Source organism: Planctobacterium sp. R6, assembly GCF_055755215.1.
The window spans coordinates 1-47,654 of sequence record NZ_JBVTQY010000037.1 but is presented as its reverse complement, the minus strand read 5'-3'; the positions used below and the strand labels follow the sequence as shown (position 1 = coordinate 47,654).

42 protein-coding genes are annotated in these 47,654 nt (G+C 48.3%); 22 read left to right on the top strand and 20 right to left on the bottom strand.

Annotated elements, in window-relative coordinates:
• Window positions 1–38: 38 nt before the first annotated feature.
• Together AC0J20_RS18655 and AC0J20_RS18650 are read right to left on the bottom strand one after the other, a co-directional pair.
• Entirely contained in the window at window positions 39–326 is a 288-nt protein-coding gene (locus tag AC0J20_RS18655; protein WP_473022893.1) for a type II toxin-antitoxin system RelE/ParE family toxin, read from the bottom strand.
• Window positions 326–598 (bottom strand): type II toxin-antitoxin system RelB/DinJ family antitoxin, encoded by a 273-nt coding sequence (locus AC0J20_RS18650; RefSeq protein WP_229530226.1) that lies wholly within the window; start codon window positions 596–598, stop codon window positions 326–328. Before AC0J20_RS18650 ends, AC0J20_RS18655 begins: the two co-directional genes overlap by 1 nt.
• A 339-nt stretch (window positions 599–937) precedes the next feature.
• On the opposite strand from AC0J20_RS18650, the gene AC0J20_RS18645 reads away from it, so the two are divergent.
• The 3 genes from AC0J20_RS18645 (at window position 938) to AC0J20_RS18635 (ending at window position 4,649) form a co-directional block, all read left to right on the top strand.
• Entirely contained in the window at window positions 938–2,242 is a 1,305-nt protein-coding gene (locus AC0J20_RS18645; protein ID WP_473022892.1) for an alpha/beta hydrolase-fold protein, read from the top strand.
• A gap of 175 nt (window positions 2,243–2,417) precedes the next feature.
• Window positions 2,418–2,585, top strand: a complete 168-nt coding sequence (locus AC0J20_RS18640; RefSeq protein WP_473022891.1) for a hypothetical protein — start codon at window positions 2,418–2,420, stop codon at window positions 2,583–2,585.
• A gap of 267 nt (window positions 2,586–2,852) precedes the next feature.
• Window positions 2,853–4,649, top strand: coding sequence for a cation:proton antiporter (locus AC0J20_RS18635; RefSeq protein ID WP_473022890.1), 1,797 nt, complete (start codon window positions 2,853–2,855; stop codon window positions 4,647–4,649).
• 41 nt (window positions 4,650–4,690) lie between these two features.
• Here AC0J20_RS18635 and AC0J20_RS18630 read toward each other — a convergent pair whose 3' ends face one another.
• The 8 genes from AC0J20_RS18630 to AC0J20_RS18595 all read right to left on the bottom strand — a co-directional run bounded on the left by AC0J20_RS18630 (window position 4,691) and on the right by AC0J20_RS18595 (window position 9,732).
• Complete coding sequence (locus tag AC0J20_RS18630; protein ID WP_473022889.1) at window positions 4,691–5,344, bottom strand: TVP38/TMEM64 family protein; 654 nt, start codon at window positions 5,342–5,344, stop codon at window positions 4,691–4,693.
• Window positions 5,341–6,090, bottom strand: a complete 750-nt coding sequence (locus AC0J20_RS18625) for a gamma-glutamyl-gamma-aminobutyrate hydrolase family protein (RefSeq protein WP_473022888.1) — start codon at window positions 6,088–6,090, stop codon at window positions 5,341–5,343. Before AC0J20_RS18625 ends, AC0J20_RS18630 begins: the two co-directional genes overlap by 4 nt.
• Before the next feature lie 306 nt (window positions 6,091–6,396).
• Window positions 6,397–6,540, bottom strand: coding sequence for an entericidin A/B family lipoprotein (locus AC0J20_RS18620; RefSeq protein WP_229530221.1), 144 nt, complete (start codon window positions 6,538–6,540; stop codon window positions 6,397–6,399).
• 59 nt (window positions 6,541–6,599) lie between these two features.
• Complete coding sequence (locus tag AC0J20_RS18615; RefSeq protein ID WP_229530220.1) at window positions 6,600–7,157, bottom strand: BON domain-containing protein; 558 nt, start codon at window positions 7,155–7,157, stop codon at window positions 6,600–6,602.
• Window positions 7,158–7,227: 70 nt separating this feature from the next.
• Window positions 7,228–7,422, bottom strand: coding sequence for a hypothetical protein (locus AC0J20_RS18610; protein ID WP_473022887.1), 195 nt, complete (start codon window positions 7,420–7,422; stop codon window positions 7,228–7,230).
• A gap of 35 nt (window positions 7,423–7,457) precedes the next feature.
• Window positions 7,458–7,634: a DUF1328 domain-containing protein gene (locus AC0J20_RS18605; RefSeq protein WP_229530218.1), complete on the bottom strand. Its 177-nt coding sequence runs from the start codon at window positions 7,632–7,634 to the stop codon at window positions 7,458–7,460.
• 161 nt (window positions 7,635–7,795) lie between these two features.
• Window positions 7,796–8,809: an AraC family transcriptional regulator ligand-binding domain-containing protein gene (locus AC0J20_RS18600; RefSeq protein ID WP_473022886.1), complete on the bottom strand. Its 1,014-nt coding sequence runs from the start codon at window positions 8,807–8,809 to the stop codon at window positions 7,796–7,798.
• Entirely contained in the window at window positions 8,806–9,732 is a 927-nt protein-coding gene (locus AC0J20_RS18595) for a GGDEF domain-containing protein (RefSeq protein ID WP_473022885.1), read from the bottom strand. The genes AC0J20_RS18600 and AC0J20_RS18595 overlap by 4 nt, the downstream gene beginning before the upstream one ends.
• Window positions 9,733–10,084: 352 nt before the next feature.
• Between AC0J20_RS18595 and AC0J20_RS18590 the strand changes: the two genes are divergently transcribed.
• The 3 genes from AC0J20_RS18590 (at window position 10,085) to AC0J20_RS18580 (ending at window position 16,687) form a co-directional block, all read left to right on the top strand.
• A complete protein-coding gene (locus tag AC0J20_RS18590; protein WP_473022883.1) occupies window positions 10,085–12,859 on the top strand; it encodes a TonB-dependent receptor in 2,775 nt (924 codons plus the stop codon).
• Between the two features lie 65 nt (window positions 12,860–12,924).
• Complete coding sequence (locus tag AC0J20_RS18585; RefSeq protein WP_473022882.1) at window positions 12,925–14,757, top strand: phytase; 1,833 nt, start codon at window positions 12,925–12,927, stop codon at window positions 14,755–14,757.
• Between the two features lie 16 nt (window positions 14,758–14,773).
• A complete protein-coding gene (locus AC0J20_RS18580; RefSeq protein ID WP_473022881.1) occupies window positions 14,774–16,687 on the top strand; it encodes a PhoX family protein in 1,914 nt (637 codons plus the stop codon).
• Window positions 16,688–16,754: 67 nt separating this feature from the next.
• Here AC0J20_RS18580 and AC0J20_RS18575 read toward each other — a convergent pair whose 3' ends face one another.
• Entirely contained in the window at window positions 16,755–17,675 is a 921-nt protein-coding gene (locus tag AC0J20_RS18575) for a LysR substrate-binding domain-containing protein (protein WP_473022880.1), read from the bottom strand.
• A gap of 120 nt (window positions 17,676–17,795) precedes the next feature.
• On the opposite strand from AC0J20_RS18575, the gene AC0J20_RS18570 reads away from it, so the two are divergent.
• Window positions 17,796–18,698, top strand: coding sequence for a pirin family protein (locus AC0J20_RS18570; protein ID WP_473022879.1), 903 nt, complete (start codon window positions 17,796–17,798; stop codon window positions 18,696–18,698).
• A gap of 33 nt (window positions 18,699–18,731) precedes the next feature.
• Window positions 18,732–19,262 carry an NADPH-dependent FMN reductase gene (locus AC0J20_RS18565; RefSeq protein ID WP_473022878.1) on the top strand — a complete coding sequence of 177 codons (531 nt, stop codon included), beginning with the start codon at window positions 18,732–18,734 and terminating at the stop codon, window positions 19,260–19,262.
• Here the strand turns inward: AC0J20_RS18565 and AC0J20_RS18560 are convergent.
• Window positions 19,228–19,935 carry an FMN-dependent NADH-azoreductase gene (locus AC0J20_RS18560; RefSeq protein WP_473022877.1) on the bottom strand — a complete coding sequence of 236 codons (708 nt, stop codon included), beginning with the start codon at window positions 19,933–19,935 and terminating at the stop codon, window positions 19,228–19,230. The two genes, AC0J20_RS18565 and AC0J20_RS18560, sit on opposite strands and share 35 nt — an antisense overlap.
• A 139-nt stretch (window positions 19,936–20,074) precedes the next feature.
• On the opposite strand from AC0J20_RS18560, the gene AC0J20_RS18555 reads away from it, so the two are divergent.
• Window positions 20,075–20,926, top strand: a complete 852-nt coding sequence (locus AC0J20_RS18555; RefSeq protein WP_473022876.1) for a LysR family transcriptional regulator — start codon at window positions 20,075–20,077, stop codon at window positions 20,924–20,926.
• Window positions 20,927–20,950: 24 nt separating this feature from the next.
• On the opposite strand, the gene AC0J20_RS18550 is transcribed toward AC0J20_RS18555, so the two are convergent.
• The gene (locus tag AC0J20_RS18550) at window positions 20,951–21,262 is read right to left on the bottom strand and encodes a DUF2218 domain-containing protein (protein WP_473022875.1); all 312 of its coding nucleotides are present in this window, start codon (window positions 21,260–21,262) and stop codon (window positions 20,951–20,953) included.
• A gap of 329 nt (window positions 21,263–21,591) precedes the next feature.
• Between AC0J20_RS18550 and AC0J20_RS18545 the strand changes: the two genes are divergently transcribed.
• The 7 genes from AC0J20_RS18545 to AC0J20_RS18515 all read left to right on the top strand — a co-directional run bounded on the left by AC0J20_RS18545 (window position 21,592) and on the right by AC0J20_RS18515 (window position 31,368).
• On the top strand, window positions 21,592–22,962 hold the full coding sequence (locus AC0J20_RS18545) for an MATE family efflux transporter (RefSeq protein ID WP_473022874.1): 1,371 nt from the start codon (window positions 21,592–21,594) through the stop codon (window positions 22,960–22,962).
• Window positions 22,963–23,055: 93 nt separating this feature from the next.
• Window positions 23,056–24,924: an IucA/IucC family protein gene (locus AC0J20_RS18540; RefSeq protein ID WP_473022873.1), complete on the top strand. Its 1,869-nt coding sequence runs from the start codon at window positions 23,056–23,058 to the stop codon at window positions 24,922–24,924.
• Window positions 24,911–26,707 (top strand): IucA/IucC family protein, encoded by a 1,797-nt coding sequence (locus AC0J20_RS18535; protein WP_473022872.1) that lies wholly within the window; start codon window positions 24,911–24,913, stop codon window positions 26,705–26,707. The genes AC0J20_RS18540 and AC0J20_RS18535 overlap by 14 nt, the downstream gene beginning before the upstream one ends.
• 1 nt (window position 26,708) lies before the next feature.
• Window positions 26,709–28,037, top strand: a complete 1,329-nt coding sequence (locus tag AC0J20_RS18530) for an AMP-binding protein (protein ID WP_473022871.1) — start codon at window positions 26,709–26,711, stop codon at window positions 28,035–28,037.
• A gap of 15 nt (window positions 28,038–28,052) precedes the next feature.
• Entirely contained in the window at window positions 28,053–29,372 is a 1,320-nt protein-coding gene (locus AC0J20_RS18525; RefSeq protein ID WP_473022870.1) for a DUF6005 family protein, read from the top strand.
• A complete protein-coding gene (locus AC0J20_RS18520) occupies window positions 29,369–30,226 on the top strand; it encodes a sugar phosphate isomerase/epimerase family protein (protein WP_473022869.1) in 858 nt (285 codons plus the stop codon). Before AC0J20_RS18525 ends, AC0J20_RS18520 begins: the two co-directional genes overlap by 4 nt.
• Before the next feature lie 32 nt (window positions 30,227–30,258).
• Window positions 30,259–31,368 (top strand): heparan-alpha-glucosaminide N-acetyltransferase domain-containing protein, encoded by a 1,110-nt coding sequence (locus AC0J20_RS18515; RefSeq protein WP_473022868.1) that lies wholly within the window; start codon window positions 30,259–30,261, stop codon window positions 31,366–31,368.
• On the opposite strand, the gene AC0J20_RS18510 is transcribed toward AC0J20_RS18515, so the two are convergent.
• Window positions 31,343–32,752 (bottom strand): sensor histidine kinase, encoded by a 1,410-nt coding sequence (locus AC0J20_RS18510; RefSeq protein WP_473022867.1) that lies wholly within the window; start codon window positions 32,750–32,752, stop codon window positions 31,343–31,345. The two genes, AC0J20_RS18515 and AC0J20_RS18510, sit on opposite strands and share 26 nt — an antisense overlap.
• Window positions 32,749–33,438 carry a response regulator transcription factor gene (locus AC0J20_RS18505; RefSeq protein ID WP_473022866.1) on the bottom strand — a complete coding sequence of 230 codons (690 nt, stop codon included), beginning with the start codon at window positions 33,436–33,438 and terminating at the stop codon, window positions 32,749–32,751. The genes AC0J20_RS18510 and AC0J20_RS18505 overlap by 4 nt, the downstream gene beginning before the upstream one ends.
• Before the next feature lie 245 nt (window positions 33,439–33,683).
• Here AC0J20_RS18505 and AC0J20_RS18500 point away from each other — a divergent pair, with 245 nt between their 5' ends.
• From AC0J20_RS18500 to AC0J20_RS18490, 3 genes are all read left to right on the top strand, one after another.
• A complete protein-coding gene (locus tag AC0J20_RS18500) occupies window positions 33,684–33,935 on the top strand; it encodes a helix-turn-helix domain-containing protein (protein WP_473022865.1) in 252 nt (83 codons plus the stop codon).
• Between the two features lie 4 nt (window positions 33,936–33,939).
• A complete protein-coding gene (locus AC0J20_RS18495) occupies window positions 33,940–34,323 on the top strand; it encodes a HipA N-terminal domain-containing protein (RefSeq protein ID WP_473022864.1) in 384 nt (127 codons plus the stop codon).
• Window positions 34,324–34,597: 274 nt separating this feature from the next.
• A complete protein-coding gene (locus AC0J20_RS18490; RefSeq protein ID WP_473022863.1) occupies window positions 34,598–35,530 on the top strand; it encodes a HipA domain-containing protein in 933 nt (310 codons plus the stop codon).
• Window positions 35,531–35,874: 344 nt separating this feature from the next.
• Here AC0J20_RS18490 and AC0J20_RS18485 read toward each other — a convergent pair whose 3' ends face one another.
• The 3 genes from AC0J20_RS18485 to AC0J20_RS18475 all read right to left on the bottom strand — a co-directional run bounded on the left by AC0J20_RS18485 (window position 35,875) and on the right by AC0J20_RS18475 (window position 39,728).
• Complete coding sequence (locus AC0J20_RS18485; RefSeq protein ID WP_473022862.1) at window positions 35,875–36,741, bottom strand: HNH endonuclease; 867 nt, start codon at window positions 36,739–36,741, stop codon at window positions 35,875–35,877.
• Window positions 36,731–38,416, bottom strand: coding sequence for an AAA family ATPase (locus tag AC0J20_RS18480; protein WP_473022861.1), 1,686 nt, complete (start codon window positions 38,414–38,416; stop codon window positions 36,731–36,733). The genes AC0J20_RS18485 and AC0J20_RS18480 overlap by 11 nt, the downstream gene beginning before the upstream one ends.
• Before the next feature lie 130 nt (window positions 38,417–38,546).
• The gene (locus AC0J20_RS18475) at window positions 38,547–39,728 is read right to left on the bottom strand and encodes a BaiN/RdsA family NAD(P)/FAD-dependent oxidoreductase (RefSeq protein ID WP_473022860.1); all 1,182 of its coding nucleotides are present in this window, start codon (window positions 39,726–39,728) and stop codon (window positions 38,547–38,549) included.
• A 113-nt stretch (window positions 39,729–39,841) separates the two neighbouring features.
• Here AC0J20_RS18475 and AC0J20_RS18470 point away from each other — a divergent pair, with 113 nt between their 5' ends.
• Window positions 39,842–40,939: an RNA polymerase sigma factor gene (locus AC0J20_RS18470; RefSeq protein WP_473022859.1), complete on the top strand. Its 1,098-nt coding sequence runs from the start codon at window positions 39,842–39,844 to the stop codon at window positions 40,937–40,939.
• A gap of 42 nt (window positions 40,940–40,981) precedes the next feature.
• Here AC0J20_RS18470 and AC0J20_RS18465 read toward each other — a convergent pair whose 3' ends face one another.
• The gene (locus AC0J20_RS18465; protein ID WP_473022857.1) at window positions 40,982–41,455 is read right to left on the bottom strand and encodes a redoxin family protein; all 474 of its coding nucleotides are present in this window, start codon (window positions 41,453–41,455) and stop codon (window positions 40,982–40,984) included.
• A 226-nt stretch (window positions 41,456–41,681) separates the two neighbouring features.
• On the opposite strand from AC0J20_RS18465, the gene AC0J20_RS18460 reads away from it, so the two are divergent.
• Entirely contained in the window at window positions 41,682–42,908 is a 1,227-nt protein-coding gene (locus AC0J20_RS18460) for a hypothetical protein (protein WP_229531009.1), read from the top strand.
• A 94-nt stretch (window positions 42,909–43,002) separates the two neighbouring features.
• Entirely contained in the window at window positions 43,003–46,692 is a 3,690-nt protein-coding gene (locus AC0J20_RS18455) for a hypothetical protein (protein ID WP_473022856.1), read from the top strand.
• 6 nt (window positions 46,693–46,698) lie between these two features.
• Here the strand turns inward: AC0J20_RS18455 and AC0J20_RS18450 are convergent, their stop codons facing one another.
• On the bottom strand, window positions 46,699–47,472 hold the full coding sequence (locus AC0J20_RS18450) for a substrate-binding periplasmic protein (protein WP_473022855.1): 774 nt from the start codon (window positions 47,470–47,472) through the stop codon (window positions 46,699–46,701).
• Window positions 47,473–47,654 lie beyond the last annotated feature (182 nt).

Sequence of the window (47,654 nt, the reverse complement as noted above, 5' to 3'; positions counted from 1 at the left end):
GTTGTGGAACTTAATCCGGAGAGCAAAAAAGAAGCAGCTTAACGGCTTAGGCGACAACTACCTTGAAAAACGCCGGTTCCGATCCTTGCCAGTTGCAGCAAATCGTCTTGAACACGATAAATTAAAACCAAATCTGGTTTTATGTGGCAATCTCTAAATCCGTTCCAATTGCCAGCTAAAGGGTGATCTACATACTTGGCATCTGGCAAATCACCCTGCTGAATTGTTGAGATGACTTTCCCCACTTCCACAATATCTGGAATAGGTAGTTTGGTAATTTTTTTGAAGTCCTTCTTAAACTGGGAGGAGTATTCGAGTGTGAGCATTAGGAATGCTTGCCCTCGGATAATTCACTAATGAGATCAGTGACATTGTTTGCCTTTGTACCCAATCCATTTTGCAATTCTTGCATTGCGGCCTCAGTCGCTTTATTTGGCTGCTTAACTCTTAACTCAAATGGAATACCACCGTGGTTGATTACAGCGCGAGCGAAGAGTTTAATTGCCTGGGAAGGACTTAGCCCTACTTCATCACAAATTTGAGTGAAGGCTAACTTGGTATCATGATCGATACGCGTTGAAAGCATTTCAGTTTTCATAATCACACCTTTTGCTGCATTTGTAATACATAGTATAACAATTGCTTGTCATTGCATATAATGAAAAAGGTTATGAAAGGCACTCACTTTAAATTTTTTCAGTTTCCTTTTCCTAAATTTGGGCATGTTCACTTTTCCTGAGTCTGCAGGTTGCGTATTGATTTTTGGATTAAGATTTTAATGACACGTCAGCTGTACGCATATAAATACAGGTTTGAAATAAGTAAAAATGCCAAATTTTTAATCCATTGGAGTGTTTGCCTGATTGGTGTTATTTTTAACCGGAAATGACCTTTAAACAATTGATGGAACAACTTAATAACAATCAGGAGATCAGCATTGAATAATAACATCGTTAAAGATTCTAAGAAGTTGACCGTAGCGCGTTTGCTTACACTGTGCCTGCTATTGTTTATGCCTCTGGCATCGGTTACAGCCAATGAATCTCATGATATTTTCATGCCTGTCAGCGAAAATGCCTTTAGCAATGTGTTTCGTCATTCCATTGATTCGAAAAACCTGAATGCGAAAAGAACCGTTGATGTATCGCTACCTGTCAACTATGCAGAAACCGCAGAAAATATTACCTACCCCCTGATAGTCGTACTTGATGGTGAATTGTTATTCAATAGCGTCGCCAGTTTTGCACAACTTCAGGCGATGAACAGCCAAATGCCTGAAGCCATTGTCGTCGGTATTCCAAACGCTCCTGATGCCAGAAGGGATATGACGCCAAAAACTCTGGGTAAAAATGGCGAGCCTCTTTGGTTTGGCGGGCAAGAAGACCGCTATTTGTCATTTATTCAGCATGAAGTTTTACCCCTGATTGAGAAAAACTATCGAGTAGCAAACTTTAAAATACTCATCGGATTGTCACCATCAGCTAACTTTAGTTTGCATAGCTTCTGGAAGCAGCCCAATCTTTTCTCGGGCTATATCGCGGTCAACGGTGCTGACTTCAATGCTGCAGGGTACGAAGGTGAGAGTGTTTTCGAGAAAGTTGTAAAATCCGTTAAGCAACAAGAGCAAAACAAACGCTATTTGTATATTTCTATGCCGAAAGGCGGAGTTACCCGAAACCCACATATTTTAGAAAAATATAATGAGCTTTCTGATGAATTAACTCCCCACCTGAATAAACAGATAGAGTTCAAATGGGAAGTGATAGACAAAAAATCCTACGCCGCAGTGCTGCCCGCCATTATGTCGGGATTGGAACTGATATTTCCTGCTGAGGAATGGGACCCGTCTTACAGTCATTTTATCGCCAAAGAACCCGGTCAGACACTTGCTAACATCAAAACCTATTATGCCACGCTCAGTGATAAGTATGGCTTTACTGCGTTTCCTAAAGGTGAACGATTTTACAATCGAAACCGTTTAAAACGCATTGTTTATGTGCTCATTAACGAACAACGCTACACAGAAGCCGAAGCGGTACTCAACTACTGGTTATCTCTCTACCCACAATCCGCGAATGCGTACGACACTTATGCGGATCTTTACCGGGCACAAGATAACGCAGGTGCTGAATTGGAGTACCGTGCAAAGGCCGTGAAAGTTGCGCAGAAAAATCAGGACTTAAGGGTAGCGTTATTTGAAAGTTCTTTACGCGAATTACAAGAAAGAATACCTGCGCCTTAAAGTTCAGGTATTTAGCTGACGGTTTTTCAGACTTAATTCTGCACAACATTGATAAAATAGCAGCGCGAAGATGGCGAACAAATATGGTTTAACCTAAGCGCATAAAAAGGCACTACTACAGAAACTTACGCGCTGGCGCACTTAAATTTTTGCAGAGTGCGGCGTCAGGTGAATTATGGACAATCAAATAAAGGCATTTGCTGCAATAAAACAAGCTTCCGGTACTGAAGTTGGTGAATACAGTATCGATGAATTCGTCTCTCACCACTTAGAAGAATTACCTTCTGCGTATTGGCAAAAAACATCTGGGAACATCTACCCCTTAGGCTGCTGGTGTAATTGATTTGCTCATTTTGAGCAGTAAAGGGGACGATTCAAAAGTGTATGATTTTACGTTGCCAGATGAAGTCACAGATAATGTCGTTAGTGTATCTTTCGATGATGATGGTGAAATAGAAGATATTACAATGGAGAGTTAAATTTACCTAAAGACATGATCAAGATAACCTATGTCTGAAGGTTGGCTCGATATTCGTTCCCCACAAACTTTCATATCTCCCAGTGGATTTTCACACGGCTGCTATACTCAGCTACAAACATCAAATGGAAGATGACTTTGGAACCTGTGATCATCCTGGTATTGATTGGCTTTTTTTCAATAATCAGCCAGTTAGTTGCCCATCAATTAAAATTACCCGCCATCTTATTTCTGCTGCTTACAGGTATCGCGCTGGGGCCGGTTACCGGGGTGCTACAACCCGATATTCTGTTTGGGGAGCTGTTATTTCCGATTGTTTCCCTGTCTGTGGCCATCATCCTGTTTGAAGGCGCACTGTCGCTGAATTTTACCGAGCTGGGCGAGCACAAGCGCACTGTGTCGAGGCTTTGTACGATAGGTGCCATTGTGGGCTGGCTGGTGGTGGCACCCGCTGCCCACTACATTATGGGGCTGTCCTGGGAAATGGCCTTTTTGTTTAGCGCTATTGTCACTGTCACAGGTCCAACCGTGGTGATCCCTATGATACGTGCTGTGCGTCCCACCAAAAATGTCGCACAAATTCTGAAGTGGGAAGGCATCATTATTGACCCTATCGGTGCGCTCCTGGCGGTGTTGGTGTTCGAGTACATAGTGGCCAGTCAGGACGCGATGGCCAATACCTTTTTGGTGTTTATCAAAACCGTATCGATTGGTGCGATAATTGGTTTGATAGCGGGCTATTTGCTGGGGCTGGCTATTAAAAAAGGTGTGATCCCGGAATATCTGATCAACACCACGGTACTCATTTCAGTGTTATTCAGCTTTGAGGTGGCCAACCTGATGTCTCATGAAGGTGGTTTGCTGACTGTCACTGTGATGGGGATTTACCTGGGGAATAAGCGTGACATTAAAGTGGATAACATCCTGGAGTTTAAGGAAACCCTTTCGGTGCTGCTTATTTCCGGGCTGTTTATTATTCTGGCGGCGCGAATTGAATTAGAAAAACTCGCCGCTATTGCGGTACCTGCAACCCTGATCCTGTGTGTGATGATTTTGGTGGCTCGGCCATTCAATATTTATCTATCGACTTTTAAATCCAGGTTGTCCTGGCAGGAAAAAGGCCTGATTTCCTGGATGGCGCCAAGGGGTATCGTGGCCGCTGCGGTTTCTGCTTTATTCGAGTTAAAACTCAATATGATTGGCTTTGAAGATTCAGGTGTATTGGTGACCCTGGTGTTTTTTGTGATTGTGTTCACCGTCACGCTGCAGAGTTTGACTACCACGCCACTGGCAACCTTATTGAAACAAAGAGAAAAGGAGCCGAAGGGCTTTTTGATTTTTGGGGGGATTGGCTTTGCCCGTATGATAGCCAAAGAGCTGATCTCTTTGGGGTACACAGTAAGATACGCCGATACCAATTGGGAGTCTATTTCTGCGGCGCGAATGGATGGTATTCCCACCTACTTTGGCAACCCGAGTTCAGAGCATGCGACGCGCACTATGGATCTGACCGGAATTGGTAATGTGCTGGTGATGTCGGCCAATAAGCAGCTAAACCCCATTGTTACTCAGCACTTTCAATATCTGTTTGGTGATAAACACGTGATGGGCATCAGCCTTAGTGCGCAAAAAGGCTACGAAGGACACCTGCCCAGTGAGCATTATATGCAATCGTTGGGGTTATTTGGTGACACCACTTACGCAAAACTGGCCAGTCAAACGGCAAAAGGAGCCGTGATAAAACGCACAACGTTAACCGCCTGGTTTACATTTGAAGATTACAAAAATAAATACAAGGAACAGTTCACGCCGCTGTTTTTTATTGATCCCAAAGGTAATCTGGTTGCGTTTCGCAGCGGTGAAGAGAAGCAGCCCGGCGAGGGTTGCCAGATTATCAGTCTGGTAACGCCTCAGGCGAGCGATGGGTAAGGCTGCGTTGTTGCCGGTTTGAAACCAGCAGTTGGCTACGGCTATTTGGCGTGGCGCTTTATCACAAAGAACACGCTGGTTAATACCACTGCCGCTATCAGCGTGGTGGCGGCCATACCGGAGGGTTCCTTCACCATTTCCAGTGCGCCGCGACCGAAAAATACCGCGCTTAATCCCAGCGGCATAATACCTAGTACCGAACCCACAATATATTTAGGGTAATCCACCTTTAACATGCCGCTGAGCATACTGGTGATGGTAAAAGGTGGCGTTGGCGCAATACGCAGCGCCATCACGGCGTATATCACCTGGTTCTCAAGCTTATTTTTTATTTTGTCGATGTGTTTGGTGACTGATTCTCCCCACAATGAATCATCCACAAACTGTCCCAGCAAATAGCCGCCGGTTGCGGCGAGTGCAAACCCAGGCAGTACTATCAAAACACTGAGCCAGGTGGGAAAAATCAGACTGACCGCCAGAGACATGAGTGGAATGGGAATTAGCAAGGCACCGCCGAAGAAAAACAGGAGTAAAAACGCCAGTGCGGTCACCCAACTGACGGGCACTTCTTCGGTTAAATGCACCACCTTATCTATGGTTAAAAACGATTTAAGTGGTGTCAGAAAATACACAGCAAGCAGAGTTGCTGCGATAGTAACGGCTATGGTCAGGTTAATCCATTTGCGGTTTTTCATGATCTTGCTTCCTCAATTAGCCAGGCAAAAATATTACGTTGGGTTTGCAGGTAAAACAGGTATTCCGGATGCCATTGCACACCCAGTACTTTGTCGTTATCGCAAAGTTCGATAGCCTGTACGATTTGGGCCTTTTCACGGGCGGAGACCTGCAACTGCTTACCGGGTTTGGCCACGGCCTGAGAGTGAATGGCATTCACCTTAATGGGCTCATCACCCACTATCTCTTCCAGCAGTGAATCTTCTTTGGCGTAAACCACTGTTTTTCTGGGAAACGGGCTGCGAATTCTGGGTTTATCACCCAATAGCGGTAAGGTAGAGGTATACATGGTGCCGCCTAAAACGGCGTTAAGCAGTTGATGACCGCGACAGATCCCCAAAATGGGGATTTGCTTATTTAAGGCATGTTGAATGCAGTCTTTTTCCATTTCATCACGGGCCTTGTCATAGCTGCCCTTGGTAAAGCGCACCATAGCCTCCATCGGAAACAGCAGAGCTTCTTTGATGCGGGTGGCCAGACTGCGTTTTACTCTGGGAAGCGGCGCGCGGGTGCGATTGTCAGGATGAATATCTGAACCACCGCCAATAATGAAGCCGTCACAATGGGGCTTACTCTTGTATCGGGCCGGTGTCATGCGCACTGCTTTGCCGCCTGCCAGCCATACCCCAAGTGCGGTGAACCACCACGCCACCAGGCCACCACTATCCGGGCCGGTGACAATAATTATTGGTTTGCTATTCGCCATTTTTCCCTCCGATTATCAGGCGCCTGGCTGAAAATAAGGATGTTCAGCTGTTCCGGGAGCCCTTTTGAGTTTGTAACTAGCAATGACTAATAGGAAATTCGTGCCAGAGTTTTAAGAACATGTAACCCATTGATCAATAAGAATAAATTGGTTTTCCATAATGGTCTTTGGGGGGATTTCTGTGGGCGGTGTCGGGTAACGTGAAAATATTACAGGAAAGTCGTTGTAGGAATTATAAGGCCCGCAATTGTGCTGAGACATTGCGGGCACTACATGACAATTGTTGTGATGGCGATTGTTGCGGCGTTAATCGTTGGCTGCATCTTGTACCGCTTCGCCGGCTTTTTCCACATCCTTGCCGATACCTTCAATGGTGGCACAGGCCGACAGCGCGCTGATTGCGCAAACCATTAGCAGCCACTTTGTCATAGATTTCATTGTATTTTTCATGGTGATACTCCTGAAAGAACAAAGGGGCCAGACGGCCCCTGAAGTACAGTTCTGCGCTGCTATGAAGCTTCTGATGTGACGGTCAGATTACTCACAACTTTTTTCACATCATCGGTTTTTTGCGCAATGAGTACTGCGAGTTGTTCCTCGGCTTCTGAGGCGACTTCACCGTTCAGCGTCACCACGCCCTTTTCGGTGTCCACATCAATGCTGGTGCCGGAAACGTCTGATTCAACCAACAAGCGGGTTTTTACTACCGTGGTGATTTTCTTGTCGGTGAATTCTGAGTAGCTCTTTTCAGAGGGCTGTTTTTCCTGCTTTTGAACCACCACTAACTGGTTGTCCACCGACTTAACTCCCTCGATACTCAATGTCAGTTCTTCTGCCAGAGAGCTTTCTACTTCCCGGTCCACACTACCGGTGAGTATCACTTTGCCTTCTTTAACATCAGTGTTGATATCAAAGGAATTCAGTTCAGTGTTGAGCAGCAGGGTTGTTTCCACTTTGCCGTCAATCCAGGCGTCTTTTGCATCATCCTGCCAGTCCGCCGCGCTCACCTGAGCGACTAATAACGTTGAAAATGCAGTTGCAGTCAGGGTCTTTCTGAAAATAGTCATAATAGATCTCCTCTGTATGACGTTGGTTTATTCAGTAACAGTGTGTTTTAAAAGGTATGAGTCCGGATTATCAGCAATCCGTGTCTTCAGCTTTCACGCCTTCCTTAACTTCTTCACAGGCATCTTCGATAGCGTTACCTGCATCAGTGATGGCTTCATCGATTTCTTCACCGGCTTCTTCGGCGTTGTTGTCAGCGCAGCCTGCTGTGATCAGGGCCACAAAGAACAGGGATGCCAGTAGTTTGAATAACGTTGTTAACTTCATTGTTGATCTCCTTGTTAAAATCCAGTTCGGCGCATTTACGCCTTAGGGGACTTACCACGTAGTGCGTTGGAAAGCAGCGAAATGGCAAGTAATACCACGAACACGAAAAAGATAATTTTAGCGATACCGGCTGCAGCACCGGCAATGCCGGTAAAACCAAACAGGGCGGCAATAATGGCTACGATAAAAAAGGTTAATGCCCAACTTAACATGTGAACTCCTTACGGTGTTTGAACACAGTTGAGCTATAGCCAGATCGGTGCCAACTTTTAAGTTGTTGTTAAATATAGAAAAAATATTTTCAGGAGGACTGGGGCAGACAAGAATGGGTAAATTTTATCCGGCAGTGGGTAAATTTTACAATGTACTCCGTCTAGCCGGACTTTAATTGGCTGGGGGTCATACCGGTCCAGCGTTTTATGGCCCGGCGAAAGTTAGGCAGGTTGTTAAATCTGGAACTGCTTGCAGCCTGTTCGTTGCTCAGTTGTCTGACTTTTAAATCAAATAACGCGGTTTGAGACTTCACGCTGTCGTGAATTTGCTGAAAACTACAGCCGTGCTGTTTTAATTTACGTTTGAGTGTTGCCTGGCTTATCACCAGTGCATCGGCCAGTTCTTCCAGGTTGTTGATATTTTCGCGGGTCAGCAATTGTCGGGTGTATTGCAGTAATCCGATACGCTGCGGGGTTTTATGCAGTTGTGCGGAACACTGCAGGCGATGATGTTGTCTTGCCAGTGCACTGCTGTTGAGCAGTTTTTTGTTTAACCACTGGTTGTCTACCGCAATCATGTTTAACGGATAATTGAAGGTCAGACGGTGACCCAGGTTTTCTTCGTATTGATAGATATTGCGTGGTCGCTTTTGTCGAAAATAAAAATGCAGTGGTATCTGATGACCAATGTGCCATTTACAGGTGGCGTTGACAGCGGTGTAAAGCATTTCGTAAAAGAACAGTTGCTGCGCAGACTCTGCAATTGCATTGTCGACGATCAGCCATGTTTTGTCCTGATGTTGTCGTACTGTGATAAACAACCAGGGGAACATCAGATATTGATAACAGCGACACAAGCGCAACAAGTCAGCTAATGATGTGGCATTGTTGATGAGTTCGCTAACATCGGGATTCTGATTGGGGAACAGGCGACGGCCCAACAGAAAGCTGAGATCGCTGCTGTTTACCTGTTTTTGTGCATTGCTTAACAGGGTTTCAATTTGCGCAAAGCTCAGGTAGTTCTGGCGACGATATAGATCTTCGTAAAAAATGCCTGTACCGCGCAATAAAGGTTCGATATCCGCGCCGCGATTGCGACAAAGATCGATCAATTTGACCACCATGCTCTGGCAATCAAATTGTTTGTCTTTGTTCTCGAACCAGGCGCGTGTCATGCGGCTTGTGCTGCTCTTTTACTTAATTTTAGCGCTTCCATCTGGCTATTGAGTTGGCCGAGTAACTGATCGGCCTGGGTGGCCTGGCGCGCTTCGCTGACACAAATGCTGACCTGACAGTGAAATTCATTGTCTTCAGCCAAAGGATTAAAGTTGCGTTTGTGCAAGGCCTGCTCCAGTTGTCTGGCAATGGCTGTGGCGTCAGACTGACTGGTTTGCGGCAACATAACAATAAACCGATCACCGGCGTAACGACTGGCCAGATCCGTGGCGCGCAACTCTAACATGATGAATTCAGCTATTTCGCGTAAAAACTGATCACCGCGGGCATCGCCAAAACGGCGGTTAAATGCGTCAAAGTGGTCAATATCCAGCAGCAGCAGGCTAAATGGTGCCGCGCCGTTGTTCAGTGCGTTTAGCTCCTGCTCAATCTGATGCTTCATATATTCAGCGCTATACAGGCCGGTGATAAAATCCATCAGGCCGTGTTCCCGGTAAATCCGCTCGCGTCGGCGCAACTGTTCATTCACGGTAAGTTGTTCTTTGTGCCAGTGATACAGGCCTACGGTCATTAATATCATACCGATAGGAGCCGGAATGGATTCATAGGCGGTCAGCCAGGCATGGTTATCCGGATACTGAAAAAACTCATCCAGTAAATCCAGTAACATACTGACATGCATAAACAGCAAGCCCACAATAAGTAACACTGTGACCTTTCCGGCGGGGCGACTAATAAGGGTGAAAAAAATCCAGGCCAGGGTCATCAGGGTGATACCCCCTTCACCCAGGGTATCCGTCCACTCGAATTCGGCGGCGGGTTTCAGGTCACCGATATTTGCTGTAAAGACCACGGTTACGCTGATAAATAACAATACCAATGCGATGAGTTTGCTGTGCAGCTTTAACAGTTTGAAGTTCATGGTTTGTGTTCCTGAATGAATTCGCGCGTATTTTAATCTAAGGCGGGGCGCGGCAATAGGGTCAAATTAGCTCACTGATTTGTGGTGGGGAATATTCGCCGCGCTGAAGTTAGCCGGGCAGGAGCTGTCTCAGGGCCGGATAAACGTCTGTTGAAATAACTTAACACTATGAAAATTAAAGATAATTGTTAAAGAATCAAATCAGCTCAAAACGGTTGTCTGCTCCCGGTAAAAGCCTGTTGAAGAGGCCCGGTTCCTGCAATTTGTCATAAATATGCAGCCTAATTGTCATATTGCCTCATTACTTTGCGCCCAGTTTTTATCGCAAACACAACACATCATAGGCAACACGATGCAACACACAACATTTCGTAAAAGTATTCTTGGGCTGGCCTGTGGGCTGGCGCTGTCAGGCGCACCTGCACACGCCGAGGGCGATTTGTCCGGCAAGGTGACCAGTGCCGATACCAGCATTGTACTGGAAGGTGCATTAGTGGAAATTCCGGCGTTGAATCTCAAAGAGGTAACCACGCGCGATGGTCGTTTTCGATTCCACAACCTGAAAGATGGCCTGTATCAGGTTCGCGTTACCTACCTGGGTGCGGAAACCAAAACCTTTCCCATTGAAATCAAAAATGGTGAGAACCTCAATACCCAACTCGCCATGGGCGGGACCGAGGCAGCATTAGAAGAATTATTGGTGGTGGGGCAACGCGCTTCTCAGGCCAGTGCGTTAAACCGGCAAAAAAATGCTAATCGCGTAACGTCGATTGTTTCTGCTGATGCGATTGGTCAGTTTCCCGATCAAAATGTCGCGGAATCTTTGCAGCGTCTGCCGGGTATGTTTATTCAGCGCGATCAGGGTGAAGGCCGCTTTGTAGGTATTCGCGGCATCGATCCCAATCTGAATAACCTGACCATTAATGGGGTAAACATTCCGTCACCGGAAAGCGGCGTGCGCAGTGTTGCCATGGACGTGATCCCATCGGAATTGGTGGACAGCCTGGAAGTCAGCAAAACCGTGACACCTGATATGGATGCTGATGCCGTGGGTGGCTCCATTGAAGTAAAAAGCCTGAGCGGTTTAGACCGCCCGGCAAACTCCTTTAGTTTTACCGGGCAGTTGAGCCAAAGTCAGTTGCGTGATGAAACCAGCCCCAAATTGTCGGGCAGTTACAGTACCGCCTGGGATTTACAAGGTGGTAACCGCTTTGCGCTTGCCACGGCGGTTAGCTGGGCAGAACGCAAATTCGGTTCAGACAATATGGAAGTTGATGGTGGCTGGGGTCACTACGATATCGAGGATGACACCAGCGGTGAAGAGGTTGAGATATTTTCTGCCGAAGAAATTGAACAGCGAGCCTACTGGATCAAGCGTGAGCGCACGGGACTGGCATTAAACCTGGATTATCAAACCGCTGACAGTGACTATTACCTGAGAACGCTGTACAGCGTGTTCTCCGATGATGAGTATCGTCTGCGCAACGAATACAAGCTGTCTGATGGCAATCTGCTGAGCTACAGTGACAATGCCGCCCAGTTTATTGATGCTGAGATGGATCGCGATACCAAAGATCGCTTCGAAGAGCAGAAAATCTGGTCCAGTGTGCTGGGTGGCGAAACCCGGGTGGATAGCTGGACGCTGGAATACAGTGTCAGTTACGCTAAATCCAGCGAAGATGAGCCTGGAGCGGTTGAAGCGGACTTTAAAGGCGAAGAACTGCAACTGGGCTACACCACACTGGGACAAACCCCATCCCTGACTCAGTCAGCCAATGCCCATGATCTGGCAAACTTTGAACTGGATGAAATTATCTGGACTAACAACCTCACCGAAGACGATGAAGTGAGCTTTAAGTTTGATGCCAGCCATGACTTTGTCTGGAACAACCACAATGCCACCTTTAAAACCGGGATGAAATACCGCAGTCGCGAGAAGTTTCTGGATGCCAATGTGACGGTGTTTGATGGCGGCTTTAATGATGCAACCGGCGCTGATTTTGCGTTAGCTGAGGTGGACTGGGGATTAGGCAGTTTTGGCCCGGGTATCAACCGGACGCCACTGCGCAACTTTTTCAACAGCAATCTGTCCGGATTTGAAATCAATGATCTGGATACCACTATCGAATCCAGTGGGGCATCTTATGAGTCTGGTGAGGATATCTTTGCGGCATACGCCATGTTGGATCTGGACCTGGACAAATGGAACATCATTGTTGGTTTGCGTTACGAAGACACCCAGTTTACTACCTCGGGCAATCGGGTTGAATTAATCGTAGACGACGTAGCGGATATTGAGGAAGTGGTGGTGACGCCCTGGAATGTGGAAAAGGATTATGAGCACCTGTTGCCCAGCCTGAATGTGCGCTACGACTTCAACGACAAGCTATTAGCCCGCTTTGCCTATACGCAAACCATTGCCCGGCCCAGCTTTGAAGATTCCGCGGCATTTCAGTTGATTGCCAACGAAACGGAAGAAGACGATGGCGAAATCGAAACCGTTGTTGAGGCCGAAGTGGGCAATCCGCACCTGGATCCGTATGAGTCGCAAAACCTGGATCTCTCAATTGAGTACTATCCCGGTCACATCGGTATTTTGTCTGCCGGTTTGTTTTACAAAGACATCGACAACTTTATCGTGCTGACCGAAGTTCAGGACAACGGTCAATGGGAAGGATTTGACGAAGTTCTGCAGCCGGTGAATGGCGGCAGCGCCAGTATCACAGGTATTGAACTGGCCTGGGCAAAAACCTTTCAAAATGGCCTGTTATTCAGTGCCAATGCGACCTTTACCGATTCTGATGACGCCTTACCCAATCAGGCCGACAGGGTAGGGAACCTGGCGATAGGTTATGAAAACAATCAGCTCAGCGCCCGGCTGACCTGGAGTCATAAGAGTGAGTCTTATCAGTTTGATGACCAGGACGCCCCCGTGTATGAGGATGTGCATAATCAGCTGGATTTAAACGTCAAATATTACATCAACGACAACATGCATCTGTATGTAAATGGCGTCAATCTCAATGATGAGCCGCTGTATCTGTATCACAACAACAGCCGTTATGCCTATCAGTATGAAACCTACGGCAGAACCTTTGAAATTGGGTTCAGCTGGAACAGTTTCTGAGTGGCATTGGGGGCTTTCAGGCCCCCAGTTTGAGCTTTTAGTTATCTCGTATTAAGTGGATTATCATGTTAATTAACAATTTAAATATCAAGCAAATCTTGTTGGGTTTGTCTTTGCTGGTGCTGTCTTTACAGAGTCTGGCGGTGGAGTTTTTATCAGGCTTGCCGCAACAACACTGGCTTGTCAGCACAGCCCAGAACGGCCTGCAGGTTTTGGATACTGAACTTCGGATGGTGGCCCGGTTGCCGGGGCGATATGGGCAAACTGACGCCATCACCACCGCGGATGGCAAAGTTATTATTGCGGCACTAAACCAGAACGAAAACAGCCTGGATATTTTGCACTGGACAGGTACGCAATTAACCTTGTTGCAACGACAGCCTGAAACGCTGCTGGCGCTGGAAGGCGTGTGTCTGTATCAGCAAAATCAGAGCGCTGATGTGCATGCGTTTTTGTTGCTGGAGCACACCGAAATTGAGCAGCGAATTATCTATCATGCCGGTCAACAGCAGGTGCTCAATCAGCCGGTCAGACATTTGCCTGTGCCCGATGCCGTGACGGCGTGCGCGGTGGATAGTCAACGGGACAGATTATACTACGTAGAAGAAGGGGTTGGGGTCTGGCATATGAGCGCTCACCCGGAAAGCGATAAGGGACGGGAGGCAGTTGCCATGCAACAGCCTTTCGGGCATCTGAATGAATCAGTGGAAAGACTGCAACTGCTTGCTGATGGCAGCCTGGTACTGCCGCAAATTGAGGGTGGTAGTTTGCAAATCTACTCGCCTCAGGGGGAATGGCAAACACAATCAGTGGGTTCTTTGGCAGAAGCCCTTGCCCTGCAAATTGTGGCTGACAATTCCCTGCAATTGCTCACCGGTGACAATCTCAATGAGCTGGTGTTGAACAATATTGCTATGCGTCAAAACGAAAGTCCGGTAGTGAGGGGGTTTCCGCAAATAATGCCCTCTGCAGAAACTGGTACTATGCAAAAATACGGTGATGCAGCGGATGATCCGGCTATCTGGTTTAACCCAAAAAATCCACAGGAAAGTCGGATACTGGGCACCGACAAAAAACGCGGTTTAGCCGTATTTGATCTAGCGGGCAATGAGTTACAGTTTCTGGAAGTTGGCCGTATCAATAATGTTGATTTACGTGCCGGATTTGAATATCAGGGCATAACCCAGACGTTGGCGGCAGCCAGTCAGCGGGATAATAACAGTATCAGCCTGTTTCTTATTGATGCCGGCGGTCATGTCACCTCAGCCGGGGAAGTGATGACCAGTCTGGATGAAGTCTACGGTCTGTGCATGTATCAGGGCGAAGGACAACATTATGTGTTTATCAATGATAAGGACGGCCGTTATCAGCAGTATCAAATCAACCCGGATTTAGGCGGGAAACTGGTGCGCGAATTTAAACTGGACGGCCAGCCTGAAGGCTGTGTTGCCAACGATGCCAGCCACGAGTTGTTTGTGGGCATTGAAGACAGGGGGATTTGGTACAGTTCAGCCAGGGCTGATACCCGTCAGGCGCCACAGAACATAATACAGGTGGGTGGACCCCTGCAGGACGATGTGGAAGGCATGGCTCTGTACCTGACCGAAAAGGCACACTATCTGGTGGTGTCCAGCCAGGGGAACAACAGTTATGCGCTGTATCATGCGCAGGCACCGTTTGATTATGTCGGTTCGTTTCAAATCGCAGCCAATGTCCTCGCGGGTATTGATGGTGCTTCAGAAACGGATGGACTGGATGTGTCCAGCGCCAACTTTGGCGGCGTCTATCAGGATGGCTTGCTGGTGGTACAGGATGGGCGCAATGTGATGCCTGCTCAGCCGCAGAATTTTAAACTTGTGGCATTCAGTGACATTCTCGCTGGCCTTAAACTTCAGTAAATCGCAGGGAATCACGATGAAACCAGGCCGCCTTGATAGCAGGCAGAATTTTCAGACTGTGTTGCAGGCCCGCTTTCCCAGGCGGACGTTTTTGCAATATGCCGCAGTAGCCGGTACCGCGACGTTGTGGGGAACCCTGCCGGGGTGTTCTTCTGAGTTACAGCCGCATACTCATGACACCCTGTCAGGCGCTGCGCCTGCCTGGCAGTTCGACACTGTACCCCAGGGACTGGATACCCGGCTGACATTGCCTGATGGTTATGACTACCAGGTGTTGTTGCGCTGGGGCGATCCCTTGTTCCCTGACAGTGACGAATTTGATCCCTTGCAACAAACCGGTGAAAAACAGGCGCGTCAGTTTGGTTTTAACAATGATTATGTGGGTTTTTTACCCCTGCCACTGGGGTCTGACAACAGTGAACATGGGTTGCTGACCATTAATCATGAACACACCAAAGCCCGCCTGATGCATCCGGGAATTCGCAGTGAAGGGCAATTAGATCAGGAGCAAACCCGGGTAGATATCGCTGCCCATGGGTTGTCAGTCATTGAAGTTAAAAAGCAGCAATCCGGTTGGCAGGTGGTGAAAGGTTCGGACTACACCCGGCGCATAACCCCTGACACACCAATGCAGTTAACAGGCGCAGCAGCAGGACACCCCTGGTTGCAAACGCAACACTCCGAGGATGGCATTGCCACCCTGGGTACCTATGGCAACTGTGCGGGTGGGATAACGCCCTGGGGTACCATTCTCACCGCAGAGGAGAACTTTGATAAGTATTTCAGCGGAGATGTCGACAAATTAGCGCAAAAAGACAACTTCCGGCGCTACGGGTTTAGCGGCGAGCAGGAAAAAAACTGGAGCCAGTATGAGGAACGCTGGGATCTCAATAAACACCCAGGTGAAGCTTTTCACATGGGCTGGATTGTGGAGATAGATCCCTATGATCCCAACAGTGTACCGAAAAAACGCACCGGGTTAGGGCGTTTTAAACACGAAGGTGCGAATGTCACGATTGCCCCTGATGGTCGCGCTGTTGCATATAGCGGAGACGATGAAAAGTTTGAGTATGTGTATCGATTTGTCAGTCGGGATACCTATAAACCCGGCAACGACAAAGCCAGCAGAGCCCACAATATGCAACTACTGGAAAACGGGGTGTTGTCGGTAGCGAGGTTTTCTGAGAATGGCACCTTATCCTGGTTGCCACTGGTGCATGGCAAAGGCCCGTTAACGGTTAAAAACGGCTTCAACAACCAGGCCGAAGTACTCCTGAATACCCGAAAGGCAGCGGATTTACTGGGGGCAACGCCAATGGACAGGCCGGAAGATGTGGATATTAATCCGGTTAGCGGCAAGGTGTATGTGATGCTCACCAAAAACGACAGCCGCCAGCCGGATGCGCTTAACGGCCCAAATCCGCGGGCCTACAATCGCGGGGGACAAATTATTGAATTGTTGCCCCCTGAGAGTTCAGCCCAACAACGGGACCATTGTGCCGATGAATTTCGCTGGGAAGTGCTACTGCTGGCCGGGAAACCCGAGCCCCATAACGCACAAAACGTGACGTTTTATCATCCCGATACCGATGAAAACGGTTGGCTGGCCTGCCCGGATAATTGTGCGTTTGATACCCAGGGCAATATTTGGGTTACAACCGATGGCGCAGAGGATTTTGGCGTCGCTGACGGTGTGTGGCGGGTGGTGGCAGAAGGTGAAAAAAGAGGTTATGCCCAGCGATTTATGCGGGCGCCGGTTGGCGCTGAAGTGTGTGGCCCCTGCTTTACCCCGGATAACCGGAGTTTTTTCTGCGCTATCCAACACCCGGGTGGTGACTCTAGTTTTGATCAGCCCGATACCCGTTGGCCCGATTATGCTGCGGAACTGCCGCCAAGACCGGCGCTGATCGTTGTTACCCAAACGCGATAACATCACTATGGGGGATTACTGAGTCAGTGTAGTACTTAATCAGCTTGGTACTTAGTCTGTGTAGTACTTAGTCAGCGTGCTGGTCATCGCCGATGCTGGCGTTGACATGTTCAAGCAGGTATTTGTGCAGTGCCTGCACCGGTGGAGTGGCAGACCGGCGGGAGGGGGTAATTAAACTCAGTTGTGCCTGACCGGTTTTCCAGTCGGGTAACACCCTGACCAGACTGCCTTCAGCGAAGGCCTGACGACAGGTATAAGCAGGCAAACTGACGATTCCCAATCCCTCTTGCGCCGCCTGAATCAGCGTATTCATATCATCACTGTAAAATTGCGGCTTAATGGGGATATTCATATTGCTCCCCTGATGATGGGTGAGTTGCCACTGATTGCGGGTAGGTTGCCAGCCCAGTTTCAGACTTTGATGTTGCTGCAAATCCAGCGGAACCCTGGGCATGCCACGCATTGCCAGATAGTCGGGGCTGGCCACCAGACACCAGGAAACCCTGGCCAGTTTGCGCTGAATATTGCTGGAGTCCGGCAGGGTTTCCATATGGCCCCGAATGGCCAGGTCAACGCCTGCTGCCACCAGATCGATGTTCTGGTTTGTTACCTGCTGCACCACTTCGATGCCGGGGTGTGCTTTCAGGAATTGCAGTAACAGATTTTTTATCGCGTATTGTGTCACACCAATAGAGCAGCTCAGTACCACGCGACCGGTAAACAGTTGCTTCTTTCTGAGCATGGCAAATTCAGTGCTTTCGACTTTTTCTACGACAGATAAGGCGTGACGATAAAACTCCTCACCGGCGTCGGTAACACGAAATTGCCGGGAAGTTCGCTCTATGAGCTTGATGTCCAGCCGTTCTTCCAGTTTCGCCACATGACGACTCAGACGTGATTTGGGCATATTGAGTGCCAATGCCGCGGCACTAAATCCCTGTTTTTCCACCACATGCACAAAATAAAAGTAGTCATTGATATCGATCATCGGGCAAAACCATCCAGCCTATCGTTCTATAAATGAAACATAGTTTTCAGATTTTGGCTATAGAAGAATTTTTTGTTCTATTTATAGTGTTATTAACAAGGCCATCGGCAAGGAGATTTTATGATTTTACAAGCAGCCAATACCCTTAATACAGACCGCAGCCCACAACCAGCGCTGTCCACAACAGGCGTGAAAAATGGTAATCCTTTTGCCATTGGGGATGGATTCAGCGCACTGTCTTTCAGGGAGAAAGACTTTTCCAGGATGATGGACCCGTTAGTGATGGTGGACCACTATCGCATGACAGAATCGACATTCGGCATTCACCCTCATGCCGGATTATGCGCTTTGTCTATATTATTTGAAGACACACAGGGGCGGTTTCACAACCGGGACTCACTGGGCAACGATTTCGATTTGCTACCCGGTGATGTTTACTGGCTGAATTCAGGCTCAGGTGCCCTGCACGACGAAGCACCGAGACCAGGCTCGGCCATTCATGGATTACAGGTTTTTGTAAATCTTCCGCAGTCCCGCAGAAGTGAACAACCCGCTTCTTTTTTGCTCAGAGCCGGAGATATTCCTGTTATCGAAGATGCTAACGCCCGGATAAGATTGCTCCAGGGGCAATATCAGGCAGTGGAGAATCCGGTAACGCCGGTGTTACCCATGACCATTTTAGAGGGAAAAGTGAATCCCTTACGGCACATTGATATTGATGTTGCCGCGGGCCAGAACGGCTGGTTGTATGTGGTATCCGGTGAGTTGCAACTGCAATCAGAACAGCACAATGGCGTTTTGCAGCAGGGGCAGGCAATGGCCATCAGTCTCAGTGATACAGGTGCAGAGTCGGCCTTTCAACTGCACAACCTCGCTGATGAGAAATCCCATTTTGTGTTTTTTTCGGCCAGCCCCATCAATGAGCCCTTTGTTCAGAAAGGCCCCATCATTATGCAAACCCAAGAGCAGATTCTGCGCAAGGAGCAGGAATATGCTGCGGGTAAATTTGGTTCGATTGGATAATTCAACAAATTAAGGTTTTATCAGGAGAAAACAATGAAGGTATTAGCGTTTGCAGCCAGCAATAGTCGCAACTCAATCAATAAAGCGTTAATCAGTTACGCTGTGACACTGCTCCCTGAGCATGAAGTAGAAGTGCTGGATATTAATGATTACCCCTTACCCATCTTCAGCGTAGATCTGGAGCAGGAGCAGGGCATACCGGAAGTCGTGGGTGATTTCCTGGATAAAATAGCCGCTGCGGATGTGCTGTTGATATCCTTTGCAGAGCACAATGCAAACTATACAGTGGCCTACAAAAACCTGTTTGACTGGGCGACCCGAAAGCAATTAAAGGTGTACCAGGGCAAATCCATAATCATGCTGTCAACATCGCCGGGTAAAGGGGGGGCAGGAAATGTGCTGGCCATGGCCCGCACATCCGCGCCTTATTTTGGTGGTACTGTGGCCGGTGCTTTAGCGATCCCGGCTTTTTTCGATAACTTTGATACAAAGACCAATCGTTTGACGAATACCGAGCTGGATAAACAACTCAGGCAGACACTGCAACTGCCTGAAGCTCAGTAACCTGTTGGGTTTGTTGAGCCAGTTGTTGGGCCAGTGTTGTCGCCGTTGCCAGTGCATTGTTAAGGGATGCAATGTGCCTCTCATCATTGAATTCCTGATATTCGGAGGCAATTTCGTGGATCTCCTCTACGCCGAGGTATTTGCTCAGGGTGCGTAAATGGGGGGTGAGATGGCTTTGAGCCTCTCTGATGCCGCCCTGTTCAAATCCAAATTCTCCGCTGGAGGTGATAATGATCAGAGTTTTACCCTGTAACAGAGGCTGTAACGGGAAGTCTCCTCTGGCCAAATCAAAATCAAAGGTTTTATTGATGCGCACTACCTGATCAAACCAGGCTTTTAGTTGTGCCGGCATACCGTAGTTGTACATAGGTGAAGAAATAACAATCACATCAGCCTGTGCCACTTCCTGAATTAACTGATCTGATAAAGCCAGCAGCTGCTTTTGCTCCGGGCTTTTATCTTCATCCGCTGTAAACACTGCGGCAATCCATTCCTGAGTGATAAAGCCGGGCGGATTTACACCCACATCGCGATAGGTATATTCATCTATGTGGCGAGTTTTTTGCCAGCTGTCAATGAATTGATGGGCGATCCTTTTGGATATGGAACTGTGTCGGTTTTGGTTCTGATCAAAACATCTTACGCTGGCATCGATATGCAGTAACTGGGTCATGGTGTTATCTCCCGGTGTTGATTTGTACCTGAACTATAAGATCAGCACCATTGGGCGACAAACGAATAAAATAAGATTATAGATGAGTTTAAATCATCTATAATAATGGCTTTGCGGAACCACAAACAGGCAGGTTGTGATGCAGGTATCGTTACAGGCGCTGAAAGCATTCGAAGCAGCGGCACGACACGGCAGTTTTAAAGCGGCGGCCGAAGAACTGTCACTGTCGCCTACAGCTATTTCTCACCATGTGCAGAACCTTGAAAGCAGGTTGAGTCTCTCGCTGTTTCATCGCAGTGTCAGAAAGATCCAACTGACACAGGCCGGGAAAAGGTTAGCTGACGCTGCCAGCCGGGGCTTCAGAACGATTGAACAGGCGCTGGAAGAGATCAGCCTGGCAGGCAGAAAAATTCAGGTTGCCACAACCACTTCTTTTGCCTCTTTGGTATTGATCCCCGCACTGGAAGACTTCCAGCGACAATTTCCCAGCATTGCTGTGGAGGTCTCCAGCGGAGAAAGCATTGAAAATCAGCTCTACTCGTTGCCGATCCGTTTTGGCAATACTGAGAGTGTGGCTGCTGAGGATATTCTGTGTCGCGAAACATTTGATGTTTTTGGCGCACCATCGGCTGTGCCGGCATTGATGAGTAACAACGCGCTGCGAATTGCGTTAACCCGATGGAAAAACCCGGCACTGCAGGCGCCACCAATCGACAGCTGGTTGGCTAATAACTTCAACCTGAAACCCGATATTGAGTTTATCAGCCATGATCAGGAGCTGATCGGGATCCAGCAGGCCGTCATGGGCAAGTGCCTGGTGTTTTGCTCCGCAACACTGAGTAAACCTTTTGTGCAAGGCGGCCTGTTAACACCGGTCGGCAGCCATTCTGTAGACACAGGTTATTGTTATTATTGCCCCGACAAGTCGCACTACGACAGTAACAACAACCAACTTTTTTTGCATTGGCTACAGGCCCTGCTGGTGGCATAGCGTTGGCGTTGCAGCCTATCTGGTTTATCTCAGTGATTGTGATTGCCAAACCAGGTTGGGGGCCTCGGCTTTGGCAAAGCGGATAAAATGCCGGTCAAGGGTATCGACTATTTCGGCCAGTTCCTGTTCGGAATCGGCCCGGCACACCATATTCAAAGACCCGGCATCAGACCATAAGGTGCAGGTTCCCTCGGCAAAATTAACATTGCCCTGATGCTCGCTCCAGTTGGCAGTGACCCTGTGGGCAAAATGTTTGCACAATCGCTGCAAATATTTACTGCCGTTGTGGGTTTGTACCTCGGCAGTGCGATGAAATTGAGATTGTTGTTCAGACATATATGGTTCCTGAATATTGGCATACAACGCAGACGGAAAAGCCATACGGGCTATAACAGGCCGGTGTTGCACGTTGAACACTTAAATGATAATAATTATTATTTACGATGCATTATGGGAATTGAGGCCTCAAAGGAAATAAAAGTTACAACTGTTACATTTGTCTCCGGGAATTCTTCTGTCAGCGACTGGGGGCAGGCGTAGATATCGCTAACCTGTTTCGCCAAATGTCACAATTGTAACCTTGATTGCTGAACGCTCAGTGGCCGCGTAGCATCCCAAATCCTCAATAAATTTGTCACCATCTGATACAGGGAAGTACCTCATTTATGAAATCACACCACACTAATCCTGCCCTTGATGGCCCGATTTTGCGCACCTTTTTTTATTATGTTGTGCCTTCGATGGTGGGTCTGGTGGCCCTTACTACGGCGAATCTGGTGGACGGTATCTTTGTGGGTAACTATGTGGGAGCCGAAGCGTTGGCGGCCATTAGTTTGCTGTTACCCTATTTTAGTTTGTTGATTGCTATTGCCCTGATGCTGGCCATCGGTGGGGCTGTGACGGTCGGAAAATACCTGGGCCAGGGAAATGTGGCAATGGCTTGCGGGGTGTTCAGTAAAGTGCTGATAGTGACCGTACTGCTGAACAGTGTGTTTGCCATCGCCAGTTTTGTTGCTGAACCCTGGTTGTTGTGGCTGCTTAATGCGCCGGTTGATGTTCAGCCTTTGATGCGGGAATACCTGGCGGTGATCCGCTGGGTATTTATCGGACAGTTAACCACTATGGTCCTGTATTATTTTGTGCGTATGGACGGCCACCAGGTGTTAGGTACCTGGGCGCTGGTGGTGGGGGCCCTGACGAACATCGTTTGTGACGCCCTGTTGGTTGTCCATTGGCAAATGGGCCTGGCCGGGGCCGCTTATGCCACGGCAATTGCTCAGTTGTTGCAATTCGCGGTACTGTCAGGTTGGTTTTTCAGTCAGCGTCGAAGCCTGCGCTTTTCTCTTTTCCAGCAACAATGGCGAACGCTGTGGCGCACCGCCTACAATGGTTTTTCTGAGTTCATTAATGAGATCTCAGTCGGGGTGTTGTTTCTGTTACTCAACTGGTTATTGGTCACGCAATTAGGGACCTCGGGGGTAGCGGCTTTCAGTGTCGTGAACTACCTCATCTTCCTCAGTATTATGCTGAGCTACGGTGTGGCGGATGCGCTGCACCTGTTAGTCAGTCAAAATTTTGGTGCCGGTCATCGTCAGCGTATCGGTCAGTTTTTGACCTTGTCGTTGGCCACGGCCTGTGCCATTGGTGGTGCCCTGGTGTTAGCCGTGGTTTTCGCTCAGAGCACAGTTATCAGTTGGTTTTTGGATGCGGAAGCGGTGGCCGTGGCATCGTTATCCGGGAATATTATGCTACTGCTGTGGCCGTTGTTTCTGGTCAATGGTTGTAATATTTTGCTCAGTTGTTATCTGACCGCAGTGCATCAACCCGGGGTATCCGCGACGCTGGCTTCCTGTCGCAGCATCCTGTTGCCCGCCATGATGTTGTTGCTGTTTTATGGGGTTTTTTATCACACCAATTTATTCGGACCGACGCCGTCAGATTGGTTATTTCTGCTGGGACTGCCGGTGGCAGAATGGTTAACCTTCTTGCTGGCATTGAGCTTTGCCTGGCGCTTTCGACCTGCACGCCTGTTCTGAGATGTAACAATTGTAAATTCAATTGAAGGTGATAATGGTTATCATTAACCTGTTGGGCAGTTTAATAACCGGCGCAAGCTTCAGGAGTTATGCATGGCATTTCAGGCCAGGCAAGTGGCAGACGATGCTTCCTTTCAGGCGTTCGCAAACGCTTATCTCAGAGAAATTCAGCCAGGTGTCTGGCATCCTGCCGACCAATGGCAGCGGTGTTCGGGTCTGGAACCAGAGCAACAAACACAGTTCATCAATGAACTACAGTTGGTCAAAACCGGACAGAGTCTGGCCATTGCCGTAACTTACCGTTCACTGGTGGGACGACACAAACTGGCTCAGTGCTATCAACTGCAACCCGGTAGTATGGACTGGCATCCCATTGATTCAATATCCGCCATTATGTTGTTGATTCAGGAGATTTATGCCCAACCTGACGGTGCAATACCAGTCAGTGATCAGCAACTGGAATTGACCTCCCGCACCCTGGAAAGCCATCAGATTATGGCGCACTATCTGCAAGCCAGACATGATGATGCGGCGTTGCAAAGTGGCCGGTTTATCGATACTGAGCAATCTATTTTATTTGGCCATTGGTTGCATCCCACCCCTAAGTCACGACAGGGTATGCACCAGTGGCAGCACGCCCGTTATGCCCCTGAACTCAAAGGGCGTTTTAAACTGCACTTTTTCGCAGTGGAAGCGGATTTAGTGATACAGAATTCGGTATTAGCGCACAGCGCCGAACACATAGTGGCAGATATCGCGAATCGCGAAGCGGATGAGGCATTGCGACAGTGTGCAGAACAGCAACGCAATCAGGGCAGAGTGTTGCTGGCTGTACACCCATTGCAGGCAACCTGGTTGCTCAATCAGGATTACATTCAGCAACTTATTCATCAGCACAAATTGTTTGAAGTGGGTCCACTCGGCCCTTTCTTTACTGCCACTTCGTCAGTACGGACCTTATATTGCGACGAACTGGACTATATGGTGAAGGTGTCGATACCGGTTAAAATCACCAATTCAATGCGTATTAACATGCGTCACGAACTGGCGGCCGGGGTTACGTTGGCCCGCCTGATGACTGACAATGGCTTCAGTCAGAGCCACCCTGATTTTAGTTTGATCCGCGACCCGGCTTATCTATCTTTGGATTTACCCCAGCGACAGGAGAGTGGTTTTGAATTTATTATTCGCGATAACCCCTTTGCAGCACAGGCGGGTGATACCGGGCTGGCAGGTGTGCAATCACTGGCAGCTTTGCTGCAGGAGCCCATTCATCCCGGTGGGCACTCCAGGCTGGCACAAATCATCACCAAACTGAGTTTGCAGCAAGGTAAATCACTGGCGCAAACCAGTATGGATTGGTTTAGCCGTTACTGGCAGTGCGCTATTGAGCCCGCCATTCAGTTGTTTGATCAGTTGGGGATCGCGCTGGAAGCACACCAGCAAAATTCAATACTGGCACTCAGCCGCGGCTACCCGGAACGCTATTATTATCGGGACAACCAGGGGGTTTACCTGGCTGAATCTCAGCGCGAAATCTTACTGGATATCGAACCCGGTCTTGAGCAATGCCCGGAGTTATTTTATGCCGACAGTATGATCTTCGACCGCTTCAGCTATTACCTGGTTATCAATCAGTTGTTTGCGGTTATCAATCGCTTCGGGTTGGATCAACTGCTCCCCGAATCGGTGCTGCTGGAAGAAACACGTAACCGGTTATTGCGTTTATTGCCGCGTATGTCGGGCCGGGGTAGCGCCCTGATTGAGTCGATTTTGTATCGCAAAACTATTCCGTGCAAAGGCAACCTGCTGACCAGGGTGGAAGATGTTGATGAACTGCAGGCAGATAACGAACTGGCAGTTTACACCCAGATATACAACCCGTTGTATACCCGCACCAGCCTGCCGCACAATGCCGCTAATATTCTGACCGAAGCCGAGGTTGCGCTTGAGTCTGTCTGAGGCTGGTGTATCAGCGCCATTGAGCAGTACAACACAAAGCGAAAAGGTTTGCCGTCATCGGGCACGGGTGATACGACAATTGCTGGAAGCAGCATTGTTCGAAGGCCTGTTGCCCTATCACTTTGATGGCAACTGGTTTAGGTTTAACGGCAAAACGCTGAGCTATTGTGCCCGCGGCAACCTGTCCGGTTTTGGCCGGGTACGCCTGATACAGGAACAGATTTGGCAATGCCACGCCAGCGAGCTACATCCGGTGGATTTGGCTGAGTTGGTGGCAGCACTACCAGGGCAGGCAAAGGCGCGCCAACGCTTACTACAGGAATTGCAACAAACCATCGCGTTTTGTCGCTGGAACCAGGACAACCTCGTCAGCGCAGAGGATCGTCGAGGTCTGGATTACGTGGCGCTGGAATCCGCTATTCACGAGGGACACCCCTACCATCCTTGTTTTAAAGCGCGCACCGGCTTTAGCTTTAATGATCATGCTCAATATGGCCCCGAAGCTGCTAACCGCTTTCAGCTTTGTTGGTTGGCGGTAAGGAAGTCGCTTCTGGCTATGCGTCTGGATTGTCATGACGAACAGGCGTTTTGGCAGCGGGAACTGGGCAGCGAATGCTGGCAGCAACTTTGCGACGCGATGGAGGCTCAGGGTATCGGATCGGAGGAGTACACCTGGTTACCTATTCATCCCTGGCAACTTGCCAGGTTGCATACGTCACTGGCACCTGCCATAGCACAGCGCCATGTGCTTCTGCTGGGCAAGGCCGGTGATGAATATCAGGCCAGTATTTCGTTGCGTACTTTGTTGAATGTCAGTCACCCTGAAAAGGCCAACATCAAGGTGCCGCTTAATGTGGTGAACAGCTCATCGCTGCGCACCATTGAACCTCATTCGGTGTGCACCGCTCCTCTGTTAAGTCAGTGGTTGCACACAGTGATTGCGCAAGATCCCTGGTTTGCTGAGCACAGTGAGCTGCTGATTCAGCGTGAATACGCCGCGATGGTGCTGCAAGACGACAACAGAGTAAATCCGGATGCCCATACTGACCACCCGTGGCTGAAAATGCTTGCCCCCTCGTTGTGTGTCATCTTTCGCGACAGTATTGCTACAGTGGCGGATGGTTTTACCGCGACGCCTTTTGTGGCCTTGTGCCTGACAGAAGCCGATGGCGATGCCTTTATCGCCCCCTGGCTGCATCAGTACGGGATTGAAACATGGCTACGGCGTTTGTTGGAGGTGGTTGTCTGGCCAGTCTGGCATTTGCTGGTACGCCATGGCATTGCGCTGGAAACTCATGGGCAAAATATGACCTTACTGCACCACAATGGCTGGCCGCAGAAACTGGTGCTGCGGGATTTTCATGAAAGCCTGGAATTTGTCAGTGAGTTTTTGGCGGCACCAGAGCTGCAACCGGATTTTGCTACATTGCACCCGGATTATGAGCATGCCGAAGCGGATCGCTTTTACTGGATGTCTTCGGTGGAGGCCCTGCGTGAGCTGCTGGTTGATACCCTGTTTGTGTACAACCTGAGCGAGCTGGCGCAGTTGTTAGAGCAGCAATTTGATTATCCGGAAACGCAGTTTTGGCAGCAGGTTGATGCAGCGTTGCAGGGTTATGCCGCAACGGCACACAACTGGTCAGAGCGTCTGGCCCGGATTGATGTTTCCCGGCCGAAGATCCGGACTGAATCGTTGTTGCGCAAAAAGCTGAGTGGTCAATCAGACCGTGAATTTCACCATACCATACCTAACCCCGTTCAGCCGATTCGGGGTGGAGTCTAACATGTTATATATTGATGAAACCTTCTACGCCCGTCAGGCGCTGGAGCAACAATTTGCAGAGTTTGCCAACCTGGCGCCGTTACAGGAGCCGGGTGGGCACATAGCTATCTGTGTTCCTGATACCTTTTTGGGCCTGGCGATGTGCCTTTATGCCAGAGAACACAAGCTGTCTGTGTTACCTATTCACGGCAATACTCCCAAAGCACTCGCAAAAAACTATGCCGTAAAGGCGGGTTGTGGATGGTTGTTTTATGGCGATATCAATAATCCGTTGAGTCTTACCGTGGCCGCCAGTGAACCCTCAGATGCCGGGTTGATTCAGATGAGTTCCGGCACCACGGGTGCATCAAAATGTATCAAGCGCAGTTGGGCGGATATCACCACGGAAATTGACAGTTACTGTCAGCATTTTCCCGAAGCCCGGCAGATGAATCCTGTGGTGGCCTGCCCGGTGACTCACTCTTATGGTTTGATTTGCGGTGTCCTGGTGGCGCTGGCTCGTGGTCAGATGCCCAGAGTCGTCATCAATATCAACCCTAAATTTTTGCTGAAGCTGCTTTTGGCCACCGACAAACCCTTGTTGTATACCTCGCCCGCCATGCTCAGTACCCTCATTCAGTTTTGGCCGAAAGGCAGTCACCTGCATGCCGCGATAATTTCGGGCACGTTAATGTCAGAGCCGGTGTTTAAGCGGGTGCGTTTGCAGGTGGCAAACCTGTTCCAGCAATATGGTTGCTCTGAAGTGGGCTGTATCAGCCTTAACCGGGATACCCAAAGTGCGAATGCGGTAGGCAGTATTTTACCTCACCTGCAAGCCAGCGCAGGAAACGAGCCGGGTGAGCCTCAGGAGATATGCGTCAGTCAATGTATGTCCGCCGATACCGCACCGGTACGCACTCAGGATTTGGGCTATTTTGCACCGGCGCTGAATGGCGAGTCACTACTGCATTTTGTGGCCCGACAGGATGACACCATCATTGTGGCGGGTATGAATATCTATCCGCAAGATGTTGAAGATGTGGTGTTGTCGCATCCGCAGGTGCGAGATGCCGTGTTATTCAAAATACCGGATGCACAGGCCGGTCAGCGGGCATGTTTGCAATTTTGCACAGACAGCACGTTGCAGGCCGATGAGTTGCGCCGCTGGTGCGGCCAGCGACTGGCCGACTGGCAGGTGCCCCATCGGGTGGTGGCCGTGCCTGAAATCGGGCGCCTGGCGAACGGCAAGATCAATCGCAAGCAACTGGCAGCAAGTTGGCTGGCTTCACAAGGCACTTCATCCGAAGGCCAGCCATGCCAGGAGAATGACCCCAGGTTGACAGCAGGCTAGTACAGGAATTCCAGCATGAACAAAGATAAAATTATTGCGGCGATCAGACAGGTGTTGCAGCAAGAATTGCAATGCCAGTACCTGGATCGCTTCAGTGCCAGTGCCCGTCTCAACGAAGATTTGTATCTGGACTCGGTGTTGTTAATGCAGTTGCTATTGCACCTGGAATTATCACTCGGTGTCCCGGTGCCCGACAGTGCCCTGAATAAAGAGGATTTTGCCACGGTTGACAGTCTGGCGCAGTTTTTACTTCGTCAGTCCGGCGAAACAATGCCCTCAGGCACTGACTCAGCTGCGCCTCAGGAGGAATTCGAAGACATCAAGGTACACTGCTTTGTCAGTTGCCTGTGTGAGATCATTAAAGCCGATGAGCGGGTTGATCACCGGCCGTTTTACTTCGGGGTTTGGGATGCTGAGGTGCTGATTGATGAGCAGTGCCGCCTTGCGTATCACGCCCCCACGCTCAATCACGACTTCTTTCGCACCTGGTTCCAGCGTATTTACGGTGTGGCGGTGAATCCCTGGTATCGCCCTGACCTGAGTAAAACACAGAACCTGGACATCATGCAGTCGCTGTTGCGGCAAAAAAGTGCCACTCAGCAACTGATGGTGATGCTGGATATGTATCTGCTACCGGAACGGGAAAACAAGTTTAATCAGAACCCCTTTCCCCATTATGTGATGTTGGCAGAAACGGACGATCCCTTGCAGTGGTTTATGTATGACCCTGATTTTCGGTGGGAAGGCGTTCAGGCCAAACAGCAGGTTCTTCAGGCGGTGGCGTCAGAAGCGGTAGCTGGTGGTTATATTTTTGATAGTAAGCAAATTAAACCTGCGCACAATCAGGTTATTGCGGACTATTTTCTGGCCTGTATCCGGCGCGACACCAATCCAATGACTGACCGGGTGCGACAGATTGTTAAGCGTCACGAAGCGCAGGCTACTGATGGGCCCGCGTTAAGTCACCTGGGTACGGCGTTGCAACAATTGCCGGTTCTGGCAATTCGCAAGTATGCCTATGAACATGGATTCGCTTTTTTCTGGCTGGATATTGGGTTTCCTGAGCCGGAGTTTGAATTTTGGTGTGAGGTCATCGAAGACCTGGTCAGCAGCTACAAAAAGATTCAATACCGGGCCATGAAACTGGCCAGCGGACAACTGTCTGTTACTCAACAGGCGCAATTGTTTGCCGAAATTCATCAGTTGCTGAATGAACAGGACGACAGGGAATTTCGCATTAAAACGCGATTGTGGGAAGTGTTTGAACAGTGGCGACTCAAGCACCAATTGAGCTCTGTTGAGCCATTAGCCGATGCCCGGGAGGTGAACCTGTGAACTTATCAGTTTGTACTATTACCTTTCGTCATCAGTTAATTTCTATTGCTGAGATCGCCAGTTGGGCGCAGCGCAATCATTTTCAGGGTATCGAATTATGGGGCGCTCATGCCAAAAACCTCGCAGAGCAGGCGCAGTATGATCAGCACTGGTTAGCGGATTTTGGTCTGAAAACCAGTATGTTGAGTGATTACCTGCCGTTACTGGCGGAGGAGCGCGTGCTGTATCACAAGGTACAGTTGCTGGCGCGTCTGGCACGTCACTGGGGCAGTCGAAAATTACGCACCTTTGCCGGTTCTGACGGTAGTGCTGATCTGAATGAACAACAGCGGGATCAACTCTTTGCGCGCCTGCAGTTGGTGTGTGACTGGCTGGAACCTCATGGCATTAATCTGGTGATAGAAACGCACCCGAAAACCTATGCAGATTCGGTCGCGGCGACTCAGGAATTATTCGCCGGTGTAGGCCGAAACAATATGCAACTGAATTTTGATGTACTGCATGTATGGGAGTCGGGGGCGGAGATAATACCGGCACTGGAAGCGCTGTTGCCGCTGATCAATCACTTTCATTTTAAAAATATCAGTGACGCCGCCCATCTGGGTGTCTTTGCCCCGGATAATGTTTATGCGGCAGCCGGTACCAGAGAGGGCATGGTGCCTATCTTTGAAGGAGCGGTTGACTACGCCGGTTTTATTGATTACCTGCAGCAACACCCCAATCCCAGATTGCACCATATGGACGCTTCTCTGGAATGGTTTGGCAATCATTGTAAAAAGGTACTGGGACGAGACCGCTATCTGCTGCAATTGCAACAGCAAAATGCGCTGCCAAACCGAGGCATAGCTGGCTGAGCCTCAGCCGGATAACACAACGAGGAGTCGTTATGTCTACGTTTATCCAACAGCAACCGAACCGGGTTTTACCCGCCGCCAGACGCATCGCTGCTTTTGATGTAGCGAAAGGTGTGGCAGTTGTTTTAATGATCATGATCCATGTACTGGATTTTTACGGATTGCCGGAAGTGCGTTTCGGGGTGTTTGGTTCTACCCTGAAATTTGCCGTGGGCTGGCCGGCTGCCTCGATGTTTGTATTTGTGATGGGGCTGTTTGTCACCTATACCGGCATTCACAGTTTGCGACAAGACCTGATGCGGGCTGCGGGGTTGTTTGCATTAGGATACTTACTGAATCTGACCCGCAGCACCATCCCTATGTGGCTGTCCATTGAAATCGGCCTGGTGACGGCTGCCGATGTTGCCCCGCATACGCCGTTGTCGGAATTTTTGATTGTTGATGTATTTCAGTTTGCCGGGTTGGCATTACTGATATGTGCTTTGTTGAAACACTATTTGCCGCATCCGGGATACTGGTTACTGGCCGCTCTTGCTGTGGCTTTTGTATCACCGCTGCTATGGGATATCAGTAGTAACAACGTCGTATTGAACGAAGTGTTAAAACTACTGGTTGGCAACGAAGCCCAGGGAGCGATGTTCCCACTGTTTCCCTGGTTGGCTTATCCGCTGGCGGGTATGGCGCTGGGATACGGCTTGCGCCGCACCGGTGATATTGATAAGGGGCTGCAAGCATATATGTGGCTGGGGTGGGTATTAATGGCCGCAGCGGCGGTGTTAATGTACAGCAATCCCGGATATCACATTGCAGACAACCTGCGCAGTGGACCCGGTCTGATAGTGTTTTTTAGTGGTCTTATTCTGGTGTTTTTATGGGGTTGCCACACCCTGACAAAGCGCGCCTCAAAGCACAACTCTGCGTTGTCGCTGATACGTTTTTGGGGAAAGCGGGTGACGGCGATGTACGTGGTGCAGTGGTTACTGATTGGATGGGGATTGATGTTGTTTGGCCTGCAACAAATGAACCTGATACAAAACGTGCTGGCCATGGTTGGGGTATTACTGTTGTCTGATATGTTGGTCAGAGCCTGGTGCAGTTTACGCAAGGTTCGCCGTATTAGTGCCGGGGCAAGCGTATCCTGATTTGCAGACCGGATGACTCACCGGCATTATTGCGTTGATTACTGGCGTTGATGGTGCCACCAACGGCCTGCACCTGTCGTTGTGCCAAGGCCAGGCCAAGGCCAAACCCACCGCGTTTACCGGTCTGGATAACTGCCCCTGACGTTGCTCCCGGGGTCGCCAACGTATTGTGATTACTGCGAGCAGCATCTACCCGAAAAAAGGGCTTAAAAATATCCAGTAGTAGCGGCTCCGGTACTCCTGGCCCCTGATCACTGATAACAAGCTCGAACTGTGCTGCAGACTCGCTAAGGGTCACATCCACAGTGCCTGTTTTTGGGGTATGGCGCAGTGCATTTCGCAAGATATTTTCTATGGCCTGACCCAATGCCTGTTGATTGCTGTGGCTCAGCAGGGCTTCTTTGGGCAACTGCATGTGCAGTCCCTGATCCGGAAATTCAAAACGGGCATCGTCGGCAATCACCTGGAGCAATTCCACCAGATCGAAACTATCGCCGTTAAGTTTCGGTGATTCGGTATTCAGCCACGCCAGGGTCAGGGTATCTTCTGCCAGTTCCCGCATCGTTTGTGCTTCGTAACGCAGTCGCTGCAATGCCTGTTCAGCATTGGGTTGCGCCTGTAACAGGTCAATGGCCATATCGATTCGGGTTAGTGGAGTACGTAGTTCATGGGACAGATCTGATAACATCTGTCGCTGATTATAGATGAGCTGGCTGGTGCGCTGGGCCATTTGATCGAATGTCAGGGCGAGTCGAGCCAGTTCATCTTCCCGATTCTGTACGGCACTGTATACCCGCACTTCCATATTGCCCATACTGAATTCCCGGGTTGCCGTTTCCAGTTTTCGCAAGGGAACCATCACGTGCTGATAAAGAATAAAACTCAAAGCACAAAGTACCAGTAAGGGAAGGGCGAACTGCAGTAACAGCTCCATTTGCAAAAGCCAATTACCGGGGCGCATTCGCTGCGGTAAGCGGATCAGTAAGTGTGTATTAGCATCCAGAAAGGGAACTTCCATGACCGGGTTATAATTAAAATCCAGATGTACTTTCCATTCGACACTGCGCCCTATCTGATAGCGTTCCTTGTATTGCGCTGGAATAACACTGTCAGCCAGTGGCACTATACGGGATGAAACCATCGCAGCCCAGGTATCTTCTTTGGCCTGCAGTGCTTTGAGCCATTGTGCCAGTGCCGCTTCCCCCTGGGTTAACCAGACTTGCTCTGCCTGTCGCCCGTAATCCAATAATTGCTGTTGGTGCTCCTGAGCGAGATAACTCATTTTGGTTTGGGTTTGTTCGGTCAGCCAACTAATAGCCCAAAACAACAGTACTGTGCCCAAACCGATAGTTGCCAGCAGCTTCCATAGCAAGCTATTTTTCATGCAAATCGATACCCTTTGCCATGTACTGTAGCCAGCCTGTGCGACGCCATGCCTGCATCTTCCAGCTTTTTGCGCACCCGGCTCATGTGCATGTCGAGGCTGCGATCGTAGCGACTAAATGGACGGTTAAGCACGGTCTGGTAGAGCAGAGGTTTGCTCAGTACCTGTTCGCGATTTTCTAACAACACCCAAAGCAATTTAAACTGCAACGGCGTAAGGCTAACATCTTTGCCGCTAAACGCCGTTTGCTGCGTACTGCGGTTGAGCTGCAGTTGATCTATGGTGAGGCTATTACCCGGTACAGAGGCTTTGTGATACCCAAATGAACGGCGCAACAGCGCTTCAATGCGAACCAGCATCTCGGTAAAGTTAAAGGGTTTAGGCAGGTAGTCATCAGCGCCACTACTGTAGCCCTGAATGCGTTCTTGCTCGGCACCGCATGCGGTCACCATCATTACCGGGGTGTGTTTGACTTTGCGCAACTGTTCGAGAATCGAAAACCCGTTCATGCCGGGCAGCAACACATCCAGTAAGATTAAGTCAAAACGTTGTTGCAATGCGGCCAACAAACCTTGTTCGCCATCCTGACATTGTTGGGTCTTAAATCCCCTGCCTTGCAACAGTTCAGCAACCTGTGCACTGAGGGTCAAATCATCTTCGATAATTAAAATTCGGCTGGCATTCATGGTACATAAATTACTCGGACTTGAATCAGTGAGATACTATTGCAAATAGTTCTCATTTGCAAGTGAGTGATAAAGTATGTGTATCTGAACTTTATATGTTGCTTCTGATAGCTAAATCCGCCTGCATTAAATACGCTATAGCGTAAATTTATTTTTGTTACGCCACAGCGTAAATGTTGCAATATTTACGCTTTGGCGTATAGTCTTGATAATTACGCTATAGCGTATCCATAAAGGTGGATGTAATGAATATTACCCGTCCAGATCAACTGGCTAATTGTATTAAAGCGCACCGCAAGCAGGCTGGGTTATCTCAAAAACAGGTCGCTGAACTTATTGGCATTCGTGTTGCCACGCTGTCTGATTTTGAAAACAAGCCTGAATCATCAAAGCTGGAAACATTTTTTAAAATTCTTGCTGCATTGGAATTGCAGCTGGATGTTTCTTCCCGGAAAGCCGCCAGGGCTGACTCACATGTAAATGACATTTATTGGTAGTTGAATGAGGCAGGGCAGCGCTATGGAGCAACTTGATGTTTACATGAACGGGTTTCTGGTGGGTGAATACTCACGTGATTCAGCGGGAAATAATCAATTTCGCTATGCACCACAATGGTTACGTTCGCCTGCAAAGCGCAGTATTTCATTGTCTATTCCGCTGAGTACAGCGCCTTACAAAGGCAAAGTAGTTTATAACTTTTTCGACAATCTATTACCTGATGCAAGAGAAGTCAGAGAACGGGTCGTCGCCCGTTATCAGGCGGATTCCACAGAACCATTTGATATATTGAGAAATACCAATTCCGATAAACATTTGCACACTCAGCGCAGCCTCAGAGACATTAGTTCTAGGCGTGCGAATGAAAGAATACTGGTGGTCTTGTGAACTTCGCACAACAAAGAAATAATGTTTCTGAGGCGCGTCTTCGATGGGGCTGAAAAGCATTTATACGGTGTTGGATGTTTTTGATTTAGGCCCACTAGACCGTCAAACATCCGCCTTGTCTAAATGCTTTTCAACTCCCACTGAGACGGGTAAATGTTTATCGGAATTGGTATAGATCGGTAGGGACTGCATCGGCGCTATTCAGCTTCTTCCTTCGGGAAGCCCGCCAGGAGACGTACAGCGCATTGCTTACAAAGCCCTCTCTGAGCAACGCATGGCAGAAATCCTCCAGGGTTACCGTACCCAGGTACCATTAGGGATGCTGAGAGACGAGGATGATTTTCGTATTTCCCTGGCGGGTGCACAGGAAAAAACGGCATTACTGAAACATCAGGAGAACTGGTGTTTACCTCTACACTCAACACCAACAACGCATATTTTAAAACTGCCCATTGGTGAGATTAAGTCTCATGATCGCTCTATTGATATGACACACAGTGTTGAAAATGAATATCTCTGCTTAAAGCTGGCCAGGGGCTTTGGTTTTGCAGTGCCGGATTGTGAAATAGTGTCACCAATGGGTGTTAAAGCGCTGGCTGTTGAACGTTTCGATCGCAAATTTTTTCCAGATAAAACCTGGCTGATGAGATTACCTCAAGAGGATTTTTGTCAAATCCGGAAGATGTCACCTGCCCGAAAATACGAGTCTGATGGCGGTCCCGGTATTCGGGAAATTATGGAGGATCTAAGAGGCTCTCAAAATGCCATTAAAGACAGAGATACCTTTATGCGAGCACAGGTATTGTTCTGGCTTCTGGGCGCGACAGATGGCCATGCAAAAAACTTTTCGGTGTTTATCAATGCCGGAGATACCTACCAGCTGACGCCACTTTACGACATAGTGTCAGCTTTTCCGGCGGTCACAAAAAAGGGGCTGCATTATCGGGATTTGAAACTGGCCATGTCGCTGAAGGCCAGCAAAGGCCGAAAAAACCAGATAGATATGATCTACCCTCGTCATTTCATGGCAACCGCGAAAGAAGTGGGGTTTAGTGAAAACCGCATGCAAGCTATCCTGGCGGAATTTGCCCAAACCAGCGAGCAGGTCATGTCGGATGTGCAAAAATCCTTACCAAAAGACTTCCCTACCGACGTTAAAGATGCCGTGTACACGGGCATGTTACGTTTGCTAAAAAGATTGAGGTGAAATTAAACCTCTTGCCCACCACCCTGGCACTACTCCAGCCCCTCTGGAAGTTGTAGAGTCCCAGCCAGTGACGTCTACTACTTCGCCGATAAAGTTATAACCTTTCAAGGCATTTAGATATCATGCTTTTGCTGGACAGGTGCATGGTATCAACACCTTCCAAAGTAACTTCAGCGGCGCGAAGGCTCTTACTGAGTGGCATATATTTCGGGTTAAGATTTCTGTCGCGTCATGAGCAATATGAAGTCTGATTACGTTGGCTTAATTTTTAAAATACTACGCACGTCATTTTCCACAAAATTTTTAACAGGTCTTGGGAAAGTACTTTTGTAAAATAACTTAATTTATAAAAATTTTGGTAGTTCCCCCGAATCTAAATATTTAAGAAGACTGGGATTATTTAAAACGGACCTGTAATAAATTGCTCCCCATGAGTTAAATGTTTTTACTTCTTCTTGTTTGCAATATATACGGATTAATTGTCTCGCGGTTAGGGGATCCTCATACTCCCTCTCATCTGCGATTAAGCGCAAAAGATGTAAATGTTTGCTTTCACAATATTCTTCTATACGCTCCTTAAGTCTTATACCATCAATATGACTTTCAATGAGTCGCTTATAATCTTTGTCAATAATATCTGCGACGCAAACTTTAAAACCAGATGGTCTTTGATATGGGGGAATAATATCAATATGAAATAAACACTTTTTGGCGTGATCGTAATAAGGATGAAAATAAGCTTTTTTATGTTTAACCGTTAAATAGTGCGTCGATTTATGACCTTGGCATGTAGTGCACATAGGAGTTAGATTATCAATGCATATAGCTAATTCTGGAAAAATTTCTTTCGGTAAATAGTGATCTAGAGTGCCCGGTGTACCATCTTCGCCGCAAGACGGGCAATATATCAATCGATGCTTCTTCCGCATTTTTTCGAGTATCCGGAAAGGGAACTTTTTTTGTGCAGGCGTGTATAGATTTATTAGTGATTTCTTCCGGTCTATGGCTTCCTGTTCAGATTTAGTATATTTGAGTAAGTTGAGAGGTTTTAGATGTTCTGGATTCCCCTTACAAGCTTTGTAAGTATTGAACTGGGTTTTCAAGTCACCAGCGATAGCTTTATAAAAACTCAAAAATTTTTTCCGTTCAGAAATTACAGTTTCAATTACATCGATAGAATCTTCATCGGGAGGATTAATTCTAGTGACCATTACTCCGCCCCAGTCGAAGAATCTTCATTGTCATTTCTTCATTTATTTGACCATCTAGTAGACTTATTAATTCATCAGAAGAAAACTCTTTTACTTTCTCTTCTAACCAATCATCAAATGGTTTGGTAACTGATTTATCTCCAAATACATAACTTGATATACGTTGCATGTCTCCACCAAATGTTTCAAATGGGGGAGATACTATATCCAATCCATAGCCTTCATCTCTAAAAATATGGACGCATCTTGATGGTACTTCTCTAACAACAGCAAGAGAATGCGTTGCTAAGATTGCCTTTGATTTGAATGGTTTGAGAACAGCTTTTAGTAGTGCTATGAACTCAATTTCGAGCGTGGGATGCAGAAACAGCTCAGGTTCATCGATAACCACTAAACTATTATCTTTAAGTTCACCAACAACATTGATTACTATGTAAGTGAATAATCTTTGACCGGAACTAAGTGAGCATAGATTTTTGTCTTTTATGAAAACTACACCAGTTTCCAGTTTGCATGCTTCCGAAAGTTCGCTTTCTGATACTTCGGATGGTAATTCCTTATCCACAGTAAGATAGTGCTTTCCATTAACTTTTATTAAGCTGTCACCATAGTCTGAAAATAATGATAGATCCTTTAATTCAAGTGCTATGGCATCAAATTGGAATGCGTTTTTTAATGCTTGCTGTACTGTAAGTAGCTTTTCTACTCTACCGTGTATAAAGTCATATTCATTATCGTCATAGATCGCCCTAAGAATTGAATTGGCAGAATTATAACTGGGTAAATTACGATTAATTCCAATGCTCCCATCATTATTCATATATCTAAAGCCGAAATACTTATATGCTTGCTTATCTTGAAGCTCGTTGCCTTCGAGGTCTAATGTAAACTCTTCAAATGGACTGTAAGAAACAAGAATTAATTTACTAATGTTGGGGGGGGAGTTGAAAGGAGTGTGGTTTTGCTTTTCAAGTAGTTCAGGCTTCCCAATACCCGTTTTAAGCCAGTATTCAACCAAAGATTTAATGCTGTAAGACTTGCCGATCCCATTTGAACCGATCAATACATTTATGTCATAAGGTAAAAGTGAAGATTCAAATTTGTACGGGATGGTTTCAGTTTTTCCATCTTGAGTTAGAAGGTTAAGTTCGAAGCTTTTTATTTCAGTTGAACTTTTTTCGATAGTTCGCCAGCCATCCTCAAAAGCCTTGATAGAGCCGCTTTCCCGCAATAGAGAACCTTCAAACTCTTTGCTGTTAAGCAATATGTTTGCCTTTTTTCTCTGCTTGATATGCTTTAGAAAGCCAGCATCTCTCAATTCAGAGAGCAACTTTTTTGTTTTATTTGTCCCTAATTTTGATATAAGTATTGAGTAAATTTCAATGTTTGATGGTAAAGATATGTAGTTAACTTGAGGGATAGGAAAAAATCCGGTCCATCCATTATTTCTTAAATCATCAAGTTTCTTCGCTGTATAATCACATCCCTCTATTAACACTTTTATGTAAAAGTCAAACTTCAAAAGTTCTCCATCAAAATACAAACTAGCATTTAGAGTGGTTTTGTTGCCGTAATCATCCCAATTGTTTCCACTTAATGCTAACAGATTTGGCTCAGAATCTAATAATCTTGGGCGGCGTTCTCCGGGCTGCCCATGATGGTAAAATACTTTCATATTTAAATTCTTCCGAATATCTAAAATATTGAGCAAAAAATTTTGAGTTAGTATTCTTTGCTGACTGACATTATACCAATTACACTACGATTCTGAGGTCACGGTGAATTAATTTCATTGCATTACAACTTCAAACTTCTTGCCCTGCTACCCAGGCGCTGCTCCAGGCCCACTGGAAGTTGTAACCCCCCAGCCAGCCGGTGACGTCTACTACTTCGCCGATAAAGTATAAGCCTTCAACGTCCTTGGCCATCATGGTTTTGCTGGACAGGTGTTTGGTGTCGAGGCCGCCTAAGGTGACTTCAGCGGTGCGGTAGCCTTCGGTGCCGTTGGGTTGTAGCAGCCATTGTTCAAAGGCCTGGGCAACCTGTTCCAGTTGCTTACCCTGAAACTGTTTTAATGGTTTGTTGGCTAAACTGAAGTAGGGGATTGCTGCCTGGACAAAACGCTTGGGATAGATTTGCGCCAGTGCGGTAGCCAGTTGCGCACCCGGATTGGATTGTTGTTTTTCTGTCAGGATCTGCTGCAGATCGCCGTTGGGATACAGGTTGAATTCTACTTTCTGGCCGGGTTCCCAGAAACTGGAAATTTGCAGTACAGCCGGGCCACTAAGACCCCGGTGGGTAAACAGAATATTCTCGTTAAAAAAGGTGTTATTACAACTGGCGCTGGCATTAACAGAAATACCGGAAAGTTCGGCCAATACTTGTTTGTCTTTGTCATGCAGGGTAAAGGGCACCAGACCTGCGCGGGTGGGGCGAATGGTTAAACCAAACTGCTCAGCTACCTGATAACCAAAGGGGGTTGCGCCTAATTTGGGCATACTTAGGCCGCCAGTGGCGATCACCAGGCTTTCGCACTGGTAGGGGCCATGACTGGTATCCAGCATAAAACCGCTTGTGGTTTTTTCGATGTGGCGGATGTCACATTGCATCTGATGTTTAACATTGCCCTGCTCACATTCTGCCATCAACATGGCCACAATATCTTTGGCTGAGTCATCACAAAACCACTGACCCAGCGTTTTTTCGTGATAGGCGATTTTGTACTTTTCTACCAGGGCAACAAAATCCCATTGGGTATAGCGGCTCAGGGCTGATTTACAAAAATGCGGATTGTCCGACAAAAAGTTTTCCGGTGAGGCAAACATATTGGTGAAATTACAGCGTCCACCACCGGAGATCAGGATCTTTCTGCCGGGTTTTTTGGCGTGATCCAACAACAATACCGAGCGACCGCGCTTACCTGCTTCGGCGGCACAAAATAACCCGGCGGCACCGGCACCGATGACAATAACATCTGTTTTAATCAAGATAATTCCCCAGCTGTGAACGCGGCGATTATAGCGGCTTCAAAAAAAATTTGTCACACTTTGCCGGTGGTTGGTGACCTTTAGTGGTAGGCTCATGCAACCGGAGATTAATCATGACTGAATTAGTACAGCAACAATTATTTGAACAGGTGCTTCTGGCACAAAAAGGCGATATTGAGGCGTTTACTCAACTGGTATCAAAAACACAGAATCTGGTTACCAGCACAGCCTTGTCGATTGTGCAGGATGTTCAGGCCAGTGAAGATGTGGCGCAAAATACCTTTGTGGCCGTGTGGCAACAAATTCAGGAGTTAAAATCGCCTGACAGCTTTCTCCCCTGGATCAGGCAAATTACCCGCAACAAGGCAAAAAATTACCTGCGGGACAATAAGGTTAGCCGGGAAGAAACGATTGCAGAACTGCCGGAAGAAAATGAGCATAGCGATGCTCAGCAGGGTGATCTGAACAAGCTGGAAACTGCCCAAATTCACCGAATCGTGATGAATGTGGTGGCAGAATTACCAGCCGAAAGTCGGGACATTCTGATCCTGTATTATCGGGAGCAGCAAAACAGTCGTCAGGTGGCGGAGTTGCTGGATTTGACGGAGGCCAACGTCAGGCAAAAGCTCAAGCGGATACGCGGGCAGGTTAAATCTGAATTACTGGAGACGCTGGGTGAGTACCTGTTTTCCACATTGCCTGCGGTGGGGTTTACAACCCTGGTAACGTCTTCGATCACCACCAGTTTACCGGCTGCGGCAAGCATAGCCTCTGGCGGCTTTTCTCAATATTCCGGTATCGCAAAAATACTGGTATTGGGAAGCGGTGCGCTGCTCGGTGGATTGGTGGCGGTGGCGGCAATTTTCTTTGCTGCGCTTTTAACGCAACGAAATTTAACCGATGACGAACAAAAGCGGCTACTCAAGAAACACGCTCGTGGTCAGGCAATCTGGGTAATGCTATGTAGCGTCTTGTTTGCGCTGGCGTATGTGCTTGACGATGGCTGGGTTGCCCCGGTGCTTGTTTACAGTGTGTTGATGATAGGGTTATGGGTGCAACAACGCTCGTTAATGAGGTTGATAAAAGACGCGGTTATACAATGTAAAACAGCGCATTTTGTTGCCGGTTGGATTGGTTTAATGCTGGGCGGCGGAATTGGCTTTATTGCCATGGTGATGGGGCTGATTAACAGCGGCAGACTGGTGCTTTGATGAAAGTTGGCGTGTGCCAACTTTCAGTTATTCGGTAAACACTTACAGTGCTGCCAATATGGCTTCGGCGCTGCTGACTTCAAACTGCCCGGCCTCTTCAACCGCCAGGTGTGTTACCACTTTGTTGTCGACTATCATGGCGTAACGCAAACTGCGAATACCACCAAATTTGCCGGTTTGCTTTGCCAGACCAATAGCGTCGCTGAACTCACCGTCTCCGTCGGCCAGCATGGTCAGGTTTTCGGCATTGCTGGCATTGCCCCAGGCTTCCATGACAAACGCATCGTTTACCGAAATACAGATAATACTGTCTACACCCTTTGCTTTAATATCATCGGCATTCACCACAAAACCAGGCAGATGCGCCTGTGAGCAGGTAGGAGTGAATGCACCGGGTACGGCAAACATCACCACTTTTTTATTGCCAAACAAATCCTCTGTTGTGGGTTGTGAACTTTCGCCGCGTTCACGTAGCATAAACGTGTGGCCGGGTAAGGTATCGCCTACAGAAATCATCAATTTTTCCTCTCTAATGAATAGTAAACAGCACTATGTTACTGCTGGTGGGTATAATTCTCAATCGGTGCTTAGCGCATCAGATATACTAATCAGAGTATTTTCTTGCTGATTTTGTAAGCAGAGTCTACGCTTTTTCCAGCGAGTAATTATCTACACTGACAGCTGATTGTTGCTAAATCATGTCAAGCAACATCAACAGGCTCCAACAACACGGTAAATATCAATGATGAAAAAACAACGACAAGGGATTGTATTACGCGTCTGCCTGTTTTGCTGTGCGCTATTTTACGGCGCAGCTAACGCTGGCCTGGTGGCGTTTTTTGATGTGAAAGATGCCCGCGATGGCTGTCCCACAGGATGGCAAGAGCTAAGCGAGGCTAAAGGGCGGATGCTCCGGGGCACAACAAACGGTGACGAGGTGGGGCGAGTCAATGGACAACCAATGCCGGATAAGACCCCGCCAAAACACGATCATGAGATTACTCTGGGCGTCACCCTGGACTATGAACCTGTGGTAGCCAATAGCGGTGGCAATCCTAACCTGACTCATTCTGGTATAAAACGCACAGTTACTGGTCGCACTTCAAGCTCTGATGGCAACATGCCTTACATGCAAATGCTGTTATGCGAGTACGTGGGAGTGGACCAAGATGGTGAGCGTATTAAAGAGCCACTCCATGATTATTTTCCCAGGGAAATGGTGAACTTTTTTAATGACCGAAGTTGCCCGGATAACTGGGAAAAATATGACAAATTGCACCATCGTTTTATTGTTCCTATTCCGGCTGATGCAAAAGCTGATGAATACAACCTGCAGGTGGGGGATTGGCCGGGAAACCAGATAACGCATGATCACCATGTGTATGTGTCGGATGCTAAAAGCGACAATGTGGTGCATTTGCCGGTGATTGATCACTCCGTGGTTCTTGCTAAGTCTTTTTTATTCTTCAAACAAAACACGGGTTTTGGAAAAGCTACGTTTAAAGATCAGTTTTTCCGTACAGAAGCATCGTCACCGGACGCGGTACCTTATATTAATCTGATGGTATGTCAGAAAACGGCAGGGCGTGCCAGAACCAGCCGCTTACCTTTAGATTTGTTCAGTTTTATCGCGGCAGAGGATTGCCCTAATAAATGGGGGCGTAGTCCTCACTCCAATGGCCGTTTCCTGGTGGGGTTACCAGCAGGAGATACAGCGTTGAGCGGCACCTCTTTTGGCGGTGAACCACTTAATTCCAAAGAGATCCGCACCCACAACCATAAAATCAGAATGGATATCACTTTACCGTCAAATTACATTGGCGGGGCCAGTGGTTCCGGTGCCAGCGGTTATGCACAAAGCGGCACCTATACCATGGACGGCGAGGCCGTACCGACGATCAGTACTTATCCATACGTACAAATGCGTAATTGTACAGTAACGCAGGCCGCCAGAGACGCCAGCCGATAAGTCAATACGATTGAAATGGACGTCGCTATTACCACCCGAACCGCCAGCCCTGAACAATCAGGAATACAGGGCAACAACACCGGAGGAAACACCCATGAATGCCGCCATCGCCACTCGCCTGGAATTTTCTACCGATACCATTGAACAGATTTTTTCAGCAGCGTTACCGCCACTGGCTGCCGGTGTGGAGCGACGTTTTGCTGTGGTGCAGCGTCCGGTAGATCAGGCCGGTAAAGATATCGATCTACTCGGTGCCGAGCAGACCGAAGTGGAGTTGCTGTCTGTATCGCCCGATAATCAACTTTTACATCTCCGGCCCTCGGCTCATAGCCAGACAGGTTGGGAGGCCAGCCTTATCACTTTGCCCGCTATGCGGGGCGACCGCCGCACGCTGCAGGGCGATGTGGTGAAAATTGACGCCTATTACCAAAACGGCGAAATCATTGCGCTGTTGCATTATGAAGAGGGCGAGCACCATATAATATTGCCCATGAGTTTTACGCCAGAGCGAGGCTGGCAAGAGCTGGATATTAGGGGCAATGTTGCCAATTGTCTGTATCGCACTACACAAACGGAAGTGTACCGGACGGCTCAGGGACAGCATTTTTTTTACGGGGTAAGCACGGCATTTGAGACGCCACAGTTTTTTATCGTTTTCCAAAACCCCAAAGGACGACTGGAAGCGGTTTACGAACGCCGTCCCGATACGGATGCGACCTACCGGTTACTCGCCAGCGGAGGCAGTGGTCATGCCTGTTTGCGCATTGAGGGTGAGGATCTGGTGCTGAAAGACTTTAAGTTCGGCTACGATGACGAGGAAGACGAATACTATTTTGAATGGGGCAAAGATGTCGCCCGCTGTAATGCCGGATTTGGTGAACTGGTAGCAGACAATGTGTTGCCCTTTCCCAGCATTATCGGGTCGCAAAATTTGTTGTTGCTGACCGATGATAAGGCCCTGCATTTTGTGGCTGGCTACGGGCAAAATAATCTCACTAGCTATGCGCTGACAGGCGTGAATGATACCCAGCCTGCCAGTGTGGCACAGGTATGCCTGGGACGGGATGACCAAAATCGGGCCGTGGTATTTGCCTTGTCGGCAGTTGATTCCCGGTTGTGGGTTTTGCGTCAGCAGGGCTTTACTGAGCAGGGCGATATCGACTTTGGTGACTGGGTTTGTCTGGGAAATCGCGCCAATGCGATTGCCTGTCCACGTGCCATGTTAGATGGCGCTGAGTTGTTTTTGGTGAACAGTGAAAATCGTGCGCTGGAACATATGTGTCAGGATCGCGAAACGACCTTGTGGAGCAATCTGGAAGTAAACTGCACTTCCGCTGCTGAAGCTGAATCTGAACATGCTAAATCAGAAGTTATGCCGTGCCATGCAGTCGAAGTGGAGTCACGTGACGACAATGGTCAGCTGGTAACGCTTGCGGCACTTGAGATCCGCAGTAGTTATGCCTGTCATGTGTCTGCGAACGATATCGGCATGAAATTGAATGCCCGGCAGTGGAAGCCCCTCAGCACCGATGCGTCCGGCAAGTTAAACCTGGTAATACCCGCAGAGAGCATTCACGCACCAACCTTGTTTTTCCGTGTCAAAGCCACAGGAAAGGAGTTTCAGGTTAATCCTAACGCCAGAGTCAGTGAGCGGCTGGCGGGCAAAGATGCAAGAGTGAAAATAGAAACCCGCAGCTTGCGCGCTGCCGGGCTTATTCCTGAAAACATGCCCGGGCCTCAGGCAAATGCGGTGGCAGATATGGTGCGACAGCTGGGCAAAGCTGAAGGCGCTTCGCCAGAGAACAATTCTTCCGGCGCGGCGTTGCGCATGAAGATTGACCAGCAAGGTAACCATTCAAAAACGGTTAACGTGTCGCCACCCGATGCATCTGCTGTAACGGTGCAAAGCCTGGCGGATAAACCTGAAGAACGTCCGCAGGGGATACCAATATTAGGAGATGTGATCAACTTATTAAAACATGCCTGGGAAGAATTTAAAAATGCTGTGATTACCGTGGGTAAGCAGTTTGCTGAGCTTGTGGTAACGGTCGGCAATAAAGTGGTGAAATTTGTGGTGGATACCGCGCAGGGCATCGCCAAAACGGCAGAGGCGTTATTTCATACCATCGCCGGATTCTTTAAAAAGGTCGGCGAGGCTACCGCTAATCTTGCGCTGAAGCTGGTTAAATTTGTAACGGCATTATTGGGTTGGCAGGATGTGTTGATTACTAACGAGGTAATCAAACTGAATGTCCATCAGGCGCTGGAAAGCGCTCAGCAGACATTTGAGCGCGATCTGGTGGACTGGGGCCGCAAAAAAGCGGATCACCTGAAATCCGCAATCGATGATGCATTCAATCAGGTGGAAGCGGTGCTTGGCGCGATGGATCCGATGCAGACTCAACAATTTGCTGCTGCCGATGGAACCGGGCAAACCTCTGCCATGCTCAGTGCTCTGCAGAACAACAAGGTCGCTGGACGTATGGTAAGTAATAAGCTGCAGCGTAAGGGGGAGGTGATTAATCGCAGCTTTGCGCCTGGCAGCGATCCGCAAGATGCAATATTTTTGGAATTTGCGCAAAATATTGAAACCCGATTTAAACACCGCATGAATGATGAAGTGCTGGCCATTTTCGCCGATTTTAAACCCGATTCGCCGGCGGCCTTTTTCTCCGGAGGTGTGCTTCGCACCTTCCGCACCATGAAACCTTTGTTGTTGTTTGCTATTGATGTCGGTGAAGAATTAATGGCGCTGGCGCTGAAATGCGTTGGTCGTATGTTCCAGCTCATCGCGGCGCTGCTCAACACGGAAGTGTACCTGAATGGGGTGTCAGAGTTTGTGCTGATGACACGGGGAACCAGCACGACATTGCTGGATCTGGTGAGTCTGGCGATTGCAATTCCCATGAATCTGGTGCACAAGTTACTGCACAAACTAACTGCGCCATTCACGCAACGCCAGCTTGAAGACATGCGGGCACAAAAGGCTAACTGGAAAAATTTATTCAGTTTTATCGGCCGGGCCTGCACGGCTGAAAAAGAGCAAAATATCAAGATCTCACAGGACTTAAAAGATGCGGCTCAATCCTATATCGACGTAATGAAAGTTCCGTCATTGATACTGGGCCTGTTCACCGCGGTGAGTGATTTTGCCTATGGCCATGTAATGGCGTTGAAGCACGCCGTGGACAGTAAAGAGATTACCGGCAAAGCGGGCACGGTTTTCAAGATTATCGCCTATCTGTTTAAGATTATCCGGTTTGCCATATCAATTCCTTCAAAGTTAATCACGTTAGCCGGAATCCTGATTGCCGTTACCGGGGTATTGTTGCCAAAGTCGGATTCACCCAAAAAGCCCAGTAAACTGCCTTATGCCATGTCGATTTGCGCCGGCATTGCGACAGTTATCGGATTGGGATTAACGATATTTGCCTTGATTGCGCCCATGCCAGCCCTGCTGGTTACTGTGTTTGTGGATGTTGCGGAAGCGGCTTTTACGGGTTTAGTTGCGGTAATGACCATTGCAGCGCTCATATACAATGGCGTAATCACCAAAGATGGCTGGATGACGTCAGCTGATGCGCTGGATCAATTGGGGTCGTTTTTTGCGACCATTCCGTGCTTCTTTTCATTTATTCCGCCCTGTGTACCCTTACTGGATTCTGCATACGGCGCAGGGGAGATTTTGCTGGTTGTGTTGTTAGGCGTGGATATCATCTCCGGGTATGGCTCCGGGATCACCGGGTTAGCCGGCGGAATTATCAAGCTGGCTACCCAATCCTGATTGCTATCAGTTATTTGCGCTGTAGTAGCGGTCCAGTATTGCCTGATACTCACCTGATGCCACGATGGTGCGAAGATGTGCCTGAAAGCGAGCAACAGTGTGTTCCGGAACATTTGGGTTAAACGCGAAACAGGTTTGAGAATCTGCAACGGTAAACACACTTTCAAAGTCGTCGGGATTGCGCTCGGCATTGCTTAGCATCTGATTGGCTCCTAATTCATCATAGGCAATCAGTTGCACCCGGCCTTTGTCCATCAGCTCCAGATTGGGGCGCATGCTGGTGTTGCTGAGTATATTGAAGGGTTTATTCAGAATAGATAGCAGAGCCTGTTCGCTGACATCAGAGCGCACTGTGCCTATGGTGTAGTGTTCCAGATCCGCGGCAGAATAGATTTTGATCTGACTGGATTTTTTTGCCAGAAGAATATAGTGGGTGTCTACAATGGGGCAGGCCCATTGGAACAAGCTTTCCCGGGACGGGATCCTGGCTACTGCGAACAGCATAAAATTGGGGCGATTTTGCAATTCAAAGTACGCCCGGGCCCAGGGGTATAGCACAATTTCCGGCGCTGTTTTTATGCTTTCCCGTTGCCAGATGAGGGTCAGTAAATCAATGGATATCCCTTTGAAGCGACCGCCTTCAAAGTAGTTCATGGGGGCATAGTCTTCAGTGGCTAATTGCAAATTCAAAAAGGGAGATTCCTGAGCCTGGGTCTGGTGACTCAGGTACATCAAAATGATCAGCAATCGCAAACCGTGTTGTAGGGCGCTCAGCAACATCGTTTGAACCTGCACAAAATTTCAGCAAAGATATACGCTTAGTATAGTCAGGAAATGCCAATAACACGCTGGTTTTAAAAAAGAAAAAGCACTTCTTTGAGAAGTGCTCAGACTGTTGAAAAAGGCCTGGACGCAGATCCAGGCCTTTGATCTAATAGGCATATAGAAATTGGAGATTTCAA

Coding starts and splice junctions, on each gene's coding strand:
- AC0J20_RS18655 (WP_473022893.1), bottom strand. CDS start 326: ATGCTCACACTCGAATACTCCTCCCAGTTTAAGAAGGACTTCAAAAAA.
- AC0J20_RS18650 (WP_229530226.1), bottom strand. CDS start 598: ATGAAAACTGAAATGCTTTCAACGCGTATCGATCATGATACCAAGTTA.
- AC0J20_RS18640 (WP_473022891.1), top strand. CDS start 2,418: ATGGACAATCAAATAAAGGCATTTGCTGCAATAAAACAAGCTTCCGGT.
- AC0J20_RS18635 (WP_473022890.1), top strand. CDS start 2,853: ATGACTTTGGAACCTGTGATCATCCTGGTATTGATTGGCTTTTTTTCA.
- AC0J20_RS18630 (WP_473022889.1), bottom strand. CDS start 5,344: ATGAAAAACCGCAAATGGATTAACCTGACCATAGCCGTTACTATCGCA.
- AC0J20_RS18625 (WP_473022888.1), bottom strand. CDS start 6,090: ATGGCGAATAGCAAACCAATAATTATTGTCACCGGCCCGGATAGTGGT.
- AC0J20_RS18620 (WP_229530221.1), bottom strand. CDS start 6,540: ATGAAAAATACAATGAAATCTATGACAAAGTGGCTGCTAATGGTTTGC.
- AC0J20_RS18615 (WP_229530220.1), bottom strand. CDS start 7,157: ATGACTATTTTCAGAAAGACCCTGACTGCAACTGCATTTTCAACGTTA.
- AC0J20_RS18610 (WP_473022887.1), bottom strand. CDS start 7,422: ATGAAGTTAACAACGTTATTCAAACTACTGGCATCCCTGTTCTTTGTG.
- AC0J20_RS18605 (WP_229530218.1), bottom strand. CDS start 7,634: ATGTTAAGTTGGGCATTAACCTTTTTTATCGTAGCCATTATTGCCGCC.
- AC0J20_RS18600 (WP_473022886.1), bottom strand. CDS start 8,809: ATGACACGCGCCTGGTTCGAGAACAAAGACAAACAATTTGATTGCCAG.
- AC0J20_RS18595 (WP_473022885.1), bottom strand. CDS start 9,732: ATGAACTTCAAACTGTTAAAGCTGCACAGCAAACTCATCGCATTGGTA.
- AC0J20_RS18590 (WP_473022883.1), top strand. CDS start 10,085: ATGCAACACACAACATTTCGTAAAAGTATTCTTGGGCTGGCCTGTGGG.
- AC0J20_RS18585 (WP_473022882.1), top strand. CDS start 12,925: ATGTTAATTAACAATTTAAATATCAAGCAAATCTTGTTGGGTTTGTCT.
- AC0J20_RS18580 (WP_473022881.1), top strand. CDS start 14,774: ATGAAACCAGGCCGCCTTGATAGCAGGCAGAATTTTCAGACTGTGTTG.
- AC0J20_RS18575 (WP_473022880.1), bottom strand. CDS start 17,675: ATGATCGATATCAATGACTACTTTTATTTTGTGCATGTGGTGGAAAAA.
- AC0J20_RS18570 (WP_473022879.1), top strand. CDS start 17,796: ATGATTTTACAAGCAGCCAATACCCTTAATACAGACCGCAGCCCACAA.
- AC0J20_RS18565 (WP_473022878.1), top strand. CDS start 18,732: ATGAAGGTATTAGCGTTTGCAGCCAGCAATAGTCGCAACTCAATCAAT.
- AC0J20_RS18560 (WP_473022877.1), bottom strand. CDS start 19,935: ATGACCCAGTTACTGCATATCGATGCCAGCGTAAGATGTTTTGATCAG.
- AC0J20_RS18555 (WP_473022876.1), top strand. CDS start 20,075: ATGCAGGTATCGTTACAGGCGCTGAAAGCATTCGAAGCAGCGGCACGA.
- AC0J20_RS18550 (WP_473022875.1), bottom strand. CDS start 21,262: ATGTCTGAACAACAATCTCAATTTCATCGCACTGCCGAGGTACAAACC.
- AC0J20_RS18545 (WP_473022874.1), top strand. CDS start 21,592: ATGAAATCACACCACACTAATCCTGCCCTTGATGGCCCGATTTTGCGC.
- AC0J20_RS18540 (WP_473022873.1), top strand. CDS start 23,056: ATGGCATTTCAGGCCAGGCAAGTGGCAGACGATGCTTCCTTTCAGGCG.
- AC0J20_RS18530 (WP_473022871.1), top strand. CDS start 26,709: ATGTTATATATTGATGAAACCTTCTACGCCCGTCAGGCGCTGGAGCAA.
- AC0J20_RS18525 (WP_473022870.1), top strand. CDS start 28,053: ATGAACAAAGATAAAATTATTGCGGCGATCAGACAGGTGTTGCAGCAA.
- AC0J20_RS18515 (WP_473022868.1), top strand. CDS start 30,259: ATGTCTACGTTTATCCAACAGCAACCGAACCGGGTTTTACCCGCCGCC.
- AC0J20_RS18510 (WP_473022867.1), bottom strand. CDS start 32,752: ATGAAAAATAGCTTGCTATGGAAGCTGCTGGCAACTATCGGTTTGGGC.
- AC0J20_RS18505 (WP_473022866.1), bottom strand. CDS start 33,438: ATGAATGCCAGCCGAATTTTAATTATCGAAGATGATTTGACCCTCAGT.
- AC0J20_RS18500 (WP_473022865.1), top strand. CDS start 33,684: ATGAATATTACCCGTCCAGATCAACTGGCTAATTGTATTAAAGCGCAC.
- AC0J20_RS18495 (WP_473022864.1), top strand. CDS start 33,940: ATGAGGCAGGGCAGCGCTATGGAGCAACTTGATGTTTACATGAACGGG.
- AC0J20_RS18490 (WP_473022863.1), top strand. CDS start 34,598: ATGGCAGAAATCCTCCAGGGTTACCGTACCCAGGTACCATTAGGGATG.
- AC0J20_RS18485 (WP_473022862.1), bottom strand. CDS start 36,741: ATGGTCACTAGAATTAATCCTCCCGATGAAGATTCTATCGATGTAATT.
- AC0J20_RS18480 (WP_473022861.1), bottom strand. CDS start 38,416: ATGAAAGTATTTTACCATCATGGGCAGCCCGGAGAACGCCGCCCAAGA.
- AC0J20_RS18470 (WP_473022859.1), top strand. CDS start 39,842: ATGACTGAATTAGTACAGCAACAATTATTTGAACAGGTGCTTCTGGCA.
- AC0J20_RS18465 (WP_473022857.1), bottom strand. CDS start 41,455: ATGATTTCTGTAGGCGATACCTTACCCGGCCACACGTTTATGCTACGT.
- AC0J20_RS18460 (WP_229531009.1), top strand. CDS start 41,682: ATGATGAAAAAACAACGACAAGGGATTGTATTACGCGTCTGCCTGTTT.
- AC0J20_RS18455 (WP_473022856.1), top strand. CDS start 43,003: ATGAATGCCGCCATCGCCACTCGCCTGGAATTTTCTACCGATACCATT.
- AC0J20_RS18450 (WP_473022855.1), bottom strand. CDS start 47,472: ATGTTGCTGAGCGCCCTACAACACGGTTTGCGATTGCTGATCATTTTG.